Source organism: Actinoplanes siamensis (genome assembly GCF_016862395.1).
Taxonomy (GTDB): domain Bacteria; phylum Actinomycetota; class Actinomycetes; order Mycobacteriales; family Micromonosporaceae; genus Actinoplanes; species Actinoplanes siamensis.
Genome location: NZ_BOMW01000071.1, coordinates 1 through 47,857, shown reverse-complemented (window position 1 = coordinate 47,857; position 47,857 = coordinate 1). Strand labels below are relative to the sequence as shown.

At 69.1% G+C, this 47,857-nt stretch carries 49 protein-coding genes and 3 pseudogenes; 29 read left to right on the top strand and 23 right to left on the bottom strand.

Annotated elements, in window-relative coordinates; translation table 11 throughout:
• The 4 genes from Asi03nite_RS32450 to Asi03nite_RS32435 form a co-directional block, all read right to left on the bottom strand.
• On the bottom strand, positions 1-248 hold a 248-nt coding region (locus Asi03nite_RS32450), incomplete at its 3' end, for a hypothetical protein (protein WP_203684326.1).
• A 616-nt stretch (positions 249-864) separates the two neighbouring features.
• A complete protein-coding gene (locus Asi03nite_RS32445) occupies positions 865-1,524 on the bottom strand; it encodes a phosphatase PAP2 family protein (RefSeq protein ID WP_203684325.1) in 660 nt (219 codons plus the stop codon).
• Between the two features lie 47 nt (positions 1,525-1,571).
• Positions 1,572-2,162, bottom strand: a complete 591-nt coding sequence (locus Asi03nite_RS32440; RefSeq protein WP_203684324.1) for a recombinase family protein — start codon at positions 2,160-2,162, stop codon at positions 1,572-1,574.
• A 732-nt stretch (positions 2,163-2,894) separates the two neighbouring features.
• A complete protein-coding gene (locus Asi03nite_RS32435; protein WP_203684323.1) occupies positions 2,895-4,712 on the bottom strand; it encodes a hypothetical protein in 1,818 nt (605 codons plus the stop codon).
• A 247-nt stretch (positions 4,713-4,959) separates the two neighbouring features.
• On the opposite strand from Asi03nite_RS32435, the gene Asi03nite_RS32430 reads away from it, so the two are divergent.
• Both Asi03nite_RS32430 and Asi03nite_RS38225 read left to right on the top strand, forming a co-directional pair.
• Positions 4,960-5,241: a hypothetical protein gene (locus tag Asi03nite_RS32430; RefSeq protein ID WP_203684322.1), complete on the top strand. Its 282-nt coding sequence runs from the start codon at positions 4,960-4,962 to the stop codon at positions 5,239-5,241.
• A 165-nt stretch (positions 5,242-5,406) separates the two neighbouring features.
• The gene (locus Asi03nite_RS38225; protein ID WP_373872195.1) at positions 5,407-5,679 is read left to right on the top strand and encodes a transposase; all 273 of its coding nucleotides are present in this window, start codon (positions 5,407-5,409) and stop codon (positions 5,677-5,679) included.
• A gap of 152 nt (positions 5,680-5,831) precedes the next feature.
• On the opposite strand, the gene Asi03nite_RS32420 is transcribed toward Asi03nite_RS38225, so the two are convergent.
• Positions 5,832-7,292, bottom strand: coding sequence for a hypothetical protein (locus tag Asi03nite_RS32420; protein WP_203684321.1), 1,461 nt, complete (start codon positions 7,290-7,292; stop codon positions 5,832-5,834).
• A 514-nt stretch (positions 7,293-7,806) separates the two neighbouring features.
• Here Asi03nite_RS32420 and Asi03nite_RS38220 point away from each other — a divergent pair.
• Together Asi03nite_RS38220 and Asi03nite_RS38660 are read left to right on the top strand one after the other, a co-directional pair.
• Positions 7,807-7,935 (top strand): annotated as a pseudogene (locus tag Asi03nite_RS38220) (DUF6086 family protein); the annotation flags it as partial.
• Positions 7,932-8,060, top strand: a complete 129-nt coding sequence (locus Asi03nite_RS38660) for a hypothetical protein (RefSeq protein WP_275409512.1) — start codon at positions 7,932-7,934, stop codon at positions 8,058-8,060. The pseudogene Asi03nite_RS38220 and the gene Asi03nite_RS38660, both read left to right, overlap by 4 nt.
• A gap of 72 nt (positions 8,061-8,132) precedes the next feature.
• On the opposite strand, the gene Asi03nite_RS32415 is transcribed toward Asi03nite_RS38660, so the two are convergent.
• The gene (locus Asi03nite_RS32415) at positions 8,133-8,762 is read right to left on the bottom strand and encodes a hypothetical protein (protein WP_203684320.1); all 630 of its coding nucleotides are present in this window, start codon (positions 8,760-8,762) and stop codon (positions 8,133-8,135) included.
• A gap of 272 nt (positions 8,763-9,034) precedes the next feature.
• On the opposite strand from Asi03nite_RS32415, the gene Asi03nite_RS32410 reads away from it, so the two are divergent.
• Positions 9,035-9,328, top strand: a complete 294-nt coding sequence (locus Asi03nite_RS32410; protein ID WP_203684319.1) for a hypothetical protein — start codon at positions 9,035-9,037, stop codon at positions 9,326-9,328.
• Between the two features lie 223 nt (positions 9,329-9,551).
• On the opposite strand, the gene Asi03nite_RS32405 is transcribed toward Asi03nite_RS32410, so the two are convergent.
• Positions 9,552-10,550, bottom strand: a complete 999-nt coding sequence (locus Asi03nite_RS32405) for an NADP-dependent oxidoreductase (protein WP_203684331.1) — start codon at positions 10,548-10,550, stop codon at positions 9,552-9,554.
• A gap of 121 nt (positions 10,551-10,671) precedes the next feature.
• Between Asi03nite_RS32405 and Asi03nite_RS32400 the strand changes: the two genes are divergently transcribed.
• The gene (locus tag Asi03nite_RS32400; RefSeq protein ID WP_203684318.1) at positions 10,672-11,547 is read left to right on the top strand and encodes a LysR family transcriptional regulator; all 876 of its coding nucleotides are present in this window, start codon (positions 10,672-10,674) and stop codon (positions 11,545-11,547) included.
• 280 nt (positions 11,548-11,827) lie between these two features.
• On the opposite strand, the gene Asi03nite_RS32395 is transcribed toward Asi03nite_RS32400, so the two are convergent.
• Complete coding sequence (locus Asi03nite_RS32395; protein ID WP_203684317.1) at positions 11,828-12,829, bottom strand: NAD-dependent epimerase/dehydratase family protein; 1,002 nt, start codon at positions 12,827-12,829, stop codon at positions 11,828-11,830.
• A gap of 86 nt (positions 12,830-12,915) precedes the next feature.
• Between Asi03nite_RS32395 and Asi03nite_RS32390 the strand changes: the two genes are divergently transcribed.
• A complete protein-coding gene (locus Asi03nite_RS32390) occupies positions 12,916-13,770 on the top strand; it encodes a helix-turn-helix transcriptional regulator (protein ID WP_203684316.1) in 855 nt (284 codons plus the stop codon).
• Positions 13,771-13,953: 183 nt separating this feature from the next.
• Here Asi03nite_RS32390 and Asi03nite_RS32385 read toward each other — a convergent pair whose 3' ends face one another.
• Together Asi03nite_RS32385 and Asi03nite_RS32380 are read right to left on the bottom strand one after the other, a co-directional pair.
• A complete protein-coding gene (locus tag Asi03nite_RS32385) occupies positions 13,954-14,610 on the bottom strand; it encodes a hypothetical protein (RefSeq protein WP_203684315.1) in 657 nt (218 codons plus the stop codon).
• 122 nt (positions 14,611-14,732) lie between these two features.
• A complete protein-coding gene (locus tag Asi03nite_RS32380; protein WP_203684314.1) occupies positions 14,733-16,040 on the bottom strand; it encodes a chymotrypsin family serine protease in 1,308 nt (435 codons plus the stop codon).
• Between the two features lie 602 nt (positions 16,041-16,642).
• Between Asi03nite_RS32380 and Asi03nite_RS32375 the strand changes: the two genes are divergently transcribed.
• Positions 16,643-17,173: a hypothetical protein gene (locus Asi03nite_RS32375; protein ID WP_203684313.1), complete on the top strand. Its 531-nt coding sequence runs from the start codon at positions 16,643-16,645 to the stop codon at positions 17,171-17,173.
• Positions 17,174-17,735: 562 nt separating this feature from the next.
• A complete protein-coding gene (locus Asi03nite_RS32370) occupies positions 17,736-18,311 on the top strand; it encodes an HNH endonuclease family protein (protein ID WP_239103083.1) in 576 nt (191 codons plus the stop codon).
• A 208-nt stretch (positions 18,312-18,519) separates the two neighbouring features.
• On the opposite strand, the gene Asi03nite_RS32365 is transcribed toward Asi03nite_RS32370, so the two are convergent.
• Entirely contained in the window at positions 18,520-19,152 is a 633-nt protein-coding gene (locus tag Asi03nite_RS32365) for a TetR/AcrR family transcriptional regulator (protein ID WP_203684311.1), read from the bottom strand.
• A 75-nt stretch (positions 19,153-19,227) separates the two neighbouring features.
• Between Asi03nite_RS32365 and Asi03nite_RS32360 the strand changes: the two genes are divergently transcribed.
• The 9 genes and pseudogenes from Asi03nite_RS32360 to Asi03nite_RS38215 form a co-directional block, all read left to right on the top strand.
• Positions 19,228-20,169: a zinc-binding dehydrogenase gene (locus Asi03nite_RS32360; protein ID WP_203684310.1), complete on the top strand. Its 942-nt coding sequence runs from the start codon at positions 19,228-19,230 to the stop codon at positions 20,167-20,169.
• A gap of 531 nt (positions 20,170-20,700) precedes the next feature.
• Positions 20,701-21,426 (top strand): LysE family translocator, encoded by a 726-nt coding sequence (locus Asi03nite_RS32355; protein ID WP_203684309.1) that lies wholly within the window; start codon positions 20,701-20,703, stop codon positions 21,424-21,426.
• Between the two features lie 319 nt (positions 21,427-21,745).
• The gene (locus tag Asi03nite_RS32350; RefSeq protein WP_239103081.1) at positions 21,746-22,417 is read left to right on the top strand and encodes an aldo/keto reductase; all 672 of its coding nucleotides are present in this window, start codon (positions 21,746-21,748) and stop codon (positions 22,415-22,417) included.
• Positions 22,418-22,548: 131 nt separating this feature from the next.
• The gene (locus Asi03nite_RS32345) at positions 22,549-23,112 is read left to right on the top strand and encodes an EF-hand domain-containing protein (protein ID WP_203684308.1); all 564 of its coding nucleotides are present in this window, start codon (positions 22,549-22,551) and stop codon (positions 23,110-23,112) included.
• Positions 23,113-23,418: 306 nt separating this feature from the next.
• Positions 23,419-24,768: a hypothetical protein gene (locus tag Asi03nite_RS32340; protein ID WP_203684307.1), complete on the top strand. Its 1,350-nt coding sequence runs from the start codon at positions 23,419-23,421 to the stop codon at positions 24,766-24,768.
• Positions 24,765-25,928 carry an AAA family ATPase gene (locus Asi03nite_RS32335; RefSeq protein ID WP_203684306.1) on the top strand — a complete coding sequence of 388 codons (1,164 nt, stop codon included), beginning with the start codon at positions 24,765-24,767 and terminating at the stop codon, positions 25,926-25,928. The genes Asi03nite_RS32340 and Asi03nite_RS32335 overlap by 4 nt, the downstream gene beginning before the upstream one ends.
• A 2-nt stretch (positions 25,929-25,930) precedes the next feature.
• The gene (locus Asi03nite_RS32330) at positions 25,931-27,127 is read left to right on the top strand and encodes a vWA domain-containing protein (RefSeq protein WP_203684330.1); all 1,197 of its coding nucleotides are present in this window, start codon (positions 25,931-25,933) and stop codon (positions 27,125-27,127) included.
• 184 nt (positions 27,128-27,311) lie between these two features.
• A complete protein-coding gene (locus Asi03nite_RS32325) occupies positions 27,312-28,529 on the top strand; it encodes an ROK family protein (RefSeq protein WP_203684305.1) in 1,218 nt (405 codons plus the stop codon).
• Positions 28,530-28,653: 124 nt separating this feature from the next.
• Positions 28,654-28,914: pseudogene (locus tag Asi03nite_RS38215) on the top strand (recombinase family protein); the annotation flags it as partial.
• 54 nt (positions 28,915-28,968) lie between these two features.
• Here Asi03nite_RS38215 and Asi03nite_RS38210 read toward each other — a convergent pair.
• Entirely contained in the window at positions 28,969-30,123 is a 1,155-nt protein-coding gene (locus tag Asi03nite_RS38210) for a hypothetical protein (protein ID WP_239103085.1), read from the bottom strand.
• Between the two features lie 337 nt (positions 30,124-30,460).
• A complete protein-coding gene (locus Asi03nite_RS32315; protein WP_203684304.1) occupies positions 30,461-30,616 on the bottom strand; it encodes a hypothetical protein in 156 nt (51 codons plus the stop codon).
• On the opposite strand from Asi03nite_RS32315, the pseudogene Asi03nite_RS32310 reads away from it, so the two are divergent.
• Positions 30,546-30,776 (top strand): annotated as a pseudogene (locus Asi03nite_RS32310) (GNAT family N-acetyltransferase); the annotation flags it as partial. The gene Asi03nite_RS32315 and the pseudogene Asi03nite_RS32310 overlap by 71 nt on opposite strands.
• Positions 30,777-30,790: 14 nt before the next feature.
• Here the strand turns inward: Asi03nite_RS32310 and Asi03nite_RS32305 are convergent.
• Positions 30,791-31,159 (bottom strand): ArsR/SmtB family transcription factor, encoded by a 369-nt coding sequence (locus tag Asi03nite_RS32305; RefSeq protein WP_203684303.1) that lies wholly within the window; start codon positions 31,157-31,159, stop codon positions 30,791-30,793.
• 137 nt (positions 31,160-31,296) lie between these two features.
• On the opposite strand from Asi03nite_RS32305, the gene Asi03nite_RS32300 reads away from it, so the two are divergent.
• Positions 31,297-33,066 carry an NAD(P)-binding domain-containing protein gene (locus Asi03nite_RS32300; RefSeq protein WP_203684302.1) on the top strand — a complete coding sequence of 590 codons (1,770 nt, stop codon included), beginning with the start codon at positions 31,297-31,299 and terminating at the stop codon, positions 33,064-33,066.
• Entirely contained in the window at positions 33,063-34,316 is a 1,254-nt protein-coding gene (locus Asi03nite_RS32295) for an MFS transporter (protein ID WP_203684301.1), read from the top strand. Before Asi03nite_RS32300 ends, Asi03nite_RS32295 begins: the two co-directional genes overlap by 4 nt.
• Positions 34,317-34,630: 314 nt before the next feature.
• Here Asi03nite_RS32295 and Asi03nite_RS32290 read toward each other — a convergent pair whose 3' ends face one another.
• Both Asi03nite_RS32290 and Asi03nite_RS39160 read right to left on the bottom strand, forming a co-directional pair.
• Positions 34,631-34,879 (bottom strand): hypothetical protein, encoded by a 249-nt coding sequence (locus Asi03nite_RS32290; RefSeq protein ID WP_203684300.1) that lies wholly within the window; start codon positions 34,877-34,879, stop codon positions 34,631-34,633.
• Between the two features lie 37 nt (positions 34,880-34,916).
• A complete protein-coding gene (locus tag Asi03nite_RS39160) occupies positions 34,917-35,066 on the bottom strand; it encodes an ATP-binding protein (RefSeq protein ID WP_482866163.1) in 150 nt (49 codons plus the stop codon).
• A gap of 276 nt (positions 35,067-35,342) precedes the next feature.
• On the opposite strand from Asi03nite_RS39160, the gene Asi03nite_RS32285 reads away from it, so the two are divergent.
• The 3 genes from Asi03nite_RS32285 (at position 35,343) to Asi03nite_RS32275 (ending at position 38,277) form a co-directional block, all read left to right on the top strand.
• A complete protein-coding gene (locus Asi03nite_RS32285) occupies positions 35,343-36,272 on the top strand; it encodes a tyrosine-type recombinase/integrase (protein ID WP_203684299.1) in 930 nt (309 codons plus the stop codon).
• Positions 36,269-36,586, top strand: a complete 318-nt coding sequence (locus Asi03nite_RS32280; protein ID WP_203684298.1) for a helix-turn-helix domain-containing protein — start codon at positions 36,269-36,271, stop codon at positions 36,584-36,586. The genes Asi03nite_RS32285 and Asi03nite_RS32280 overlap by 4 nt, the downstream gene beginning before the upstream one ends.
• A gap of 482 nt (positions 36,587-37,068) precedes the next feature.
• The gene (locus tag Asi03nite_RS32275) at positions 37,069-38,277 is read left to right on the top strand and encodes a site-specific integrase (RefSeq protein ID WP_203684297.1); all 1,209 of its coding nucleotides are present in this window, start codon (positions 37,069-37,071) and stop codon (positions 38,275-38,277) included.
• A 40-nt stretch (positions 38,278-38,317) separates the two neighbouring features.
• Here Asi03nite_RS32275 and Asi03nite_RS32270 read toward each other — a convergent pair whose 3' ends face one another.
• Both Asi03nite_RS32270 and Asi03nite_RS32265 read right to left on the bottom strand, forming a co-directional pair.
• The gene (locus tag Asi03nite_RS32270; protein ID WP_203684296.1) at positions 38,318-38,788 is read right to left on the bottom strand and encodes an SMI1/KNR4 family protein; all 471 of its coding nucleotides are present in this window, start codon (positions 38,786-38,788) and stop codon (positions 38,318-38,320) included.
• Positions 38,789-38,895: 107 nt separating this feature from the next.
• Positions 38,896-39,300, bottom strand: coding sequence for a Mu transposase domain-containing protein (locus Asi03nite_RS32265; protein ID WP_203684295.1), 405 nt, complete (start codon positions 39,298-39,300; stop codon positions 38,896-38,898).
• Positions 39,301-39,608: 308 nt separating this feature from the next.
• Between Asi03nite_RS32265 and Asi03nite_RS32260 the strand changes: the two genes are divergently transcribed.
• From Asi03nite_RS32260 to Asi03nite_RS32250, 3 genes are read left to right on the top strand one after another with little or no spacing between them, the layout of a single operon-like run.
• On the top strand, positions 39,609-40,253 hold the full coding sequence (locus tag Asi03nite_RS32260; protein WP_203684294.1) for a hypothetical protein: 645 nt from the start codon (positions 39,609-39,611) through the stop codon (positions 40,251-40,253).
• Between the two features lie 18 nt (positions 40,254-40,271).
• Positions 40,272-40,652 (top strand): site-specific integrase, encoded by a 381-nt coding sequence (locus Asi03nite_RS32255; RefSeq protein ID WP_203684293.1) that lies wholly within the window; start codon positions 40,272-40,274, stop codon positions 40,650-40,652.
• Positions 40,649-43,153, top strand: coding sequence for a tyrosine-type recombinase/integrase (locus Asi03nite_RS32250; RefSeq protein ID WP_203684292.1), 2,505 nt, complete (start codon positions 40,649-40,651; stop codon positions 43,151-43,153). The genes Asi03nite_RS32255 and Asi03nite_RS32250 overlap by 4 nt, the downstream gene beginning before the upstream one ends.
• Positions 43,154-43,209: 56 nt before the next feature.
• Here Asi03nite_RS32250 and Asi03nite_RS32245 read toward each other — a convergent pair whose 3' ends face one another.
• Complete coding sequence (locus Asi03nite_RS32245; RefSeq protein ID WP_203684291.1) at positions 43,210-43,620, bottom strand: Imm32 family immunity protein; 411 nt, start codon at positions 43,618-43,620, stop codon at positions 43,210-43,212.
• A gap of 264 nt (positions 43,621-43,884) precedes the next feature.
• Between Asi03nite_RS32245 and Asi03nite_RS32240 the strand changes: the two genes are divergently transcribed.
• Both Asi03nite_RS32240 and Asi03nite_RS32235 read left to right on the top strand, forming a co-directional pair.
• Positions 43,885-44,355 carry a hypothetical protein gene (locus tag Asi03nite_RS32240; RefSeq protein WP_203684327.1) on the top strand — a complete coding sequence of 157 codons (471 nt, stop codon included), beginning with the start codon at positions 43,885-43,887 and terminating at the stop codon, positions 44,353-44,355.
• A 57-nt stretch (positions 44,356-44,412) separates the two neighbouring features.
• Positions 44,413-44,766, top strand: coding sequence for a hypothetical protein (locus tag Asi03nite_RS32235; RefSeq protein WP_203684290.1), 354 nt, complete (start codon positions 44,413-44,415; stop codon positions 44,764-44,766).
• Here Asi03nite_RS32235 and Asi03nite_RS32230 read toward each other — a convergent pair.
• From Asi03nite_RS32230 to Asi03nite_RS38195, 4 genes are read right to left on the bottom strand one after another with little or no spacing between them, the layout of a single operon-like run.
• Positions 44,749-46,362 carry a hypothetical protein gene (locus Asi03nite_RS32230; RefSeq protein WP_203684289.1) on the bottom strand — a complete coding sequence of 538 codons (1,614 nt, stop codon included), beginning with the start codon at positions 46,360-46,362 and terminating at the stop codon, positions 44,749-44,751. The genes Asi03nite_RS32235 and Asi03nite_RS32230 overlap by 18 nt on opposite strands.
• Positions 46,359-46,679, bottom strand: a complete 321-nt coding sequence (locus Asi03nite_RS32225) for a helix-turn-helix domain-containing protein (protein WP_203684288.1) — start codon at positions 46,677-46,679, stop codon at positions 46,359-46,361. The genes Asi03nite_RS32230 and Asi03nite_RS32225 overlap by 4 nt, the downstream gene beginning before the upstream one ends.
• On the bottom strand, positions 46,676-47,203 hold the full coding sequence (locus Asi03nite_RS38200; protein ID WP_239103080.1) for a tyrosine-type recombinase/integrase: 528 nt from the start codon (positions 47,201-47,203) through the stop codon (positions 46,676-46,678). Before Asi03nite_RS38200 ends, Asi03nite_RS32225 begins: the two co-directional genes overlap by 4 nt.
• Positions 47,204-47,214: 11 nt before the next feature.
• Positions 47,215-47,739: a hypothetical protein gene (locus Asi03nite_RS38195; RefSeq protein WP_239103079.1), complete on the bottom strand. Its 525-nt coding sequence runs from the start codon at positions 47,737-47,739 to the stop codon at positions 47,215-47,217.
• Positions 47,740-47,857 lie beyond the last annotated feature (118 nt).

Sequence of the window (47,857 nt, the reverse complement as noted above, 5' to 3'; positions counted from 1 at the left end):
CCCCCCTGCTCGCAGACCCATTCGTCGGAATACCACTGGTGGCTTCTCACGCCATCTTTACCCGCCGTGTTGCACGCTTTTTTGGTGTCGTACCATTTGAGAAGGATCTTCTCGCTGGTGGGCATAACGTGGCCTGCCGTGTCAGACCCGCTAAGCGGAGCGGCTGATGCAGCACCAACACCTAGACCCATGCTGGTGGCAACCGCCATGCCAGCGCCGATCGCCATACGGGTTATCGAAATCGTCATTACTCAGCCCTTTCGGATCGTAATTGCAGCGAACGGGTCAACATTGGAATCCGCGCGGTAAACCGTGTGTGAGTTCCCTCAAATTTATTCTTGGAGCCTATTGGGGGGGGTACTGTAGTATTAGAAAAAGACGGACAGTCCGACGAAGGGCTGGACAGTGTCAACAAAAGACTGACCGTGCCAGGAGTGGCAGCCACGCGCGTGCGCAAGAAAAGACATAACTTTGACGTGTTACGACTTGCTCGTGTCGCGTTGATATGGGTGTCGCAGCCTTGGCTCCGATCTCGAAAACAGTCCGAGTGGTCGAAGGCCGCACTGTGGGGGGCACCGGGGGCACCACACGCCGGTATACCTGGAGCCATCCGCGCGTACCGCAGCCGCCGACGCCGGTGACGGGTAACTCCGCAGCAGGGGCGTTCGGCTCAACGGCCAGGGCCTCGGCGGCCGGCTGCCTCTCGATCGGCGGGGGCACGCTCACCTCGGCTGCACCCCGCCGACCTGGTCGGCACTAGCGCGCAGAACGCCGGCGTTGCCCTCGAATTCCGTGTGCCCCAGCGGTAGCCCTGTTGAGCGACAGGATCGTGTCCTCAGCGACGACAAGATCGTGTCCGGGCTGTCAGTGGGATTCGCCGCAGCTGACAGCCGGGGCCTTGCCGAGCGCGGGAGCGGAATCATCGGGGCCGCGAAGCGAGGCGAGCGCCGTGGTGAGCCCGAGCGCGACGCCGATGCGGGTGAGGCATCCGAGGGCGAATCCGGCTATCGCATCGGTGGTCCAGTGGTAGCCGAGGTAGATCATGGAGGCGGCGCAGATGGTGCTGCTGGCGATTCCTACGGTCAGGAGCCGGGTGTGCCAGTGCGGCTGACCGGTCAGGGCGGTCAGCAGGGCACCGATGACGGCGGTGAAGACCATGATGTTCGCGATGTGGCCCGAGGGGTAGCTCATCGCGTCGCCCCATGCGGCGGTGCGGAGGTCCGGTTGGCCACTCCCCGGGGCTTGCCGGGCAGCCCAGACCTTCATGACCCCGGTGACGGCGGAATGGGCCAGCCACACCGCTGCCACGGCCAGCAATGGACGCCAGCTGCGTCGGCGGCGGGCAAGGATGACCGTCAGCACGGCGGAGACGGCTGGGAAGACCCACGTCTGGCCCAGGGAGAAACCGGCGTGTGCGGGCCAGGGGAACGCCGGGTCACGGTGGCGCGGGAAGACGTCGGTGACGGCAGTGTCCAGCCTGGTCAGGACATGCAGTTTGAGGCCGACGGTGATGGCGACCAGCATGATTGCCGCACTGGCTGCTCGCGCAGTCCTGCTGGTGAGCACAGCCGTCATGCCGTCGTGGCGTTCTGGGAACGTTCGAGGACCCGGTAGACGGTGGGCCGGGAGACCTCGAACAGCTCGGCCAGTTCGGCGATGGTGTGCTCGCCGGCGGCGTGCAGCTTGCGCAGGTGCGCCTGCCGGGGCGCGGACAGTTTCGGGGCCCGGCCCTTGAGTTTGCCCTTGGCCTTGGCGATCGCCATGCCCTCGCGGGTGCGCATGCGCAGCAGGTCGACCTCGAACTCGGCGAAGGTGGCGAGGATGTTGAAGAACATCTTGCCCATCGGGTCGGCCGGGTCGTAGACCATCGTGCTGAGCTGCAGCCGGATGTTGCGGGTGGCGAGGGAGTCGCCGATCTGCCGGGCGTCGGGTACGGACCGGGCGAGCCGGTCGAGTTTCGGTACGACGAGGGTGTCGCCGGGGCGGACGGCGGCGAGGGCCTGGTCGAGGCCGGGCCGGGCGCGGGTGGTGCCGGAGTATGCCCGGTCGAGGTAGATCCGGTCTTCGGGTACGCCGAGGTCGAGCAGGATCTGCCGGTTGGCTTCGAGGTCCTGTTTGTCGGTGGAACAGCGGGCGTAGCCGATCGAGATGCCGGGGGTCATGGCGCGGAGTGTAACGAATAACCCCCGCTCACCGTACAGATCACCGGACACCCTATGTGAGACGAGGCGGGGTGGGTCGAAGTGCTGGTCGGTCGCCATCCGCGGTGTCGACTGTGTGAGAAGGGCGGTTGTCCGTTGAAGGTTCGGCTAACGGACACGATCCTGTCGTCATGTCGGATGCGATCTTGTCGTTGATCAGGACGCGAGCCTGTCGCTCAACAAGATCACCTCCTGCAGACCTATGCATCACGATCGAGCAGGCGAGCCCAGGCTGTCAGTGGTCGGCCCCGGACGGCGTCACTTATACGCTCTCGTGGCGTCCGCTCCCTGGGCACTCCTCGGGCGGGGTGTAGGCACGGATCGTGCCGTTGTGCCGCGGAACTCTCCCGTCGGCGGTGAGGGCCACGAGGCGTCTACAGACAGAGCATCGGCCCCGCTGAGCAAGCGATCTCTGAGACGGCTGACGGAACGACGCGGCCCGCGCCGGCCTCGCCACGTACAGCAGGCCAGCCACGACCAACGCGATGATGACCAGGACGGCGACCCACCACCGATTCCCCATGCGGCCACGTTACGAGGCGCCCGCCGCAAACCCGTCGTCCGTTCGCCTGAACTCGGCCGCGCTGTCGAGCAGACCGCCCAGCGGATGGCCCGGCTCGGATGGCAGCAGCCCGGTGCCGGCGGCCGCACCGTGCATCCGGGCCGCGGCTACTCCTCACCCGACTACGACTACTACCGCGACCACCCCGAGCCCAACATCGACCACGGCCCGTCGCTTTGATCAGGCTCGGACCAGTAGGCCGGCGCTGGTGCGGTCACGGGTGCGCGAAAGGTCAACCGGTCGAAAGTTTCCCTCCGTGCCCTACGGCAGGCATCGTTCTCGATGCTGAAACCTGATGGGGCCAGGTCGGAGTAGGGGACAGCCATGGCGGCCCGATATGTGTCCAGGCCCGGTCGTTCCTGGTTGCCGCCGGGACGCACGTGCCGGCCGCGATAGAACCGCCGCCCGATCACCTTCATCAGCAACAGGAACGGTGCCAGCAGCGAGTTTCCCGGCACGCCCCAGGCCGGCCCCGTGCCGATCAGGGTCAACATGCCCGCGAGCACGAGCATCGATGACGGCGACATCGGCTCGATCGGGGCCGAGTAAAGGCCCCACAGAATGCCCGCCCAGATGGCGACGGCAATCATCGTGTTGCCCGCGACGTGCGACCAGCGAATTCGTGTCGGCTGGCCGTCGCCCGTATCCAGACGGTCGCGGTGACCGTCGCCGGCGACGGTCGCCTGCTCTGGCACGGCCACAGAGACCGGAGCGACGCGTCGCGTCAGCTTGGTTTCCGCCATGGTGAGGAGAGCCGGGGGAAAGCGACGGTCGCCGGTGTCGGCGACGGTCTCCTGCTCGGTCATGGACGCGACGATCTGATCGAACTCCGAGACCGGCGACGAGGCGACCGGTCGCTCGTTCCACGACTCGTCGTCGCGCATCGTCGCGTGTAGTCGCGCGACGGTCGGCGCGGGAGCGGTGACGGCCACAGCGATGGTCATCGCCGTGTCCAGTGAGGGCGCGGTCCTGGCGGCAAGGATGTCCTCGGCATGCTGCACGTCGAGGCCGCAGGCGCTGGCGATGGCCGGCAGCGAGAGCTCGACCAGTTCCCGGTAGGTGTTCAGGTAGATCGCCAGGGCCCGCCGTGGCGCCGGTGCGTCGGGGTCGACCGGCAGTGCCAGGTGCGGCGGATAGATCGCCAGGGCACCGGCCGCCAATACGGGGTGGCCCGGTCCTGTCTCGCGGGAGATGTTCAGCAGCGCATAGCGTTCCCAGAGGGCGCGATAGCGGCTCGTGAGTGCGTGGGCGCGGGCTGCTTGATCCTGGTAGCGCGCGGTGACCTCGGACAGCTCTACCCGCAGCCGTTCGATCTGGGCGGCGTACTGGCCGTTTCGGAGCTGGACGGCCACCAGCGATGAGGACGTCTTCCGGGTCTCCGCAGTGATGACCTCGATCTCGCTGTCGCGAAGGGAGAGTCTTTCCCGGTACGCGTGAAGCTGCTGGTCGCGGGTGTCGAGGTCTTTGCGGCACGCGGTCAGCTGCGCCTGGGTGTCCGCAAGCCTGCCCCGCAGATGTGGGACGACGCCGGGGTCTAGCTCAGCTGTCCTGGCCGAAGCCGGCGGCTCCGGCGTGATCCGCGGGCCGGCATAGCCCTTGGGCGCGGCACCGGTCGCCGCCTCATAGATGCCGGCCATCCGCGCCAATTCGCCCGCGGCCGCTGAATGATCATTATGCGTACAGCATTTGATGATCATGGTGGCCAGCGGCCAATCGGGGACGGTCTTCTTCAGGCGCTTCGACAGCTGCTGTTTCGTCAAACGAGGGTATCGCCCATGTTTTGCCGCCCCCGGGTCATCCCGTGATGCCTGGCCGAGGTGCTCGACGAAGGCGACTTGCGTCCGGTAGGACGACTTGATCATTTTCAGGAGCTCACCGGTGAACACCGAAGCCCACGCACCACGATCAATGTTTGTGCCGGTTGAGCGCACGCCGTTGTCGCCCTGCATCCCACGTTCTCCTGTCGAGGCTAACCAGGCGACCGAGGGGCTCCCGTCGCCGAATGCCACCGGCCGTATGGACACGAGGGGTGGCCATAGGGCTAGATCGGTGTGCTGTTCGCCAAGACATTAGAGCGGCAGCAAGAAGTGCTCCCGCCGCGTCTACAGGGACCGGTGAGGGCGCTTCTTTGGTGGCCGTACCCCTGCACGGGTGCGGCCACCTTCTGCCACGAACTTATGAGCTGCAGAAAGGGCGATGATCCCTTCCATGACCCCCAACCTATCCGACTCCTCCGCCCGCAGGGAACACCTTGCATCGCACGATGCGAATCTCACGCGGCCCGAGACGCCGCAAAGTGCCACCGGCCTCTGGCTGGCCGTCTACACCCTCGCCGCCGCGCTGTGCGCGGTCGTGGCCGTCCTGATCGCCAGAGCGGTAGATGCCACCGGGATGCAGACCGCTACCGCCGGCGGAACCACCTTCCTGGCCGGCCTAGGAATCGCGATCACCGCGCACCGATTCCTGAAAGACCACTGATCCGCGGAGACAGGACCTGATCAAGAGCAGCCCTGGCCTGATGCAAGCCAGGGCTGCTCTCGACGAGCAGGTCTCCGCTTTGAGCTGCAGGAATACCGCGCACTTGGACACTGAACACAGCGCGGCGCTCGCCGGCATCCTGGCCCGCTGCCCGAACTGCGGGCGGTGCGCCGGCACGTCGCCGCGTTCGCGGCCATGATGCGCGAGCTCGGCGGCGAGCGCCTGGAGGGGTGGATGCGTGCCGTGGAAACCGACGCCCTGCACGCCCTGGTGGCTGGCCAGCGCCGCCACCACGCCGCGGTCACCGCCGGACTCACCCTGCCCTACAGCTCCGGCGCCGTCGAAGGGCAGGTCAACCGCATCAAGGCTCTCAAACGCGCCATGTACGGCCGCGCCAACCTCGACCTACTCCGCCAACGCGTCCTCATCCCGCACTGAGTCTCACTTTCGACCAGCGGATCCATCCTGTCGCCGCCGGTAAGGCCGGGCGTCAAGTCACTCACCGTAGATCCTGACCGGCTGACAGACGATAACTCGGTGCGTGCTTCTGCCGATGAGCGTGTGCGTTCCGCGATCGTCGACGAGTCGCTTCAGATGTACAGGCCACCCGGTTCTGGCTTTGATTCGTTCTCCGGTGGCGTGGTCCCGCGCAGCAGAAGCGCCTTCCCCGCGTCGTCCGCGTCGAGGGTGAGCCAGAGCGCACCGGTGGTCGGGCAGCGACCGAGGCCGGCCGTTCCCGGCAACGCCACCGGCAGCGGCGGGCTTGCCTCTGGGTGGAGGTGCTGGCGCTCGTACTCGACCGCGAACTCCCCCGAAATGCTTCGGACCTGCCAGCAATGGCACCGCTTGGCCTGGCTCAAGCGGGCCCGTTGGGCGGCCTGGCGGTCGCGCCGGTGCTGACGTGCGCGCATCTGCCGGTGTGCCTGCCGGGCAATCAAGAAAACCAGGCCCGGGATGCCGATGCAGAGCAACAACCACGTCCCGACCACGATCGGTCGGCCCGCGTCGGTGGCGTCACCGCCTCCGGTCAGCGCGTTGACGAGTGCCGTCGTCGGGGCTGCCAGCGGCAAGGCCACGAACAGCAGGGACAACAGGGCCGCGAGTCCGTAGTACCCGGCCTGGTCCTTCGGTGGCGGGTCGCGCGGATCTGAGTACGGGTCATAGCTCAAGCCGCGGAAGGCGCGCCACACCGAGCTGTCAGGCCGGCTCAGGCCGGGGATCGGCACCCAGCGCTGCCAGGCCCGGCTTACGGCCAGCACGATGAGGCCCCCGGCCACTCCCAGCGGCAACAGTGTCGGGGCCAGGCACCACAGGACGACGACCAGCAGCCGGTGCCGGCGCATCGCGGCCACCGGAGTCAGCTTGGCCTGCGCCCCGTCCAGCGCGGCGTTGTGCGGTATGCGGCGCCGCACGACGTGCAGGAGCAGGCGGGCGCCGGCAACGTCCCCACGCGCTTGCAACGCACGGGCCGCGCGCAACGTCGGCTCCGGGTTCTGCTCGATCGGAACGCCGATGTCGTGAAGACCAGTGACGGCCGTCGCCACCGCCACGGTAGCGGCACGGACGTCGCGCGGGTCGCGGCCTGCCACTACCACAGCACCGAACTCCGCTGCCGTGACTGGCGTGACGATTCCATACTGGGCCACCAGGGTGTGCCACGCCTGGTCCGCCGTGGGACGGTCGTGAACTCCCGTGGCCGCCGCGGCGACGAGGTAATTGAGCCGCCACGCGTCCGACGCATCCTGAAAACGCCGGACGCAGGCCATCAACCACCGATAGGCGGCCTGGTCTCCGACGGCGGCGCTGCCGGCCGCCAGGACCAAGTCGGGCCACGCGGCGCGGTTCACCTCAGGTAGTTTGGTGTATCCGTGCTCGGCCAGGACCGCGACCGCCTGTGCGGGCTGTCCCACCCGGAGCAGCAAGGCGGCCCGGGACACCGCGACGCTCTCGTCCGCGAGTTCCGCGGGCAGCCCACCGAACAAGGCGAGAGCCAACTCCGACTCATCGCGATCTTCGGCGGCGAGCGCCCAGGACGGCCAGGAGTTGGTCACCTCGCCAGCAACGCTGCCGCCGGGCTGACTGACGCGGGTCACCTTCGCTAATCGGCCGGCCGGGGCGGTCGCTGAGCGGCAAGCAGATAACATCTCACATCAAACTGATCACGGTTCGCCGGCGGCTCGGTCCGACGCCGCGATGCTCGGCGAGGGAATCCGCGTGTGACGACGCCGACTCGACGCGGGGCGGCTGGCATGCCACGCCCGACGTGGGAGTCAATTCCGTTCGGGCCGTGCCGTCCTCATCTGCCGCAGATAACGCGCGATCTGCCCCGGCCGACCGTCACCACGCGTGATGAGTCCACCAAGAGTGAGCCCGAGCCCATCAACCTGTCGCTCAACACGGTGAGTCAGTACTTCGATGATGCGACGACCGGAGGGACGCTGTGGAACCCGGCTACGAGGGTGGCTCAGCTATTCTTTCGGAGGACCGAGGCGTTGGTGCCGGTTGCTAACCCGCCCGTGCGGAGTCGTGGATCTGCACAACGACGAGTAAGCGGTCGACCCTCAGGCGTTCGCCGCGTTCGTCGACGCTCTGGTGGAGCAGCATCTCGCGTCGAATCACACGATCTTCAAGGCGATGCTCGCAGGTTACCTGCCGCAGGCGGTGGTGATGGTCGAACGCAGCTGGCGGCGTTGACCGCTCCGATCGAACGTTCTGCCGAGACGATCTCGCTCAACGTCGACGCCTTCGATCCGGCGGCTGATCAGCGCAACCTGATCCGGCTGGCAGCCGCGGCCGAGCGCTCGATGCCGACGCTCTAAGGCCGCCGGCGCGCTCTATCGGCGGCAAATCCGGAAACTCAAGCGACCTTGTATGTATCGATTGGATGCGATCTACGCAGCTCCGGGCGGCCAGGTTCGCACGGTGCCGTCCTTCGCGGGCGGTTGCATCTTCCACACCATCGTGAGGCTGGTGAAGAAGAGGGCAGGCACCAGTATCCAGAGCAGGATGGAGTCTTCTCGTCCGTCGTTCTCCAGTACCGCGGCCAGAGCGATCGATGCTGTCAGAAGGCCCGTGGCCCAGCTGGCGTAAAACCGCCGGGAATGCGGGCGTGGGGCGGGTTCGTCGGTGGCGATCACACCCGGGTTCTGGACAACCCATTGGTCGGCCACCTCCACCGGGACCTGCGGGATGCGCAGTTCACCGGACCGGGTGCGCGACGGCATGTGCTCAGGGAGCCCCCGTCGCTCCGCCAGGGGCCACAGACTGCCGGCGCACGCCACCGCAACCGCCGCCGCCCTGCTGACAGACGACAGGTTCGCGAATGCCAAGCCCGACCAAGCCGCCAGTGAGACCAGGCCCACCAGCAGCGACCACGGTGCCAGCCGCAGGTGCCGGCGAACGCTCTTGGCCGTATGCGGATCCAGGGGAAGCCGCTGCGACGGTCTGCGCTTGAACCGCCACCGGCTCAGTGGCACCTCGACCCATTCCGGGGCGGCTGTGCCGTCGGTGATCGCCAGCACCGGGATCTGCAATTCGGCCGCCAGGTGCGCGGGGATGATGAGATTGATTCGTTTGATGATGACTGGGACCTGTTCCGTCGCCGTGTGGTGATCGTGAAGCTAGCCCAGCGGTGTCGTGAGTGCATCAGGCCAGCAGAGGGCTGACAGGTGGCCGATCGGTTGAGATCCGTCGGTGACGGTGAGTTCGCTGGTGGGTATCGGAATCAGGCATCATGCGTCCGTGGTGACCTGGGGTCGGGTGTGGCGGGGGTTGCCCCGACGCGCTTGCCCGGTTGGATCAGCCGCTCGATGCTCCAGAGACGTTGGCGCTGGCCGTCGCGCAGTGGGAGCGGCGTGCCGCCGTGCCGGAGGAGCATGAGCAGGCGGCCGGTGCTCTGGCCGAGTTGCTGTACCGGCGTGGCATTCTGGACCAGTTACTGGCCAGGGCGGTTCCCGGTGATGCTGGCGCCGGGGATCACTTCGCCGCCATGCGAGCAGCCGATGCGCTGATCGAGCAGCGGTACGCCGCTATCGGGACATCAACAGATAGGCCCGCACCTCAGCGCTGCTGGCGTCCGCCGTCCTGACCACGACATTGCTCAGGTGGTGCCGCACCCTTCCGTCTGGGCCGCGTGCCCGTCACGGACGAAGTCGAGCACCGCCGTGCGTCCGGCGACAGGCCGAGAACTCCCTGTCCTGGCACCGTGAAGGTCCAGGTGGTGTCCTAGGTCAGAATCGCTTCCAGCGCGGGCACGTTCAGCTCGTCCAGGGCGTGAGCGTAGTTCGCCACCGCGTGCCGCGGTTCGGTGATCACGAGACCACCGTCAGCACGATCTTGCCCTGGATGTGGCCCCGCGCGGCTCGCGTGTGTGCGGTGCCGGCCTCGGACAGCGGATACGTGCTGTCCACCCCGACTTGAAGTTTGCCCTCGTCGAACAGGCGTCCGATCTCGGCGAGCTGGGGGCCGTTGGAACGTACCTGGATGTTGGAGACTGAGATGCCCAGACGCGTTGTCTCTTCCGGGTCGTACTGGGCGAAGAACACCGGAAGCATGGTGCCGCCACGCTTGAGCACGGTCAGGAAGCGTGAGCTGTCCGGGCCGCCGACCGTGTCGATCACGAGGTCGACATCGCTGACCACGTCCGCGGCCCGCGTCGTGGTGTAGTCGATGAACTCGTCGGCGCCGAGCTTGCGCAGGAACTGTTCGTGGCGGCCCGAGGCCACCGCGACCACGCGTGCTCCTTTCCACTTCGCCAGCTGCACCGCGAAGTGGCCCACCCCGCCGGCGGCCCCGTTGACCAGCACGGTCATCCCCGGTGTGATCGGCACCGGCTGATGCACCTGACCGGTGAACGGAGACGGCACGTCGTGGCCGAGATCAACCAGGTACTGCCAGGCCGTGAGTACGGCCATCGGGGCCCCGGCCGCCTGTACGTGGTCGATACCGGCGGACTTGCGGGCCAGGTGCGACGCAGGCGCGGCCACATACTCGGCGTACGTTCGGCCGTCGAACCCGGGGAACCGCAGCATGCCGAAGACCTCGTCACCGACGGCGAACTCCGTCACGTCCGCAGCGACCGCCTGGACCACGCCGGACATGTCCGTTCCGGGAGTCAGCGGGAACTCCAGCGCCGGCCGCATCTCGGCCGGCATGACCTTCAGCCCCTCCCGCAGGTACCAGTCCGGCGGGTTGATGCCCGCCGCGTACACCCGGACGAGGACCTCGCCCGGTCCGATCTCGGGCACCGGCACCTCGTCGTACTGCAAAACTTCCGGGCCGCCGGCCTCGTGGAACTGGATCGCCTTCATCACGCCTGTGCTTTCTCCGGGGAACGTTGCTCCCTCAGTCAAGGCCGGAACGGGCGGGCTGTCCAAGACCGGTTCGGCAACCCGGTCATTCCGAAAAGACATGACGCGTACGCTTCGCCGGGTGAACGATCTCGGGCAGGACCTGGAACTGCGGCTGGTGCGCTACTTCACGGTGGTCGCGGCGCACCAGAACTTCGGGCGGGCCGCCGCCGACCTGCACGTCGCCCAGCCGGCGCTGAGCCGACAGATCCAACGGCTGGAGAAACGACTCGGCGCACGACTGCTGGACCGGGTACCCCAGGGCGCCCGGCTCACTGCGGCCGGCGAGGCGTTCCTGCCCCGGGCACAAGCCCTGCTGCAAGCCGCCAGGCAGGCCGAACTGGCCGTACGCGACCAGGCTGAGATCGAACGAATCACCCTCGGCTATGTCGAAGACCTGGTGATCACTGCCGCGGTCCGGGAACTGCGCCGCCGCCACCCGCACGCCGAGATCACCACCCGGCACCTGAGCTGCCGCGACGTGGGGGCGCTGTCCGACAAGCGCGTCGATGCCCTGATCGGGCGAGCCCCGCTGCCGCTGGCCGCCGACGAGGTGCTCGCCACCCCGCTGTACGAGGAACCCCGGATGTTGGTGGTCCCGCGCGGTCATCCGTGGGCTGGCCGCGCGTCGGTGACCTCGCAGGAACTGGCCGGCGAAAAGGCGGCACCCTGCGCTTTCGGGACCGGGGACTGGTCCTCGTACCAGCTCCTCGGCCCCGGTGTGCCACCGATGGAGAGCTACGAGGACAAGCTCGAACTGGTCGCAAGCGGCCGGGCGATCGCCGTGCTACCAGTCGGCGATCTGCGCAGCTCACTGCGTCCCGACCTGGTCACCGTCCCGATCACCGGTGCTCCCCCCAGCCGTGTCGTCGTGGTCAGCCGCAAGGGCGACCCGAATCCGATGATCAGAGGTTTTCGGCTGGCGGCCAAGGCCGTCCTGACCGCCCCGGCAGCCTGAGCAGCTTGGCTCTGAACTGCATCCAGGGCTCCGCACCGTCGGGAAGGTGATGAAGTGCCAGCGCCGCCTGCCAGGGGGCGATGGTGAGGAACTGGGTTCCGTCCGGGCTGACGTCCATGAGGAAGCGGTCGTCATCGCCGATGCGGGTGACCGTCAGGCGGCTGCCGTCCCACCGGCCCCACCGCAGCGGCACACCGTCCTGGCCCTGAGGAGCCGCAGGTGGTGGACGACTGCGGTCCTGAACGGTCCGGGCAACCAGATACACCTGGGCCTACGGCCGTCAGCCGGCGAGGCCGAGCTTGATCAAGCTGTTAGCTGTGTCGATTACCGAATCCGCGGCCGGACGGGGGTGCCAGCCGAATTGCTTCTCGGCGCGAGCCGACGACAGACGGCTCCGGACGCCGAGGCTGGGGACCATCTGGTTCATCTCGGCGTTGAAGGGTGCGGCTGCTCGCACCACCCAATTGGGCAACCGGCGCGGCGATACCTTGGCCGCCTGGGCGCCGAGCCGGTCGCGCAACAGTTCCGCCATTTCGCGGAACCAGAGGAACTGTCCCGCTGCGATGAATCGTCGTCCGGCCGCTGACGGTTCGGTCATCGCGTCGGCGTGTAGGACGGCGAGGTCCCGCACGTCGACGATGGCGTAGCCCATCTGCGGCAGCACGGGCATCTTTCCGGTCAGCATCATCCGGATCAGCCACACCGACGGTGAAAGGTCGGCGTCCAGTGCCGGGCCTTGGATATTGGACGGAAGCACGGTGACCAGTTCGGGGCCAGCCGGCCACCCAGCAACCATCCGCCAGGCGTCCTGCTCGGCGAGAGTTTTCGCGCGCGGGTAGGCGTAGCGGGGCTTGTCGGGCAAGTCGGTCCAGACGTTCTCGTCGGCCGGGCCGCCCGGCTCGGTGGGAATGGCGGCGGCTGTCGAGGAGGTGACCACCACCCGGCGTACGCCCGCGCGCCGCGCGGACTCCAGCACCCGCCGCGTGCCTGCTCGGGCCGGGGTGATGATGTCCTGCCCGCGGTGTTCGCCGACCGGCATCGGCGACGCGGTGTGCACGACGTAGTCCATCCCCGCCGCCGCAGCATCCCAACCATCGTCGCTGAGCAGGTCGGCAACGGTGAACGACAGATCACCATCAAGGACCAGCTTCCTGCGTACGGCATCGGCCCGGGCCGGGTTCCGCAGCGTGGTCCGCACCCGGAAACCGCGCTCGAGTAATTCGCGAATCACGTAGCCCGCCACGAACCCGGACCCGCCTGTCACCAGCACCGACTCTGTCATGCCAAGAACTGTCACGATTCGGCCGAAGGGTAGCCAGGGACCGGCGGTACGCGGCTGAGCCACGCCCTGACCCGTAGTCTCGGCTCATGGACAGGCAAGCGCTGGCGGAGTTCCTGCGCAGCCGTCGCGAGCGGGTGAAGCCGCAGGACGCGGGGCTCCCGACGGGCACGCGGCGACGCACGCCCGGGCTGCGACGCGAGGAGGTCGCACAGCTCGCGGCGATCTCGGTCGACCACTACAGCCGACTCGAGCAGGGTCGTGGGCGGCATCCGTCACGACCAGTGCTCAACGGAATCGCTCGCGCCTTACGGCTCTCCGACCAGGAACGGGCGCACCTGTTCCGGCTGGCCGGCCAGGCTGCGGCGGAAAGCAACGACGGGTCGGCGCGGGACGTGCCAGCCGGCACGCTGCAACTGCTCGAACGCATGACCGATGCCGGCGTCGTGGTGATCAACGGAGCGTGTCGGGTTCTCGCCTGGAACCCGCTGGCGGCCGCGCTGTTCGAGGACTTCTCGGCGCTTGGAGCCGACGACCGCAATTTCGTACGCCGCTTCTTTCTGCACCCCGATCCCGCCCGGCGTGGTTATGGGATGGGAGACTCGCCGCAGTTCGCGCGCACCGCGGTGAGTTACCTCCGGGTCGCCGCCAGTCGCTACCCGCGCAGCACCGAGATCCGTGATCTGATCCGCGACCTGACGACCGGCAGTCCGGAGTTCGCTCGCCTCTGGCGGGATCAGGAGTTGCGCATCGAACACCACAGTCATCAGATACTCGATCATCCGGCGGTCGGGCGATTGGAGCTGGACTTCGAAATCCTGACGCTGCCCGATCGCGACCAGCAGATCGTGCTTTTCACCGCGGAGCCGGGCTCCCCGGTCCATCAGGCACTAGAACTACTGCGGGTTATCGGCACCCAGGACCTTTCGACCAACCGACCGTGACCGTACGTCGGTCATTCGGAGGCCCAGGGCAGAGTTCCAGACCGCCTGGCATCACCGCCGGGCAAGCCAGGCCGAGCCTGAACTCGTCGCCCCTGCCGCCGGCCGGTAGCAGGAAAAACTGCTCCATCGAACCGGGGGAGACTCAAGCGCTTTCTTGACCGTCCCGCTCGTCGCCGTGCATGGCTATGCCGGGGTGATCACCCCGCCGGGTTCGATGGATACCGTGACGCCGATTTCCTGGGATACGGCCTCGGCGAGCGCCGCATCTGCTTCGGCTCGGCCTTGAACAGGCGGGCTGATGTACTCGCCGTAGACGATGATGCCGTCGAAGTCGGCCGTGAGGCCCGCTGTCGAGTTGATCGTGAAGTTGGCGAACACCCCATGGCCGCTGTGGCCTTCGAGGGCCTTCTGCCCGCGGAGGATGTCGGCCATGCTGTGCTTGCGCTGCTGGACGGTCACGGTGATGCCGAGCTGGGTGGCCTTCTGGATGATGGCCTTCTGCGTCTGGTTCGCTTCGCCGTGCCACAGCAGGATGGTGGAACCTGCCTGCGCGTCGTTCACCGAGGCGACGTAGCCGTTCGCGTACACGTCGGGTTGGCTGATGATCCAGGTATTGAGCTCGGAGAGCCGGTTCTGCTGTTGCATGATGCTGTCGGGCAGCGTGGACGCTCCGGGGCCGGGCGTGGCGGGTACGGTGTCGGCGGCCGCGCTGTGTATCGCTCCCATACCTGCGAGCGTGGCGGTGATCACCGCGGCGGTCGCGGCGACGACCGTGCGGCGACTCGACCGCTTTTCTGCTGTGTGAACGGCCGGGTCGTCGGGTGTCTCGTTGGAGGACATGCTTTTCCCCTGTCCTGGTGCGCAGCGGGCGGCCGGCGAATGGTCGGCGCCATTCACCGGCCGCCCTGGTTAGCCGAGTATTGCGGGCAGACAGATGTCGGTGAACCGACGACCGTCTGGGATCAGCCGGTCACCAGGCTGGTGCCGGACACGCCGCGGACGATGGTGCGCATGCCGGTGAAGTAGACGGTCGCGCTGCAGACGTTGCCGCCGCCGTCGCGGACGTCGCCGCAGTTCGACAGGGCGGCGCCGGCGGCCTGGATCATGCCGACTGCCTTCACCGTGGTGCCGGTGATGTTCTGGTAGATGGGCCCGCCGCTGTCGCCCTGGATGACGGCGATGGCACCGTCGATCCGCTTGGCCTCGATCGTGGAGACGCTGCCGTAGCCGTCGTTCCACGTGTGGACCATGTCGGTGACCTTCTGGCTGGAGTTGCCGCCGCAGTGGGTGCCGGAGTTGCCGCCGTTGGTGCAGACAAGGTCACCGAGGCTGACGTCACCGAAGGACTTTACGGTGGCTCGCGAGGTGCTGTCCCACGGGCCGTAGAACATCAGAGCCGAGCCTTGGCTGGTCAGGACCCGAGCGGCACCGTCGGTGGAGTACTTGTACGTGGCACCGTAACGGGTACCGCCGAGTTCCCGGGGGCCGTAGGTTGACTGGCAGTGACGGGCGGTCGTCGAGTAGGTCTGGGCGCTACCCCGGATGCTGAAGCCCGTCGAACAAACGTGACCGCTGGAATCAGTCATGTAGCCGCCGGCGTTGTAGGCAGGAGTGTCGGTACCGCGCGCCGTTGCAGTAGGCGTGATCGGCGTTCCGGGATCGACCTCGACGGCGATGCCGAGCTCCGCGGCCGCGTTCTTGGCGATCTGATCGTTCGCGGCCTTGCCTGCCGTCGTGGACAGGGCCTTGCTCTGGACACGGATGCCGCTTGCGTTGGTGGCCTGCTGGACATTGACTTTGATGCCGTCGAAGTCGGCGGTGAGCCCGGAGACCGAGTAGATGGTGACGTCCTTGAACGCGCCCTTGCCGGAACTCTCGAGAGCGCGTTTCGATGCCGTCTTGATGTCCTTCATGCTGTACTTACGCTGCTCGACCTTGGCGGTGATCCCGCGCCGCTTGGCCTCGGCGAGAATGCTTGCCTGCAGCGCATCGGCAGGGCCGTGCCACAGCAGCGTCGTCGACAGGTTTGCCGGGTCGTTGATCGACTCGACGTAGCCGCTGCTCTCGATCCCGGGACGGGTGATGATCCAGGACTTCAGGTCGGTCATCGCGCTCTGCTTGAGGTCGAAGTCCGCCTGTGCGCCGCTGGTCAGCGAAGCAGGAGACGCACCGCCGTTGTCGGCGAGTGCCGGGGACATCGGGTAGAGCGTGCCCACGCTGAGCAGGGCAGCGCCCAGTGCCATCGACGTGCGCAGTACAGCCTTCGACATTCGTGTCCTCGCGTTGCTTCGATCGAGTGACCCGGCGCGTACTGCCCAGGCGTTTCTCGATCAGGGGGGTGGGGGAGCCATAAGACTCCCTGCTCACGGCGGGAATTGCGTCGGCCGAGAGGTGTCCGTCGTCCACTACACGACGAACTGCCGCCACCCGTCACGGTGACATTTCGGTCTAATCGGAAGCAGCCCCCGAAGGGCCTGGATCGGCAATAGCCACTCCCGTAACTCTGTTCACAACCAGCGTCGGCAAGGTAGCCGCAAGTGATGGACATGTAGCAGCACGTAACGGGGGAGAGTTGGTTGCTGAACCTCACCTCTTCGGGCCATTGCCGTTATGGGGCGTTCCTTCCCCCGCAGCGGGCCCGAGGCGGCGTGCTTGGCGCTGACCATCACGCCGGAATACCCGAACCCCCGACGCAGGTGATCGATCAGCTGATTGAGTAGGTAGGGGAACCGCTGCTGGTTGGCCGGCGTCACATCTCCGGCCCCTACGCGATGCCGGGGCCAGCACGCCCCGAACGCTCGGGGCATGCAGGCAGAGGAGTGCAACGAGGATGCCAAACACAGCTAGCTCGCTCCGACGAGCGGGGATTGCCTTGGCCAGCTCCACCGCAGCCCTACTAGCCGGCTGTACCAGCGGCACCGGCAACGGCGTCGACACCGCCGCGCCATCGCTCCGGCCCCAGCAGTCACGCGTCGCGTCCATACCTGCCGACGCGATACGGCCCGCCGGTACACCGCAGGTCAACGCCCAGTGGGCGTCGTGCGCGGCCGCATTCCCCGCAACAGCGACGCTGCCCTCGCCGTACCGGATTCCGCGATTCGACCCGTCCTTCAAGGCGGTCACCGTCATCGTGTGCACCGAATCGCGGGCGGGCGGCTCAGGCGCCGCCACCATGCGCGAACAACGCAGCGACAACGTGGCGCCGGTGCTAGACGCGTTACAACTACCCGACCTGCCACCACTGGATTCCACTGTCTGCTCAGGCGAAGGCGAGATCCCGCTCAACCTGGTCCTGCTCGACGCCCAAGGCCGTTGGATACGCCCCGGACTTCCTGGTGACGTAGCCTGCGGGAAAACGCGCCCGGAGATCCGGCAAGCCCTGCAACACAGCGGCCTCGCCTAGAAGCCCCCTGCCGGACGTAAGCTTCAGATACCTGTCTTCCCGGCGCCGGCGACAGCACGACGCTGCTGCTCAACCACCGCGGCGCGGACGCTACGACCGGCCGCCGCGGAAGGAGCCGGCCGGCGCCCACCGCGGCGTCCACGGCTGTTGAGCGACAGGTTCGCGTCCCCGGCAGCGACAAGATCGTGTCCGAGTCGAGTGTCAGCGGGCGCGACCATGAGGTCGGTGTGACGCTCCCGGCATTGCGCAGCGATCTCCGCGTCGGTCGCCGGCCGGGACGCGACAGCGGTGGCATAGCCCTCGCGCCAGCCGTGCACGTAGGCGCCCGTCAGCACAGCGGCTCCGATGCTTGAGGAGAGACGACGCGGTAGCGCACTCGCCGCCATCCTGACGGTCGTACGATCCGTTCGGGATGTGTGCCCGTAACCACCAAGATCCAGAATGATGCCCATCGATCCGGTGCTGCCTGTGGGCGTACCGAAACGCCGATGGGAGCCGATCCATGCACCGAATCCGCCGCCTGCTTGCCGTTATCGCCGCGGGGTTCGTCACCGCTGGCGTGATGGCCAGCCCCGCTGCCGCCGCCCCGCCCGGGATTCCGAGCACGGCGAGCGCGCAGACCCAGCTGTCCGCGCTGACCATCGCCGCCGAGGCCAACGCCGGCACCTACGACCGGGACCTGTTCCCGCACTGGATCACCATCAGCGGCACCTGCGACACCCGTGAGACCGTACTCAAACGCGACGGCAGCAACGTGGTGACCAGTTCCGCCTGCGCCGCCACCTCGGGCAGCTGGTACTCGCCCTACGACGGCGCCACCTGGACAGCGGCCAGCGACGTCGACATCGACCACGTCGTCCCCCTGGCCGAGGCATGGCGCTCCGGCGCCAGCGCCTGGACCACCAGCCGCCGGCAATCCTTCGCCAACGACCTCACCCGCCCTCAGCTGATCGCGGTCACCGACAACGTCAACCAGGCCAAAGGCGACCAGGACCCCTCCACCTGGCAGCCCTCCCGCACCGCCTACCGGTGCACCTACGCGAAGATGTGGATCGCAGTGAAGTCATACTGGCAGCTGACGGCACAAGCGAGTGAGAAAACCGCGCTGCAGACGATGCTCAACACCTGCACCGCCTGAACTCCATCAGCACTACGGCGCGCGACATCGCAATGATCAGCAACCGTACCGTCCTGGCCGAGCACATTCTCAGCCGTGGGCCGGGGACTACGCGCAGTCACGCCTGTGTCATGGACCGACTTGCGCTCGTGCCGATGTGCGGATCCGGGCGCGATTGCGCGTGGATCAGGACCGGCCGGGGCGGCGTGAGGCTGGTCTGAACGGGCCGTCAGGGCTGCCGCGAGCCGGTCGCGAGCAGAGCGGTGGTCAGCGCGTCGACGAGCCACGCCTCCGACTCGTCGAGTGACCAGCCCAGATCGTCGGTGCGGATGAAGTAGGCGGCGTTGCACAGGTGCAGCCAGAGCAGATCAGTGGCCCGGCTCTCGTCCACGCCGGGGCGCAGCGCACCCATCGTGGCCAGCCGCCGGGCCACGAGCTGGAAGCCGCCGCGCATGCTGTCGTGGGCGATGGCCAGGCTCTCGCGCACGCTCGGCTCCCGGGCGGCGGCCGCGACGACCTGCCGCATCAGCCCGGACCACTGATCGAAAGTGGTCCGGGTCGCGTGCACGATGAAGCAGATCAGCTGGCGCGGCTCGTCGATGGCTTCGATCCGGGCCACGATCCGCGTGACGTCCTCGGCCGTGGTGCCGGCTTCGATGAGGGTGCGCAACAACCCGTGCTTGCCGCCGCCGACGGCGTAGACGGTCGCGGGCGCCACCCGGGCCGTGGCGGCGATCTCCTCGACGCGTGTCTCGAAGTATCCGTTGCGCACGAACAGATCGCGGGCCGCGTCCAGGATCGCCCGCCGGGTCAGCTGTGCGTACTCCGCTCGTCGTCCTCGGGGGGCAGGCTCGGCTGTCATCGGATGATCATAGCTGCTACGTTTATCAGAGTACGCTCTGGTGAAACTGTTGAACTCTATTCAGGGGAGTGATCTGTGCGCGCGGTGTGGTTGAGAGGGTTCGGTCCGCCGGAGACGTTGCACGTCGAAGAGACGGCCGATCCGGTGGCGGAGCCGGGACAAGTGCTGGTCGCCGTGACGTTCGCCGGCATCACCTGGATCGAGACGTCGTTCCGGGCGACCGGATCCGGCCCGTTCCCGCCTCCGCCGATGATCCCCGGCAATGGCGTGGCCGGCACGGTGGTGGCGGCCGGCTCGGCCGACGCCCGGCATCTCATCGGCAAACGGGTGGTCACCACCACCGGCGGGTCAGGCGGCTATGCGGAGACGGTCGCCGTGGACGCTGCCCAGGTGATCGAGGTCCCGGACGGGGTGGCGACCGACGACGCCGCGGCTCTGCTGGCCGACGGCCGAACCGCCCTCATGATCATGCGAGCCGCGGAGATCCAGGCCGGTGACCGGGTCCTGGTCGAGGCGGCCGCCGGTGGGGTCGGCTCGCTGCTGGTGCAGCTGGCACATGCGGCCGGAGCCCACGTGACGGCCCTTGCCGGGTCGGCACGCAAACTGGGGATCGTCCGCGACCTGGGCGCCGACGCCGCGATCGACTACCGGCAGGCGGACTGGGCGCGGGGTATCCGTGCCGACGTGGTCCTCGACGGCGTCGGCGGGACTGTCGCGGAGACGGCGTTCGGGCTGCTCGGCGACGGTGGCCGGATGATCAGCTTCGGGTTCAGCTCAGCCTCCGGCTGGCCCGCCATCTCCGACGAGAGCGCCGCGCGGCGCGGCATCCGGATACAGCGCGGTGTCTTCGGCCCACCTGAGGAGCAGACTCGCCACACGGTCGAAGCGCTCGCGTTGGCATCCGCCGGCCGGCTCCGGCCGGTCATCGGCCAGCGATACCCCCTCGACCAGGCCGCCGCCGCGCACACCGCGATGGAAACCCGCGCGGCCATCGGCAAGACCCTTCTGAGCATCTGAAAGAGACCATGCGCATCCCGTCCTGCAGCGCCCGTCCCCGCCTACGGGCCACCCGCTGCCGCTGCTGCCGCTCGCCGCGGCCGGGCACGAGGTTGCCCTGCTCACCCACCCCGGCATGCACAGCGCCGCCCGAACCTCAGCTGCAGACCGCGGGCTTCGCGCCGATCAAGGATCTTCTCGCGGTGAGCGACGTCGTGGTCTCCGCCGGCGGTGCCGGCACCGTCCTGTCCGGCCTGAACGCCGGGCTGCCATGGGTCTGAACAAGCGGGTCAATCAGCGACCAGGGCGGTCAGTTGCCGCGTGCGCCGCGCCCACTGCTGGGCGAGATCGTCGGTGAACACGCCGGCTCGCGGTTGCCGGAATGCCCAAGTCCGGGTACTTGCGCAAGCGCTGGTGGGCTGGACCTCGGCGAGGTCAGCCTGTACTCAACCGGCAGGACAAGCAATCTGCCGGCGGACGCGGCGGACGCGGTGGTGACCTTTCGAAAGTTGAACCCAGCCGCGGCGTTGAGAGCGGTATCAGCATGAGAATGTGCCGCTGGAGCTAAGTCAAAAAATCGATCCGCTGCTCTATCACATCGGGTTGCTCCGCTTGCCCCGCCATGCCACGGGCAGGAGTATCGCTTGTATGCCCGTTGACCAGCACCTTTTTCTCCTCTTCCTTGTCACCTCTACTGCGGCGATGATGAGCCCGGGACCCGACATGCTGTTCATCCTGGGGTGCGGAATGCGCGGCGGCCCGCGCGCCGGACTGCTCGCCACCGCAGGAGTCGCGACCAGTGAGGTCGTACACATCGCCCTTGCGGCCGCAGGACTGTCTGCATTCTTCGCTGCAGCGCCGGCCGCGTTCACTGCGCTACGTCTGGCGGGCGCCAGTTACCTTGTGTATCTCGGCGTGCAGGCCATCCGTCACCGCGGTACTCAGCAGCTTGAGCAAGTGGCAGCGGCTCGGATGTCGGATGGGAGCGCGTTCTTCCGCGGTCTGGCGACGAACCTGGTGAATCCGAAGATGGTCACCTTTACGATCGCGTTCTTGCCACAGTTTGTCGATCCCCACCTCGGCAAGGTGTGGCTGCAATTCCTTGTTCTCGGCGTGGTGTTCGTCGCGCTTGAGTTCCTGATCGATGGCACGGTGGGTTTGCTGGCTGGACGGATTGGTGGGTGGCTCAGCCGGCGCCGGGCCGCGCGCCGGCGGCTCGATGTCGCGACCGGCGGTGTGTTCATCGGCTTGGGCGTGCGCCTCGCGGTCGAGCGCTGAAGGTCAAACGGTCTCGCACTGTTAGGCACTCACTGGTCACGTTTTTGAGCGGTCGCGGATTGCCCCCACGGACGCCCGCTTGCGCGCAGTTGAGTGCCGGACGTACGTCACACCGCGTAACGGCCTCTTCGTCTGCCGCCGCGCACGGTCGACGGCAAATCCGGACGGGTCGTGTCGTCAGCGGGAACCGCTGACGGGCGTGTAGACGCCGGCGCGGGCGGCTGCAGCCGCCGCTTCGGCCGCCCGGTCTGCCGTTGCTTCGTCGAGGGGGTCTCCGCTGACCAGCAGGCGGTAGTAGAGCGGTGCCGAGACGGCGCGGATGACCTCGGCCTTCGACGCTGCCACGCCCGTCGAGGAGGTCGTCGCGACGCTGGACGGCCTGGTACGGGACGGGAAGATCCGCTACCTCGGCGTCTCCAACTTCGCCGGCTGGCAGCTGATGAAGTCCCTCGCCGCCGCCGACCGGGACCACCGCTCCCGGTACGTGGCACACCAGGTCTACTACTCCCTGATCGGCCGGGACTACGAGTGGGAACTGCTGCCTCTGGGCCTCGACCAGGGCGTCGGAGCCATGGTGTGGAGCCCGCTCGGCTGGGGACGACTCACCGGCAAGATCCGCCGCGATACACCGCCACCGCCCACGAGCCGACTGCACGCGACCGCCTCGTTCGGCCCGCCGGTCGACGACGAGCACCTGTTCGGCGTCGTGGACGTCCTCGAAGAACTGTCTCGTGAGACCGGCCGGGCAGTGCCGCAGATCGCGATCAACTGGCTGCTCCGACGACCCACGGTAGCCACCGTCATCATCGGCGCCCGCAACGAGGCGCAACTGCGGCAGAACATCGACGCCGTCGGCTGGTCACTCACACCCGAACAGACGGCCCGGCTCGACGCTGCCAGCACGCGCACCGCCCCCTACCCGTACTTTCCCTACCAACGACAGGAAGGCTTCGCCAGGCTCAACCCTTCGCCGGTCACGAACACCGCCTGAGCGACGACCCCAAACGTCCTCGGCGGATTACGGCGTTTTGGGCTTACTCTCCTGTTATTGTGCGTTTATCAATGCTTTGCGCTGGCTGAGAAGAGTGTTGGGGTTGATCGGCGAAGGAAGGGACGGTCCGCATGGTGCAGATCTCGGAGTTCCTGGACCGTAAGCTGGCTCGGCGTTTCCGTACCTACGACCATGACGGCGACGGCTTCATCGAGCGCGACGACTTCACCACCGCGGCGGCCCGCCTCGGCGCGGAGTTCGGCCATGCTGCGGACTCGGCGGTGCAGCAGCGGATGACCGCGTTGTGCCTGGAGGTGTGGGACCACCTGGTGAAGGCCGCGGATGTAGACAGCGACGGGCGGATCAGTGAGGGCGAGTACAAGGCGGCGTTCGCGGCCGGGATGTTGGAGACGCCGGCGGCGTTCAACGCCACTTACCGGCCGTTCCTCGACGCGATCATGCAGATCGCGGACGCCGACCATGATGGCCGGTTGACCGAGCAGGACGAGGTCCGCTGGAGCGGTGCACTGATGGGTCTGTCCGAGGCGGATGCCCGGGCGGCGTTTGGCCGGTTGGACGGTGACGGCGACGGATACATCACCACCGGGGACCTGGTGACGGCGATCCGGGCTTACTACTTCGACGAGGCACCGGACTCCGCGGGTGCCTGGTTGCTCGGCCCGCTGGACCAGTGAGGCTGTCCGCGACCGAGCTGGGATCCGTTCACCAGCGGATCATGGCGCACGTGGGCCGACACCGGGGCCTCGCCGACCTGAATCTTCCCGGCCGGTGGGCGATGGGCCGGCGGGGGCCGGTCGGTGCCGGCTGGGCCGGTGGCTCGGCGGAGCCGGGGATGACGTGGGCGGGACGGTGACGCCGGCCGGCGCCGCCGGGATGTCGGGGAAAATGGGAGTGCCGGAATCGCCGGGAGGCGCTACGCTGCCCGCGATGCTTACCTCGGAAACCGGAGAGGGGGCCATGTCCACAAGAAGTGAGTGCTGATGCGCTCCTCGGTGGACGGTGACCCCCGTCTTCTCGCCTGGCGGCGCGTGCGCGAGTTCGCGGTGCCGCCTTCGATGATCGACACTGCTACCGCCCGGCGGCTTGCCGGGGACTGGGCCGGCGCCTGTGCGGCGGCCCGGGTGGATCCGGATCTGGACCCGTTCGCCGTGGTCCGGGTGCACGGGCGCGAGCTGGCCGGCACTCTTCGTGACGATCTGCGGCATCTCGCACCCGATCTGCTGCGCTGGCACCTGCCGCGGGTGGAGGACGGCCGGCTGCGGCCGGGGCTGACCGTGTCGCTGGTCCGATACGCGCCGCGGCTGCACCTGGTGGCCCGGACCGCTCCCGCGTGGGCGGACGCGGATCAGCGGATCAGCCTGGCGCTATGGGCCGGCGGCGGGGACGGGCTGCACCCGCATCCTCGTCCGCACCGGCGGTTCCGGTTCGACCTCCATCATCACCTCTGGGACGTAAGGCACGCCACTGAGCTGCGAGAACGTGCGGGTGTGGAGAGCTGGCCGGGGGACACCGCCGAGGCCGCGCACCGCTGGGCGGCCGAGGCGGACATCCTGCGCCGGGCGCAGGGCCGGGCGGGTGAGCCGGTTCTGGTGCGGATCAATGCCCGCGACCACCGGGAACTGCCGGGCGACGGTGGCCCGGCCCGGGACCGCCGCGCGGGAAGCGCCGGCGAACGGGGGAACAACCGCGGGCTGCCGCGGGGTTCGCTGGTGCTTCCCGACGCGGCCACCTGGGTGCCGCCCGACCTGGAGCTGCTGCGGGCCGGCCTGATCGAGCCCGGCCGGCTGCACCCGCTGGTGGCCGCCGCGCTGGCGCCCGGGCCCGCACGCGCCATGGAGAAGGGCGTCCTGAACAAGGGCGTCGTGGACAAAGGCGCCATCACGAAGGGCGCTGCGGAACGAGGCGACGGCGCCGGGAACGGGCTGCGGCTGGTCGAGTGCCGCGGCCGGCAGCACCGGATCGGGCTCGTCGACGGGGTGCTCGCGGCGCTGGATCACAACGCCGGGGAGCTGCGCCGGGAGGAAATCCTGACGGGTTTCGGCGGTACGCCGCTGCCCTGCCTGCGGGTGATCGGCGAGGCGACGCGCGCACCCGAGACCCTCACCGACATCCGCGCCCGGCTCGACCACGGTGACCTGCCCGGCGCCCTGCGCGCCGTGGAGGCGCTGTTGGGGCCGTACGCCTCGCTGCGCGACGGGCCGCTGCGTGACGAACTGGCCCGGGCCGAGCAGCGGCACCGGATCTACGAGCTGTACCGCTCCGGGCGGGCCGGCCACGGCCCGACCAAGGACGTCCCCCTGCCCCGACGCCGCACCAAGGTGACCCGATGACTCTGGACATTGCCGCCGACCTGATCGGCCTGCTCGCCGACACGACCACCGAACCGCGCCCGGACATCCAGCTGGAGGCTCTCACCCTGGCCGTCGCCGCCGATCTGCCGGTGCTGCTCTGGGGTGAGCCGGGCATCGGCAAGACCGCCGCGCTCACCCAGCTCGCCGCCACCCTGGACCTGCCGCTGACCACCGTGATCGCCAGTGTGCACGAGCCGACCGACTTCTCCGGGCTGCCGGTGATCGGGGCCGACCCGGCCGTGCACGGCGTGCCGATGGCCCCGCCGGACTGGGCCGTGCGGCTCGCGAACAGCGGCCGTGGGCTGCTCTTCCTCGACGAGCTGTCGACCGCGCCGCCCGCGGTGCAGGCCGCGCTGCTGCGGCTGGTGCTGGAGCGCCGGGTGGGCGCGCTGACCCTGCCGCCCGGCGTGCGGATCGTGGCGGCCGCGAACCCGCGCGGGTCGGCCGCGGACGGCTGGGAGCTGAGCGCGCCGCTGGCCAACCGGTTCGTGCACCTGCAGTGGACCTACGACCACGAGGTGGTGGTGCGGGGGCTCGGTGGGACGTGGCCGCGGGCAGCGCTGCCGACCCTGGACCGCGCCCGGCTGGGCGAGGCGGTGGCGTACGCCCGGCGCGGCGTGACCGGGATGCTCACCGTACGCCCGAAGCTGGTGCATCAGCTGCCGCAGTCGGAGACCAAGCGCGGCGGGCCCTGGCCGTCGCCGCGCACCTGGGAGATGGCGGTCCGGCTGATCGCGTTCGCGACCGCGGCCGGCACCTCCCGCGAGGTGCTGTCGATGCTGGTGCGCGGCGTGGTCGGGGACGGTCCCGGGCTGGAGTTGCTGGCCACGCTCGACCGGATGGACCTGCCGGACCCGGAGGAACTGCTCGCCGACCCGGCCGGCGCGGTGCTTCCCGGGCGCGGGGACCTTCGTCAGGCCGTACTGCAAGGAATTGTCGAAGCGGTCCGGAGCCGAGCGGACCGCAAGCGATGGGAGGCGGCCTGGATCCTGCTGGTGAAGGCGCTCGACGGGGGTACGCCGGACCTGGTGGTGGTGCCCGCCGGTCAGCTCGCCGAGCTGCGGCGCGACGACTGGCCGATGCCCGTCGGGGTGGAGCGGCTGGCCGGCGCCATGACCGTGGCGCGGATGGCCGCGTGAGCATGGACACCGAGAAGCTGTACGCGGCCCGGCTGTTCGCCGTCCGGGCCCGTCCCTACCTGGCGTCGGCGCTGTTCGCCCTGCAGGTGGTCGAGTCACCGCGGACGCCGACGATGGCGGTCGACAGGTACTGGCGCTGTTACGTGTCGCCGGGGTTCGTGGCCCGGATGCCGCTGGAGGAACTCGCCTCGGTCTGGGTGCACGAGGTCTCCCACCTGCTGCGTGATCACCACGGGCGCGGCGACCGCTACGCGCGGCACCACGACCTGAACGGGCCCGGCGAGCGGCTGCGGATGAACATCGCGGCGGACTGCGAGATCAACGACGACGCGTTCGGGGACGGCCTGCCGGTCCCGGCCGGCGCGGTCACCCCGGGAAACCTGCGGATGGCGCCCGGCCGGCTGATGGAGGAGTACCTGGCGCTGTTCCAGCTCGGGCCGTGGACCGACGGCTTCGCGTGGCTGGACTGCGGCAGCGGCGCGGACGGCGGCGCGGACGGCGGCGGCCGGGAGTGGGACCTCGGGCCGGAGGGCGCGCACGGGCTGACCGATCAGGAACGGGACGCGGTGCGGTTCCGGGTGAGCGAGGCGATCAACGGCCACCCGGGCCGCGTGCCGCGGGGGTGGCGGCGCTGGGCCGAGGAGGCGTTCCACCCGCCGCAGCCGTGGCGGGAGCTGCTCGGAGCGGCGGTGCGGGCGGCGGCCGGGTCGGCCGGGGCGGGCGGCGACTACACATACGGGCGGCCGGCCCGGCGGGCGGCGGCGCTGCCGGAGGTGGTCCTGCCGGCCCTGCGCCGCAGCCCGCCCCGGGTCTGCGTGGTGATCGACACGTCCGGCTCGGTGAGCGACGCCGAGCTGGGCACGGCGCTGCTGGAGGTGACCGCGATCGGCCGGGCGGCCGGCGGCCGCGGGCGGGTCAGCGTGGTGTCCTGCGACGCGGCGGCCCGGATCGCCCATCCGCTCTGCCGGGCCGAGGGCATCCCGCTGATCGGCGGCGGCGGGACCGATCTGCGGTCCGGTTTTCATCAGGCTTTGCGCGTACGGCCGGACGTGGTCGTGGCGTTGACCGACGGCTGGACGCCGTGGCCGTCGGTGTCGCCGCCCTGCCGGACCGTGGTGGGCCTGTTCCGCCGGCGGGCCGAGGACGACGGCGGTCACCGTCTCCCGCCGGCCTGGGCCCGGACCGTCCGGATCGGGTGACCGCCGTCCGGGAGGCGGCGCTCGCGCCCGGAGCGACCTGTGCTGTGCTCAGGCGGCCACTCAGAACTGAGGAAGACCAGCGAGGCCCGGCGCCGTCCGGGTCGTGCAGCCAGGCGCCGCCGGCCCCGCCCGTGGCGATGCCCGGTGCGGTTGCGCTGCGGCGGCGCGACAGGTAAGGAAAAGCATGCGCCGTAACAGTCTGGGCACGCTGCTGCACCACGTCCACGTGAGCGGGCCGCTGTCCCGCGCTGCGCTGGCCGAGCGGATGGGCGTGAACCGGAGCACGATCCTGGCGCTGACCGCCGACCTGGCCGCCGCCGGGCTGGTCCACGAGGGACCACCGGCCGGGACGACCGGGGCCGGGCGTCCGTCGCTGGTGGTCCGGCCGGAGTCCGAGCGCTTCTGGGTGCTCGCCTTCGACGTGGCGGTGGACCGGCTGGTCGCTGCCCGGGTCGGGCTCGGCGGCACGATCCTGGCCCGCCGGGAGCGGCAGCGGGCGCGGGCCGGGGTGGACCTGGAGACGGTGGTCGGCACGCTGGCCGGGCTCGGGCGGGAGCTGGTCGCCGCGGCCCCGGGCGGCTCGGTGTGCGCAGGGGTCGGGGCGTCGTACTGCGGCATGATCCGTCCCGGCGACGGCATGGTCCGCTACGGGCCGGAGATGGGCTGGGTGGACCAGGCGTTCGGGGCCGAGCTGGCCGCGGCGCTGGGGCTGGGCCTGCCGGTCGCGGTGGGCAACGAGGCGCATCTGGGCGCGCTCGCCGAGTTCCAGCGCGGCGCCGGCGCCGGGTCGCCCGACCTCATCTACCTGCACGGCGACGTCGGCGTGGGCGGCGGCATCCTGGTCGGCGGCAAGCTGCTCGGCGGTGAGGGCGGCTACGGCTGCGAGGTCGGGCACATGCTGGTCAACCCGTTCGGCGGCCGGCCCTGCCTGTGCGGCTCGCGCGGCTGCCTGGAGGCCGAGACGGGGGAGTACGCGCTGCTCGACGCGGCTGGCCGGACCGGCGGGGCGATCGGCGCCGAGGCGGTCCGAGCGGTGGTCGGCGACGCGGCCGCGGGCGATCCGGTGGCGGCCGCCGCGGTGGCCGCGATCGGTGACTGGCTCGGCATCGGCGTGGCGAACCTGATCAACCTGTTCAACCCGGGCGTGGTGATCTTCGGGGGCATGCTGCGTGACGTCTACCGCGGGGCGGCGCCGCAGGTGGCGGCGCGGATCGCCGAGCACGCGATGCCGGTCTCCCGGGAGCGGGCCCGGCTGCGCGTGTCCGCCCTGGCCGCGGACACCACGCTGATCGGCGCGGCCGAGCTCGGCTTCACCGGCCTGCTCAGTGATCCGCTGAGTCATTCACCGGGACAGGCGCAGCCTGATCCGGCCGCAGCCGCCGGCTCTTGTCATCCGGCCTGAGCAGACGCGGGTTCGGCCGGCAGCCGGCCGTCCTCGGGGGTGCGCAGGCGGCGGATCCGGGCGGTCAGCATCGGGAGCAGCACACCTCAGTGGGGCAGACCTCGGCGGGGCAGACCTGGTAAGAGTGCGATGGGATCGAGAAACCGTTTTGCCGGCGGAGTCGGCCGGGTGGACCCTGGATCGGCTCGGCCGGAACCTGCGCGAGGTCCGCAACCTCGTACGCGAGCTGCGGATCGGGGCGCGGTCGCTCGCGGATCCGATCCGGATCGACACCACCGACGACGCCGGCATGGGGCAGGTGCCGTTCCTGCTCCTGGCGCTGTTCGCCGAGATGGAACGCACCTTCACCAAGGAGCGAGCCGCGCCCGCCCGCGCGGTCGCCGAAAAGGCCGGCCGACGACCCGCAGGTGGTGCAGAAGCGGACGAGCTGAGCGAGCGGCTACACCGCGCCGGCGGTCTTGAGGATGTGGGTGGCGATGGCCCCGAACCTGGTGAGTTGCTCGCCTACCTCGCTGGCGTAGTCGGGGGCGTCGACCGTGACGTCGTGGTCCTCCCCGAGGGCCCGGTACTTAGCGGTGACCCGGCGGTCGCCGGCGAAGCGGATGGTGAGGCCGGTCGGGTCCGACGTCAGGCCGGTGAGCATCAGCGGCGCCCACGGCTCGAACCACTTGGGGAAGATCAGGGTGGTGAAGCCGCCGGGGCCCGGCGGGATGACGTCGGCGGGGACCGAGGACTCGTACCCGCCGCCGTCCGCCCGGGTGGCGACGTCGGCGCCGGGCCGGGACATGATGGCCATGATGGTGTTCTGGACCCGCTCGTTGAACACCGCCCGGTTGAGCCCGAGTGTCTCGCCGTGCCTGTCGAACTTCTCCTCGAGCTTGCGCTCGGTGAGCACCCGCAGCATCGTGGGGTCGCCGCCCGACTGCTTTAGGATCTCCTGCTGCTCCGGCTCGGACAGCGGGACGTCCGGTCGCGGCCGGTTCCGGTCCTCGAGCAACTGGTCCCGGACCATGTCGTCGTCGGTGGGGCGTTCCATCGCCACACTGAAGCTGCCGCGGTCCCGGGCGGTGAGCGAGTCGTGAACGAGGCGGTCGCTGTCGTACGCGCCGCTCCGATTGTCCAGCACGTTCACCGCCAGCGCCGTATCGTCGCCCCGGTCGTTCGAGCCGCTGAACGCCGTACCGGAACGGCTCATCGTCTTGCGGCCGAGAATGCCCGAGGAGAGGATCGATCCGGCCAGCGACGCCATCGCCGCGATCCGCTCGACCTGGATCACCAGGTCGTCCACGTCGGTGGCGGCGAGCGTGGCCTGGCCGCGCGCGGCCCACCCCAGCACGGTGCGTCCCATGCCGCTGAGCAGCTCATCGTGCTGCTTGGTGGCGAGCAGGGCCACCGGATCGTCGACGGCCTTACCCCCGACCGTGACGGCACGCTGCACCGGCGTGATCAGCCGGCCGACGGCCGCGTTGCCGACCGTCCGCTGTAGCGCGAGGATCTGCGCCGCGTTGCCTGGAGGGCCGGTGGCGGGCCGCCGCGGAGACGGCGGAGCCACCCGGGTGGGCACTGCGGCGGGCGTGGTGTCGTGTCGGCGCACGATGCTCCTCCGATCGGTGGAGATCTCATCATGCCCGCCCGGCTCCCGGTTTCTGAAGCCGGCACGGCTCGACGTTCGTCACTCCCCGCTCGCCCCGCTGCCGTCGCCGAGGAAGTACCGATCCCGGAACGCCATCCGGGTCACGTCGCCCGGAACGGCCGATCCGCGGCTCCAGGTCGACGGACAGGGTGGTGTCCCGGGTCTCGTCGAAGCGCGGCCACGCCGGGCGGCCCTGCCCGTTCGGGTCGCCGGTGCGCGCGAACTCGACTCAGCTTCTCCGGAGCACGTCACTGAGTCGCCGATCGGCCGCGGTCCACTCCCAGTCGTGGGCCCAGCGTCAGACGCTGTCCTGCTCGGATGGCGGCCAGACCTGCTGATTCGGGCGGCCCAGCTTCGCGCAGGCCGCGCAGCGCAACTCCCCGGGGCGCGGTATCGGCCGGGCGCTGCTGAACGCGCTGATCACCTCGACCGAAGCGGCCGGGATCTGGACCATCCAATCCGGGATCTTCGCGGAGAACGTCGCCAGCCTCGCCCTGCACCGCTCCTGCGGGTTCCGGGTCGTGGGCGTCCGTGAGCGCGTCGGCCGGCACGCGGCGCGGGGCGGCCGGTGGCGCGACGTCGTCCTCGTAGAGCGCCGTAGCCCGCGCCTGTGACCGGCCCGCCCGGATCAGACCGTCACGGACTCCTCGACGGCCAGCAGGGTGGACAGCTGCCGCATCAGGCCTGGGCGGGGGCGGTAGTAGACCCAGCTGGCGCGGCGTTCACCGTCGATCAGCCCGGCTTCGCGCAGCACCTTCAGGTGGTGCGAGATGGTCGTCCCGGAGATCGTGAACGCCGGGGTGAGGTCGCAGACGCAGATCTCCCCGCCGGGCGCCGAGGCGATCATCGACATCAACTGCAGCCGGATCGGGTCGCCCAGCGCCTTGAACGCCTGCGCGAGGGTGGCGGCGGCGGGGGCGGGGATCCGCTGCTGCGCCATCGGCGTGCAGCAGGGCGTCTCCAGAGCGGCGGACGACACGACCGGTGATTTCGACATGCGTCGAGGTTGACAGATATCGAAGCCGCATGCAACCTTGGCTTCGACAGCCATCGGATTCGACGTTTCTCGAATCAGCGTGTGGGGGTTCGACGAACCCCCTAGCCCGGCCTTCACCTCAACGAGGAGTACCTGCGATGAGTAGCGACGCTTCCGGCACCGCCCCGACCGCCTCCGGGCAGGACCCGTGCTGCGGCACCGCCGAGCAGGCCGCGGCCGCTGACGCCGGCTGCGCCCCGGACGCCGAAGCCGAGGCGGTCGCCGGCTGCGCCGGCTGCTGCGGCCCGGCCGCTCAAGCCGCCCCGACGGCGCAGGCCGAGCCCGCGGCTGGCTGCTGCGGCCCGGCCGCCACAGTCAGTGCGGTGGATCTGCTCCCCACCCCGGCCGCGCGGTCGGCCGGTACGACCACGGGGCAGCTGGGGGAGCTGCCGGTGGTGGTGATCGGCGCGGGACCGGTCGGCCTAGCCGCCGCCGGGCACCTGCACGAGCGGGGCGTCGCGTTCCTGGTGCTGGAGGCCGGTGACCAGGTCGGCGCGTCGGTGCGGCAGTGGGCCCACGTCGGACTATTCAGCCCGTGGCGCTACGACATCGACCCGGCTGCCCGCCGCCTGCTCGACGCCGCAGGCTGGGCCGCCCCGGACGACGAGGACCTGCCCACCGGCGCCGAGCTGGTCGAGGCCTACCTGCAGCCCCTCGCCAAACTGCCGGCCATCGCACCGCACCTGCGCCTCGGCGCCCGGGTCACCGCGATCAGCCGTCCCGGTGCCGACCGCGTGCGCACCGCCGGCCGCGCCGACTTGCCCTTCGTCGTGCGGCTCGCCGACGGCACCGAGATCACCGCCAGCGCGATCATCGACGCGTCCGGCACCTGGCGCACCCCCAACCCGCTCGGCGTCGACGGGCTGCCCGCCCACGGCGAGCCCGAGGCCGCCGAGCTGATCGATCACGCCCTGCCCGACGTGCTCGGCACCGCCCGGCAGCAGCATGCCGGTAAGCACACCATCGTGGTCGGCGCCGGGCACTCGGCCGCCAACACCCTGCTCGACCTGGCCCGGCTGGCCGAGACCGAGCCCGGCACCCGGATCACCTGGGCCGTGCGCGGCGGCTCCGCGCAGCGGGCGTTCGGCGGCGAGGACGCCGACGAGCTCCCGGCCCGCGGCGCGCTCGGCTCCGGCCTGCACTCACTGGTCGACACCGGCAAGCTCACCCTGGTCACCGGGTTCGGCGTGCACACCGTGCGCCATGATGCCGCCGGCATCACCCTGGTCGCCGCCGACGGACGCACCCTGAGCGCCGACCGGGTCGTGTCCGTCACCGGGTTCCGGCCCGACCACAGCATCGCGAGCGAGCTGCGCCTGGACCTGGACCCGATCCTCGGCTGCACCCGCACCCTGGCCGACCTGATCGACCCGAACCAGCACTCCTGCGGCACCGTCGCCCCGCACGGCCACCGCGAGCTCGGGCAGCCCGAGCCCAACTACTACGCCGTCGGCATGAAGTCCTACGGCCGCGCACCGACGTTCCTGATGGCCACCGGCTACGAGCAGGTCCGCTCCATCGCCGCCGCCCTCGCCGGTGACTTCGCCGCCGCCGACGACGTTCAGCTGGACCTGCCGGAGACCGGGGTGTGCAGCGTCAACCTGGTCCTCGAAAGCGCCGCCCGCGAGGTCGCGGCCCGGTTCGGCCTGACCCCGGACGTGCCGATCGCCCTGGCCACCGCGACCATGGCGCTGCTGCCGACCGCGGCGAGCACCAGCGACGCCGTGCGCGCCGCCGCCGACCGGATCGGCCTGGATCACGAGACTGCCCTGCAGATCGCCGCCCTCGCCGAGCAGCCCGGCGCGCTGCCCAGCGTCACCGGTCTGATCAGCCTCACCACCTCGTCCGGTGGCGGCTGCTGCGCGTGAGTTCAACGTCCTCCTCCGCGGTGCCCGCCGACCAGCGTGTCGGCGGGCACCGGCGGTCATCCCCGCCCCGCAACCGGACCTTGGTCGCCGCGCTGGCGATCACCCAGACCATCGGCTACGGCACCCTCTACTACGCGTTCGCCGTCTTCCTCGTCCCGATCGCCGCCGACCTGCACACCTCCACCACCGCCGTGACCGGCGCGTTCACCGCCTCCGTGCTCACCTCCGCGGTACTGGCCGTGCCGATCGGCCGCTGGCTGGACCGCCACGGCGGCCGCACGCTGATGACCTGCGGCTCTCTGCTCGGCACCGTGCTGCTGGTGGCGTGGTCACACGTAGGCCGGCTGTGGCAGCTGTACGCGGTGCAGATCGGCGTCGGCGCCGCCTCGGCCGCCAGCCTCTACGAGGCCGCCTTCGCCGTGATCATCGCCTGGCACCAGCCGCAACGCCGCTCGGCAGCGCTGCTCGCGCTGACCGTGGTCGCCGGATTCGCCAGCACCATCTTCCTGCCCCTGACCGGGTGGCTCACCGACCAGCACGGCTGGCGCACCGCCCTGCTGATCCTCGCCGGCATCCACGCCGTCACCGCGCCCCTGCACGCCACCACCGTCCGGCACCCACCACCAGCAGGCCCGCACCCGGCCACCCGGCACCGCGACGCCGGCACCCGAGCCGTCCGGGCCGCGCTGGCCGATCGCGGATTCTGGCTGCTGACCGCCGGGTTCACCGCCCACACCATGGCGATCAGCGCCTACACCGTGCTGCTGATCGCCGCCCTCACCACGTGGGGCCACCCGCCCTCCTTCGCCGCCACCATCGCCGGCCTGCTCGGCGTCCTGTCCGTGGCCGGGCGGCTGGTCACCACGGGCCTGCAACGCCGCTACCGGATCACGACCATCACCGCCGGCGTCTTCGCGATCCAGGCCGCTGCGGCCCTGCTGCTGCCGGCCGTCGGCGCCAGCACCAGCGGCGCCATCGTGGCGGTGGTCGGGTTCGGCCTCGGGTTCGGCGTGGCCACCATCGCCAAACCCGTCATCCTCGCCGAGCGCTACGACACCCGCCGCTACGCCACCCTCGCCAGCGTCCTGGTTGCGCCGATGGCCCTGGCCAAAGCCGGCGCCCCGCTGGTCGCCGCGGCCCTGCACACCGCCACCGGCTCCTACACGCCGGTCCTGGCCGCGATCGCCGCCTGCTGCGCCGTCGCCGCCACCGCCCTCGGCGCCTGCTCGCGGCCCACCGCGGCGGCGTGAGGCCGGGCGCCGTCGGGTTGGGGTTGCCGCCGTGGTGGCTCAACGAGCAGGCGAGCACGTACGTCTCCACCCGGCACGACGGTGGCAAGCGCGAGGTGTTCGATCATCTCGGGATTCGGGTGCTTGCGGCGTCGCCGGGACATGTATTTGCGATGAAGGCTTCGCTGCCCGGACCCGCGACGAAGACGACCCGCGGCCTCGGCGACTGCGGACGCCGAGCGTCAGGGCTTGTCGATCCCGTCGGTGGCTCTGCTCGCGAGTTGTGACACCAGCGGCTCATGAGTTTTGCTTCCATTGATCGGTTCACCTGATGATCAATCTCCGCGAGTTGTGACCGCGCTTTCGTCGGCTGCCGGAGGTTGGCTGCGGCCAGCTGTGCGTTCCATGCGGCTGCGCGTGAGCGCGAGCATGTCGATCAGCCAGCCGGGGCCGCCGGTGATGTCGCGGGCGCGCATGAGGGTGTCGAGCTCGTGGCGGATGGCTGGGCTGGTGCTGGCAAAGAACTCCTCGCAGATTCCGAGGATCGTCGGCAGCAGATCTTCCTGGGGTTCGCCTGAATCCATGACACCTCGCCGGCGACATTGAGTGGTGCAGGGGGGCTCAGACTCGTGCGTGGGCGGACTGGTCGGTGCGTGCGCGGGTCTGGGCGAGCCGGTAGGAGTCGGTCCCGTTCTCGATGATGTTGCCGCCGAAGGTGAGCCGGTCGACGATCGCGGCGCAGAGCCGCGGGTCGGTGAACGTCTGGTCCAGCCATCTGGGGCTGGCTCATGTTCGTGATTCCCAGATCGGTCCTTGTGCCTGGCCAGAACCGATCTCGCTTCATCTCTTGATCTGTGAGGTTGTCGATCGATATGTTAGGCACCGCCTTACTCGGTTAGGCGGGAAGAAGGTGTCCGGGTGGTCTCGGGTCTCCGGGTCATCACCGGTGGCGTGGTGCCCGCGACGGCGCCGACGGATCCGTGGAAGTTTCAGGCTGCGTGCGCGGAGGATTTCGTCGCGTCGTGGCGAGCTCGCGGGTTCAGTCCGGTGACGATCGAGAACGACATCGGTCTGCTCGAGCGGACGCTGAGCGCGCTGGGTCGTCCGGCGTGGGAGGTCACGCCCGAGGACATCGACCGGGTGATCGGCGGCCTTGCCGTCGCTGGACGCAAGGCGTCGACGCGGCGCGAGTATGTGCAGACCTTCAAGGCGTTCCACCGGTTCCTGCAGGTCCGCAAGGCTGGCGAGATCGAGGCGACGTTCGGGGTCCGGCTGGTCTGCCCGGTGGACGAGTTCAACGCGGCGCGGCATGTCGGTGACGACTCGCCGCAGACGCTGGCGCCGCCGACGCCGGAGCGGGTGGCGGAGTTCTTCGAGTTCCTCAAGGATCGGATCGCCACGGCCCGCAAGTACGCCCCGGCGGCGCGGGACTATGCGATGTTCCGGACGCTGTATCACGCTGGGCTGCGCTCGGAGGAGGCGTCGATGCTGGACGTGCCGGACGTGCATTTTAAGCGCGGCCCGTTCGGGAAACTGCACGTCCGCTTCGGCAAAGCCGCCAACACGTCCGGGCCGCGGCCGCGGTGGGTGCCGATGCTCGACAGTCTTGACCTGGTGCTGCGCTGGTTCCTCGACGATGTGCGCGACCGGTTCCCGGACTCGCCGGTGCTGTTCGCCGACGAGTCGGGCGGCCGGTTGCATCGCGGAACGATCCGTAACCGCCTGCGCCGGCTGATGCAGCTGGAAGGCCGCCCGCCCGAGGAATGGTTCAGTCCGCATGCCCTGCGCCGGGCCTGCGCGACCCACAACTATGAGCGCGGCGTGGACCTGGTCGCGATCCAGCAGCTACTTGGGCACTGGACGGTCAGTTCGACGATGCGGTATGTCCGGCCGTCCACCACGTTTATCGAGGACGCCTATCGGCGAGCGGTGTCGACCACCCTTGCTGACCTGGCCGGAGAGGAGCCGGCGCCGTGAAGATCCGGTGGCGGCTGCGGATGGCCGCGGCCCAGCGCGAGGTGTGGTCGGGCAGCGAGTTGCGCCGGCTGCTGGCCGAACGCGCCGGTCTGGAGTTGTCCGCGGCGTCGGTGTCGGCGCTGCTGACCAAGGAGCCCTCGCAGATCAAGATGTCGACGCTGATCGCGTTGTGCACGGCGCTGCAGTGCACCCCCAACGATCTGATCGAGGTCGACACCACCCCAGTCGAGCAGCCCGCCCCGACCAGCCGCCCGGCTGCAGCCGAAGCGCCGAAGGCTGTTGGCGACGGACGTCGCTCGATGCCGCCGGTGTAGTCGAAGATCGGGTCGCGGAGAGGCGCGTCGTGGGTAAGCGGCAACGTGACTGCGCCGGATGCGGCGCGCCGGTCGGCATCATCGGCCGGGAACACTGCTGCCGATGCGTGCGGCAGCAGCGCGAGGCAGCGGCGAAGGCGACGTGTCCGGGTTGCGGCCGGCAGCGCGTGCTGCAGGTCGACACCGGGCGGTGCGTCCTGTGTTCGCGCCGCTGTTCGGCCTGCGCCGCGCCGGTGCGTTCGGCCAGCTCGAGGCTGTGCAAACGGTGCGTGCGGTCCGCAGCTGCCAAGGCCGCGAAACAACCGTGCCCGCGCTGCGGCCGGCCCGGACTGCTGCGCGAGGCCACCGGTTGGTGCGGAAGTTGTTCGCGGCCGGGGCCACCGAAGCAGCCGCCGCGGGTCTGCCGCGAGTGCGGCCAGGTCAGACGGCATGCGGCCCTCGGGCTCTGCTCGCCGTGCTATCAGCGGCAGCCGGACCGGACGTTGACCCGCGCGGAGAACCTGATCGCCAGCCTGCCCGACCCGCCGGACTGGTTGCTCGATTTCGCCGTCCATGTATCGACCCGGTTCAACGCCAGCCGGGCCACCAGCCTGGTGTCCGAGCTCAGCCGTCTGCTGCTGGACGGTCAGCCTCGCCACCCGCAGGCGCTGCTGGAACGCTCTCGCCGCCCGGGCCGCTCGATGGGGCCGTTGGCCCGTGCTCTTGAGGATTTCTTCACGGCTGGTCGCCTGGCTTTGCCTACCGACCAGGCCGAACGGCTCGCTGCCGGTCGCCGGCAACGCCGCATCGACCAGACACCAGAGGCATTGCGGGCTGGTGTCGGCGGCTTCGCCGATTACCAGATGCGGGCCCGGCAACGCGCGTTGAGAGCGGGAACCCGGCCTCGCAGCGACAACACCATTGAGCTGGCCCTGGCTGTCGTCCGCGACCTCGCGGTGTTCCTCACTGGCCAGCGCGGCAAGAACGACTGGTCGATCGCCGACGTCCATGACGTCGAAGCCTTCCTGGCCGACATGCCGAAAGCTCGGGCTCGCCGCCTGACCGTGCTGCGCCAGTTCTTCCGCTTCGCGCGCCGTTCCCGCCTGGTCCTCATCGACCCGACCATGACCCTGAAGGCCAAGCAGCACAGCGCCTTCCGCGGCCGAACTCTGACCCTTGGCGAACAGCGCCAGGTCTTCCGGCGCTGGACGAGCGGTGACGCCGACGTTCACCCGCACGAGGCTCTCGTCGGCATGCTTGCCCTGCTGCATGCCGCCTCCAGCCAAGAAGCCCGCCTGCTGACACTCGACAACATCGATCACACCCGTTGCAGCGCACGCCTCGGCGACCGACCGCACCCCGTGCCGCTGGACCCGGCCACCTGGGCGGCGCTGGTCCGGTGTCTCGATCATCGGACCGGTCTGAACACCGCGAACCCGCATGTCATCGTCACCAAAGGCACCAAGGCGGGCCGGACACCGGCGTCAAGGGCATACCTCAGCCACGTCCTCGACCCGTGCGGCCACCCGCCTCGAGCGATCCGCAGCACCCGCCTGGTCGACCTGGTCAACACCCTCGACCCGAAGCTCGTCGCCGCCGCAATGGGCCTCGACCCGCAGGCCCCGTTGATCTACCTTGACGACCGTATCCGTCAATGGCCGCAGGAAGGCGTCAGCGCAGAACCAGATAGACAAACCCGACCGGAGCGGTAGCCGGTGCTATTCGCGATTGCCGATGCGGGGGCGGCGGTGATCATCGGAAGTGCGTTGCACCGGCCAACACGGCGTCAAGCCAGCGCTCGTACCAGCTGAGGAAGTCCGCGTCGCTGGTGAAGCCTGGCCCGGCCGGAACATCGCTGTTGTCGGTGACGCGGCCACGGGCTGTTCCGCTGACGACGAGGATGGACAGGTAGCCACAACCCTGATCACTGAGCGCGAGTGTTCCGCAATATGGCTCGTCGTCATCGCCCGGTGCCACCTCGGATGGCCAATCCGAGAAGACGCGTCCCGGCTCGGCCGGAAAAGGTGTAGCCAGCGTGTTCGGCTCGGGCATCCCCCACAAGCTGGTGGCCCAGTCGTGAAGCGGGTGCAGGCCGTAGTACGGGCCGGCGCCTCCCCAACGGCCCGGGCCGCCGTTCCCGATCGTGGTAATGAACCCTCGGTAGTCCTCCGGCAGTGAAACTCCGTGCTCACGTTCGAATGCAGTCACCTCGTCGTCGGTCAACGGAGAGCCCAGCTCGAAACGGTGGGCTGACGCCCCGAACATCACCGGCTCACCCGGCCGCCTCGCAGCGGCAGCGAGTTTCGCCGCTACCCGATCGAGACGTGCTTTCAGATCGCGCGGGCCTGCTCGAGGGCGGTGGCGCCTGGCAGTGCTCCGGGCTTGCGGATCAGGCCTTCCAGATAGTGGTCGAGATCGAGCCGCGAGCCGCCCTTGGCCATCAGTCGTTCATGCCAGGCGACCTGCTGTCGGCCGTCATAGACGACCAGGTGGGAGGCGTGCAGCTGGACCCGGACCGGGCGGCCGACCAGACGCACTGGGACTGAATAACGGTTGGTGCGGACGGTGACTTGGCTGTAGCGGTCGACGCGAGGTGTGAGCCAGATGCCGGTCGCGAAGTCGTCGTCCGGCAGCCGCGCCAGTAGCGGCTGTTCGACGGCGAAGTCTTCGCCGATGGTGCGGTCCCTGGTGCCGATGCGGCGGGCGTTGTTCTGGTCGTCCCACTGGTCGATCATGGCGTTGAGCTGATCGAATGAGTCGACGCGCGTCCTGTTGACTGAACTACTTGCTGCACTGCTGCTGCTCAGAGTGCGGTTGAAGATCAGGTTGACTACGGTCGCTGCCCGTGGTTGAAGATGTAAATCCGCTTCGGGATCTGCGGTCGCTGGTCGTGCCGCGGGCGGGGTCTCTGGCTGCGACCGGTGATCCGTGGGAGCCGTATCGGCTGCTGGATTCCTCGGGTGAGCCGGTAGCCGCTGTCGCGGCGTACTTCGGTGAGCTGCAGGCCGCTGGGCGGCCGGCGACGACCCTGCGCTCGTATGGGATGGCGTTGCTGCGCTGGTTCCGGTTCCTCTGGGCGGTGGAGATCGTGTGGCGGGAGGCGACCCGGATCGAGGCGCGGGACTTCTCTCGTTGGATCCAGATCGGCACGAAGCCGGTCCGACCGCATTGGCGGGCGCCGGACAAGCCTGTGGTGATGGAGCCGAAACGGGTCAATGCGGTGACCGGCAAACGGCCGGCCGGCGATAAGTACGCACCCTCGACCATCGCGCATTGCGAGACGGTGCTGCGCAGCTTCTACGGCTTCCACCTGGACGCCGGGACTGGGCCGTTGGTGAATCCGTTTCCGTTGGCCAGAGCCAAGCGAGCGCACGCTCATCACAATCCGATGGATCAGTTTGAGCCCCAACGTGCCGGTCTGTATCGGCCTCGACAGCCCAAGCGGATTCCGCGGCAGATCCCGGACGAGGTGTTCAACGATCTGTTCGCGCGGTTGTCCAGCGACCGGGACCGGGCCCTGGTGGCCTTCTGGGTGTCGACCGGGGCGCGGGCTGCGGAGTTGCTGGGAGTGATGCGCAGCGGCGCGGAACCGGGTCAGCAGCTGATTACCGTGGTCCGGAAAGGATCCCGAGCGATGCAGCAGCTTCCGGCGTCGCCGGACGCGTTCGTCTGGCTGCGGCTCTATTAGCAACAAGTCGACGGTTTGGTGCCGACGGGACCGGACGACCCGTTGTGGTGGACGTTGCGCAAGCCGTTCCGGCCGGTGACCTATCACGCGGCCAGGGCGATGTTCGTTCGAGCCAACGCGTTGCTGGGGTCGGACTGGTCGCTGCACGACCTGCGACACACGGCGGCCTACCGTCTGGCCCGTGACCCGGGCATGCCGATCACGGACGTGCAGTGGGTTCTCGGTCATGCTTCGTTGACCACCACCCAGATCTATACGACTCCGACCCCCGCGGACGTCATCGACGCGGTGGTCGCCCATCACCGGCGTCGGGCCGAGCCCCGGCCTCCTGCGGAACGCGAGCCGCTGGGTTATCGCAAGGAGAGCCTGGACGTGTTGTTCGGCCGGAGGGACTCGTGACCACAACGACCATCGGACTGCAGACGCCGCGGACCTGGCAGGTCAGCAGCGAGGCCCAAGCGCTTATGGAGAAGTTTCCGCCCCGCCTGGTTTTCGGCGCCTGGCCGAGAACCCGCGAGAGCCGGGTGGTCTTGGAGGGCCGGATGGCGGTGGCACCGTTCCGCGGCGACGATTCTCAGTCCCGTTGCCATCGCAAGGCGTCGTTGCAGGCCGTTCTCGACTGGCTGGAGCTCTATCCCGGTCAAAGCTGGCAGCAGCGGTGGCAAGCCACCGGCGCCGGCCGCGACGGCCAGCGGGATTGGCGACTCCAAGTGTTGGCCGACCTTGCAACGGCCGGACTCCTGGACCGGCACCCGGGCTATGCCCGCAAGATCCTCGGCACGGGCCTGATTCAGTTGATCGGCGGCGACTACCTGCGGCCGTCGGTCGGTTGGCTCATGGCCACCGCGTCTCCGCTGCGGATCGCCAACGAGATGGCCAAGGTCCGCGATCCCGACGGCATCGCCGAACTGCGGACCGCCCGGCTGGCCGGCACCGTTGGCGACTCGACCATGATTCCCGCCATCGAGAAGATCGCACTGGTCATGGCCGCGAAGGGCGGCTTGGTCTGCAACGTGACGATCGGCGACTGCCTCGAGCTGATGAGGATCAGCAGGGAGGTCTTCCCCGGACCGACCCGATCCGGCCGACACAGCCCGGTCTTCTATCAACTACTGCACTCGACCGGCTTGTTCCCCGCGGACGCCCCGCCCACGGTCCGCATGTTCAGCCCGGTGTTCGCCGGCCAGGTCCCGGTGGAACAGCTCGTCGACCGGTATCAGGTGACCTGTCGTCCAGTCCGGGATCTTCTGGTCGAATACCTGCGCGAACGGCAACCCGCGATCGACTACGGCACCCTCACGTCCCTGGCCACCACCCTGGTGCTCTGGTTCTGGAAGGACCTCGAACGCCATCACCCCGGCATCGACTCTCTGCGGCTGAGCCCGGAAACCGCCAGCGCTTGGAAACAGCGGATCCGCACCAAGGTGGTCCGGTCCCGCGGCGCCGACGGCGAGATCACCGAGACCACGGTTGAACGCGACACCGCCACCGACGCTCTCACGACCGTGCGAAGTTTCTATCTCGACCTGGCCCAATGGGCTCTCGACGACCCGGGTCGCTGGGGACAGTGGGCGGTTCCGTGTCCGATCCGGGCCACCGATATCCAGCACAAGAAGATGAACTCACGACGCAAGGCCCGCATGGACCAGCGCACCCGCGACCGGTTGCCGGTCCTGCCAGCCCTCGTGGAGGCCGTCGGTCGCGAACGCAAAGCCGCCGCCGGCCGGTTGGCAGCAGCCCGAGCCGCCCAGCCCGGCGACACCTTCACCGTTGACGGCGTGACCTTGCGACTCGCTCAGCTCGCCCGCCACTCACCGCGCATCTGGGCCGAGGAACCCGCCACCGGCCGCCGTCGCGACTTGATCCGCGAGGAAGACAACGCGTTCTGGGCCTGGGCCGCGGTCGAGGTTCTGCGCATGACCGGAGTCCGAGTCGAGGAACTCACCGAGCTGTCCCACCACAGCCTGGTCCAATACCGGACGCCAGCCACCGGCGAACTGATCCCGCTGCTGCAGATCCCGCCCTCGAAAACCGACGAGGAACGACTGCTGGTCATCTCACCGGAACTGGCCGACGTGCTCTCCGCGATCGTCTGCCGAATCCGCAACTCTGACGGCAGTGTCCCGCTCGTGGTCGCCTACGACCACCACGAGAAGGTCTGGAACCCGCCGATTCCGCTCCTCTTCCAACGCACCATCGCCTTGGAAATCCGGCCCATCCCGATTGCCGGAATCCGTGTCCTGGTCAGCGACGCTCTCGCTCGCACTGGGCTCACCGATGTCACCGGCAAACCGCTGGACTTCGCACCCCACGACTTCCGCCGGATCTTCACCACCGACGCCATCATGAACGGAATGCCGCCCCACATCGCTCAACTTCTCCTGGGGCACAAGGACATCAACACCACGATGGGCTATAAAGCCGTCTATCCCGAGGAGGCCATCAACGGCCACAGGGCCTTCATCGCCCGCCGCCGCGGCCTGCGGCCCAGTGAGGAATACCGCCACCCCAGCGACGCGGAATGGGACGAGTTCCTCGGCCACTTCGAGCGCCGTCGCCTTGCCCTCGGCGACTGCGGGCGCGCATACGGCACCAACTGCATTCACGAGCACAGCTGCGTCCGCTGTCCGCTCCTTCGCGTTGATCCTGAACAGCGGCACCGCCTGATCGAGATCCGCACCAACCTCACCGCTCGCATCGCAGAAGCGGAACGTGAAGGCTGGCTCGGCGAAGCCGACGGACTTCGCGTCAGCCTTGCCGCGGCCAAGGAGAAGCTAGCCCAGGTTGATGGCGCCATCCAGCGTCGTGAAGCCGCCGTCAACCTTGGCATGCCGACCTTCGCCACGATCGCCGGCCGAAACACGGCGATTGATCCTGCAGACCATAGAGCCGCCGAATGACTTACCACCATATCGAAGGCGCGCAGCTGAACTGAGCAACAGCAAGGGCCCCGAGGTCAACGCGGCATCGAAATCGGCTCCTGCGGCCAGTCGGCCACGATGACCAAGGGGATGGAGTCCGGCGATCGGTGCTCGTCTCCGGGAAAGTGCTCGATGTGCTGATGACGGTTCACGCCCCGGTCGTCCGCGGTCTCGGCCAGGTGCGCCACGCCGTCGAGCGCGTCCCACAGGATGTCGAGGTATTCGTGGCCGCCTGAAACATGCAACGTGGTCGCATCTCGCAGGCCGACGAGCAGCGGGCCGCCGGTGACCTCCTGCACCACAGAGCCACCGGAGATCGCTACCTCGAGAGGTGTCGCGTCATACTGGCGGAGTCGCTGGCCGAGGGCGCGGAGCGCGGCTGGCGGGCCGGCGAGCTCCAGTTCGCCGTCACTAGCGGAAAAACGGCAAAGCTGATGATCGCTCATCCGCTCATTCTCGCTTTCCTTACCGCCAGGGAGGGAAGCGCGCCTGCTCTCTAGTTCAGAGAAGGCACTGGGACGAGATGGTTGCGGCGGAACCAGCCGATCTGGCCCTCGACGCCGCCCTTCTCGTGCGCCCCTTCGATGCCGGGCTGGCAGTAGAAGACGTCCAAGCCGATCCCCGGTGAGTTCACGAATACTGACGCCGAACGCGTCTGAACTCGCGGCCGCAACAGCGCAGGGGCGGGTGAGTTCGACCTTCGCCGGGTGATGTTCGACGATGAGCTCGTGGAGATCCTCGAACTGCTGCAGCCGGGTGTGACCAAGCCCCACGTCGATCACGCCGCGCGTGCTTCTTGGCTCGCCGCCGTGCACGAGGCGATGAGAAGCGTCGGCGGTGCTGTCGTCACCGCTGCCGAGGAACCGGCTGTGGGCCGTAACTACTACCGGGTGGGCGTGGAAGCCCGTGACGGTGTCGCAGGGGTCATCTTGTTCAACGCGGCCGCGGTGTTGGCCGCTGCGGCCGAGGCGACCGATCCTCAGGAGATCGCTCTGGTGTTCGCAGCGGTGCCAGGGAGCGGGGTCTTCTCGGAGCGAGGATTTCAGGTGGCCAGCCCAGCGCAGCTCAATGAACCGCTCAGCGAGCATCATCTGCACGCGCTCACGGCAGATGAGCGGCGTGATGTCGCCTACCATCGTCCGTCTCGTCTTGGAGATCTGCTGTTCAACTGGTTCGACTGACGCGTAAGGCCATCAGGCAGAGCACGGCCGAGTGGGTGCCGTGCGATAGTGCCGATCGTGAACTTCCCTCTGGATGAGCTGAGGCCAGCCGTGACGGCTCGGGCCGAGACCTGGGAACGGCTGGGGCTCGAATGGGAGATCCGCCCGGTCGCCCCGAACCATGGCAAGCCGGTGGTCGTCAGTGGGTTCGAGTCGGCGGCCTGGCTGGGCAGCCTGCTGATCTGGATCAGCGGCGAAGCCGAGCTTGATGCCGTCCGTGTCGCCGACAATCACGCGGTCAGCAAGCACTACGACCTGACCGGGCTGGACGATCTTGAAGTGCTGCTCGGCGAACTGGACGCTCTGCTGACCGATGGTCGCGCTCCCGATGCCGCCGTTATCCACCAGCATCCGTCACCATCTACCTCGTGACATTGGCAGCGCGGTCCCTACTTCGTGTCGGGTGATGGCTGGTCGGAGCGCTCCGGCCAGACAGTCTTGGCGTAGCGCAGGGCGGGCTTGGCGGAGAGCCCGAACATCGCGGCGATGTGCAGCGGGTCGCCGTTGGCAGCTCGCGCCTCCTCCAGAATGCGATCCTCTCGGAGCTGGGCGGCTGTGGCCGGCAGCCCGTCGAAGAGGCTGGTGAGCCAGTAGGCGCTGACCGGTCCGCGTTCGTGGGCGGTGCGGCGTCAGCAGGATGTGCTGGTTTCCGGTGTCCGGCCAGCGCCGATGCCGGTAGTGCAGGTAGGCGACCAGCGCCGCGGCGGTGAACGGGTCCAGGCGCCGTCGCGCGGCGCCCAGGTAGATGCGCTGGTTGGGAAGATCGATCTGATCGAGCGTCAGGCTGCGAACTTGATGAGAACGTAAGGCGTGGACGCCGATGAGCGCCACCACGGTCTGCAGTGCTGGGTCGTTCTTGGCCGCGTCGCCGATGGCGTGCAGTGCTTCGCCGGTCAACGCGGCCGGCGTGCTCGGGTTGGCGCTGCCCACATGAATCCGTGTGAGCGGATTGGCGAAGACCAGACGCTGGGCCTTGAGGACGCCGAACAGGTCACGCAGGGCGTGAGCGTCGCCGGCCCGGTGTTTGCGGTCGTTGAGCCAGCCGAGCACGTCTTGGCGGGTGACCTGCCGCAGCGTGATGTAGCGGTCGGCGATCTCGGTGAGGAACGGGTGAGCGGCCGCCAGCAGGGTGAAGACGGTGATGCGGGGTCGGGCTCGCCGCCGTGGGGTGCCATGTCGTAGCACCGTGATCCAAGCATCGAGCTCGTCGCGGATCCGCGGGGGCAGCGGGGCAAACTTGGTGTCGATCCAGACGGTGAGCGAGTCGGTGCGGTCGTCGACGACGAGGTCGTCGCCGGCAGCGAACAGGACTTCGAGCACGCGCAGGCCGGGGACGCCGTGCGGGCTCATCGCGGTGACGGTGCTGGCCTTGACCGACTCGCCCGGTTCGTGACAGCTGGCGATCATCCGCAGGCCGCGGCGGACCTGTTGCAGCGTGCGTGGTGGCCAGCCGTTGTGTTCGGCCAGGACATCCGCATGTTGCAGCACCAAGCGCAGGAAGCCTGGATCGCGAGGAGGATCAAGGCTGCTGGCATGTCGGCAGTCGCGCGGCGCGTCGACCAGAATCGGCTGCTCCCAGCCGGCAGACCGAGCCGGCAAAGCAACCAGCGTCGGCTGCGTCCCCGGCAACGTCACCGGCTTCCAGCGCGTCCTAGCTGCCCGCGAGAAGCCAGCGAAGAACAGTTGCTGGCCGGTGCCGGCCGCGGCAGTCAGATCCAGCGCGGTCTTGCAGTCAGGTCCGGCGATCAGGCTGGCCTGCCGGCGGCAGAGCCGACAGACGCCCTCGTCAACCGGGACGGCCCGGCGGGCGCAGGTGCGGCAGCGACCAAGCGGATTCTTGCGGGCGAAGGCTTCGCAACCGCGGCAGACCCGCTGCCGCAGCACGCCCCAGGCCAGACACTGCTCGCAGCTGCGCGCCGGCCCGCGGTAGACGCGTTTGCCCCGGCGGCGTGGTGACGCTGTCGTCATACCGGGGGTTTGCTGCGGCCGACGTGTCGGCGCTGGATGGGTGCCTCACCCGCCACGGCCCGCAACGGAGCCGCCTCGGCTGGTCGCGGCGCCGGTAGCGGAAGGTCTTCCAGCACCAGAAGCTCGTTGGGGGTGCAGCCGAGCACCGTGCAGATGATCTGCAGATCTTCGAGCCGGATCGTCACCGGCTGGCTCGACCACAGGTGCGACATCTTGCCGGCGCTAATCACCAGGCCAGCATCGGCGAGCATGGCCTGCAGCTGCGAGGCCTTCCAGATGTCGCGTTGCGCAGCGGCCAGGCGCAGGTTCCACTTCATCGTCGGCTCCCGAAACGGTTCGCGGCCCGCTGGCCGGCCCCGGCCCAGGCGTCTTCGATGTGGGTCTTGTCGACGTGAACGTAGATCATCGTCGTGTTGAGCCAGGCGTGCCCCAGGATTTCCTGGATGGCGACCATGTCCATGCCGTTGCGATAGAGGTCGGAGGCGGCGAAGTGACGCAGCAGGTGAGGTGACAGGCGGCCGGTCTGCGCGGGCAGGTGGGCGGCGACGGCCTCGGCGAGCCCGTCGCGCAGCGTGTCGGTGGTCGCGAAGCCGCTGCTGCCGTCGGCTCGCCGGCGTTCGGACGGGAACAGCGGCGCCATCGGGTCGTTGACCCGGTCGTCGAACTCCCACCGTGGTCCGTGCACCCACCAGTCCAGCAGTTCCCGGGAACCGTTGATCAGCGGGACCAGGCGTTCCTTCTTTCCACGGCCGTTGCTGCCCTTGCCCCGCAGCACCACCTTGCCGAACCGGCCCAGTTCCCAGCGCAGGTCACCCATGCGCAGCAGGCACAGTTCCGACACCCGCGGCCCAATCAGGCTGACCAGCCGGAATGGGTGTAGTTGCGGACCGCCGTCGCGTACTTGCGGGCGGAGTCCAGGCCGTGCTGCCAGCCGGTGAACAGCTGTGCGACTTCCCGCGGTGTCGGCGGGATCCGCAGCCGCCCGTGGGTGCCGCCGCGCGGCCGGTTCATCTCGTCCAGCGGTGACTCGACCACGAATCCGGTCGCCGCGTGGATGTCCGGCTTGTGCCGCAGCTCCAGGAACTCGAAGTAGACGACGAACCCGGCCGCCTTGCGGACCTTCGTGCCCGGCACGGCCTCGCTCAGATGCCGGCCGAAGAAGGCGTCGATGTGCTGGGGCGTCATCTCCCAAAGCGGCCGGCCGAACCACTCCCGCAGTTCCTCGACCGCGGCAACGTCGGCTCGGATCGTCGCGTCGGTGATCCCCGCTGACGAGCGTGCCAGCACGAACTCGGCCAGCAGATCCTGCTCGAACGCCGCGATCTGCCCGGGCCCGTCCAGACGCTGATGCGCCCGTAGGTCCCTGACCACTGCCACCGACACAGCGGCCTCCAGCTCGATAATCCATGGCGAACATCGGATTTCCGAGAGGAATCTCAGGAATCCCGAGCGTGAATCATAGATTCATCGATGATCAGGAGGCCAGACCCGGTCT

Bases quoted from the DNA above. Each gene is read 5' to 3' on its own strand.
- Asi03nite_RS32445 (WP_203684325.1), bottom strand. From the start codon at position 1,524: ATGCTGGTCGCCATCACCGTCGGCCTCAAACTGCATGTCCTGACCAGG.
- Asi03nite_RS32440 (WP_203684324.1), bottom strand. From the start codon at position 2,162: ATGACCCCCGGCATCTCGATCGGCTACGCCCGCTGTTCCACCGACAAA.
- Asi03nite_RS32435 (WP_203684323.1), bottom strand. From the start codon at position 4,712: ATGCAGGGCGACAACGGCGTGCGCTCAACCGGCACAAACATTGATCGT.
- Asi03nite_RS32430 (WP_203684322.1), top strand. From the start codon at position 4,960: ATGATCCCTTCCATGACCCCCAACCTATCCGACTCCTCCGCCCGCAGG.
- Asi03nite_RS32405 (WP_203684331.1), bottom strand. From the start codon at position 10,550: ATGAAGGCGATCCAGTTCCACGAGGCCGGCGGCCCGGAAGTTTTGCAG.
- Asi03nite_RS32395 (WP_203684317.1), bottom strand. From the start codon at position 12,829: ATGACAGAGTCGGTGCTGGTGACAGGCGGGTCCGGGTTCGTGGCGGGC.
- Asi03nite_RS32390 (WP_203684316.1), top strand. From the start codon at position 12,916: ATGGACAGGCAAGCGCTGGCGGAGTTCCTGCGCAGCCGTCGCGAGCGG.
- Asi03nite_RS32385 (WP_203684315.1), bottom strand. From the start codon at position 14,610: ATGTCCTCCAACGAGACACCCGACGACCCGGCCGTTCACACAGCAGAA.
- Asi03nite_RS32380 (WP_203684314.1), bottom strand. From the start codon at position 16,040: ATGTCGAAGGCTGTACTGCGCACGTCGATGGCACTGGGCGCTGCCCTG.
- Asi03nite_RS32370 (WP_239103083.1), top strand. From the start codon at position 17,736: ATGGCCAGCCCCGCTGCCGCCGCCCCGCCCGGGATTCCGAGCACGGCG.
- Asi03nite_RS32365 (WP_203684311.1), bottom strand. From the start codon at position 19,152: ATGACAGCCGAGCCTGCCCCCCGAGGACGACGAGCGGAGTACGCACAG.
- Asi03nite_RS32350 (WP_239103081.1), top strand. From the start codon at position 21,746: ATGACCTCGGCCTTCGACGCTGCCACGCCCGTCGAGGAGGTCGTCGCG.
- Asi03nite_RS32345 (WP_203684308.1), top strand. From the start codon at position 22,549: ATGGTGCAGATCTCGGAGTTCCTGGACCGTAAGCTGGCTCGGCGTTTC.
- Asi03nite_RS32340 (WP_203684307.1), top strand. From the start codon at position 23,419: ATGCGCTCCTCGGTGGACGGTGACCCCCGTCTTCTCGCCTGGCGGCGC.
- Asi03nite_RS32335 (WP_203684306.1), top strand. From the start codon at position 24,765: ATGACTCTGGACATTGCCGCCGACCTGATCGGCCTGCTCGCCGACACG.
- Asi03nite_RS32330 (WP_203684330.1), top strand. From the start codon at position 25,931: ATGGACACCGAGAAGCTGTACGCGGCCCGGCTGTTCGCCGTCCGGGCC.
- Asi03nite_RS32325 (WP_203684305.1), top strand. From the start codon at position 27,312: ATGCGCCGTAACAGTCTGGGCACGCTGCTGCACCACGTCCACGTGAGC.
- Asi03nite_RS32315 (WP_203684304.1), bottom strand. From the start codon at position 30,616: ATGGTCCAGATCCCGGCCGCTTCGGTCGAGGTGATCAGCGCGTTCAGC.
- Asi03nite_RS32305 (WP_203684303.1), bottom strand. From the start codon at position 31,159: ATGTCGAAATCACCGGTCGTGTCGTCCGCCGCTCTGGAGACGCCCTGC.
- Asi03nite_RS32300 (WP_203684302.1), top strand. From the start codon at position 31,297: ATGAGTAGCGACGCTTCCGGCACCGCCCCGACCGCCTCCGGGCAGGAC.
- Asi03nite_RS32290 (WP_203684300.1), bottom strand. From the start codon at position 34,879: ATGGATTCAGGCGAACCCCAGGAAGATCTGCTGCCGACGATCCTCGGA.
- Asi03nite_RS32265 (WP_203684295.1), bottom strand. From the start codon at position 39,300: ATGATCGACCAGTGGGACGACCAGAACAACGCCCGCCGCATCGGCACC.
- Asi03nite_RS32260 (WP_203684294.1), top strand. From the start codon at position 39,609: ATGGCGTTGCTGCGCTGGTTCCGGTTCCTCTGGGCGGTGGAGATCGTG.
- Asi03nite_RS32245 (WP_203684291.1), bottom strand. From the start codon at position 43,620: ATGAGCGATCATCAGCTTTGCCGTTTTTCCGCTAGTGACGGCGAACTG.
- Asi03nite_RS32240 (WP_203684327.1), top strand. From the start codon at position 43,885: ATGTTCGACGATGAGCTCGTGGAGATCCTCGAACTGCTGCAGCCGGGT.
- Asi03nite_RS32230 (WP_203684289.1), bottom strand. From the start codon at position 46,362: ATGACGACAGCGTCACCACGCCGCCGGGGCAAACGCGTCTACCGCGGG.
- Asi03nite_RS32225 (WP_203684288.1), bottom strand. From the start codon at position 46,679: ATGAAGTGGAACCTGCGCCTGGCCGCTGCGCAACGCGACATCTGGAAG.